The sequence below is a fragment of the Bradyrhizobium erythrophlei genome (assembly GCF_900129425.1).
Lineage (GTDB): Bacteria > Pseudomonadota > Alphaproteobacteria > Rhizobiales > Xanthobacteraceae > Bradyrhizobium > Bradyrhizobium erythrophlei_C.
On the sequence record NZ_LT670817.1, the window covers coordinates 3819133 to 3875930 of the forward strand.

Genomic DNA, 56798 nt, shown 5'->3' on the forward strand with positions numbered 1-56798 from the left:
CCAGCTCGTTCCTTTCGGGCAACCATGGTGCTATTCTGTTCGAAGGCGATCAGAGAACGGCTCAGGTCATCAACTTGGGTCATGGGGGCACCTCCATCGGTTTTCGCACAACGACAACGGTGCCAGACCTTTGCCGCCGTCCCCATAGCTTCTGGACCCGGAACGGACATTAGGCGCGGCCGGGCTTATCCGGAAAGCGGACTGAGGCTTCGGAGAGGATGCCGGTCAGCGCGAGCCGACCGGCTGACAGTCACTTGCCGTAAGCCTGCGCGATTTGCCCGACCAGTTTTGCCCAGGGCATGTCCATCGCGTCGTAGACGGTGCCGGCCTCCGGGCGTGCGTTGTCTTTCAGGATCTCGACCATCAAGGTCGCATAGTCCGAGACGATCACTCCGGCCTGCAGCATGCGAAGGAGGCCGGCTTGGCGCTTGGTCTCGCTAAACGTTCCGGACGCATCGACGGCGACATAAGCGCCATATCCCTTGCCGACCGCGGTGATGGCCGGAAACGCTGCGCAGACTTCGAGCGAGATGCCGGCGAAGATCAGCTTCTTGCGGCCGGTCGCTTCGATCGCGCGCGCGACCCTTGCATCATCGAACGCGTTGACCGACGAGCGGTCAACGATCTGGACACCAGGCAGTGCGGCCACAAGTTCCGGGAAGGTCGGACCCCACATGCTGTCGCGCGCGGTCGTGGTGACAATGATCGGCAGCTTCAACGCCTTGGCGGCTTTGGCCAGCGCGATCACGTTGTGCTTGAGTTCTCCCGTCGAATAGTCGCGCACCCCGGTCATGAGACCGACTTGATGGTCGATGAGGACGAGCGCTGCATTTTCGGACGTAAGCTGTTCATAAGGGCTGACTTGGTCTGCCATGACATTCTCCTGAGATGAGTAGGGTTGAGATGTGCCGCTGATCGGCGCCGCGCCGAGAATCCGCGCGACGGCTCCGAGCGTGGTTGTTTGGAGGAATTCACGCCGTTGCACGAAGGTCTCCGTCGGTCTCCGGGCAGCGACCCGCTGCGGCCGGCGCCGGCACCGGATGAAGGCTAGCTGCTGGACGATCGGACAATAAGTCGGCAATAATTGAACCTAATATCCAATATATTGGACGATGGGCCATGCTCGACCTCAACGACTTCTTCTATTTCGTGCAGGTGGTTGATCGGGGCGGCTTCACCGCCGCCAGCCGCACGCTTCGGCTTCCGAAATCGACTCTGAGCCATCGTATCCGCCAGCTCGAGGCGGGGCTCGGGGTTCGGTTGCTCAACCGCACATCACGGCGGTTTGGGATGACCGATGCTGGTGGCGAATTCTATCGCCATGCGGCGGAGATGCTACAGCAGGCCGAACAGGCCGAGGCCTCGATACGGCATCGGCTGAGTGAACCAATCGGCACCGTGCGCCTCACATCGGGCATGGCCACCATGCAGTTCGCACTGCTGGAAGTGGTCGCAGATTTTCTTGTCCGCTATCCCAAGGTCAACGTCGTCGCGCATGCGACTGACCAAAACGTCGACATCGTCGGCGAGAATTACGATGTCGCGGTCAGGGCGCATTCAGACCCGCTTCCGAATTCCACGCTGGTCCAGAGGACGCTAGCACCAGCGCCGTGGCTGCTGTTCGGAGGGACCGCCTACCTCGCGCGAACGGCTCGCCTAGGACACCCGAGGATATGCGAAAGCATTCATCGCTTTTCATGATGCGCACCGGGGTTTCCCCGATTTGGCGGCTTCGCCATTCAAGCGAGCGGAAAGGCGAGGTTGTCGTGCCGCTGACGCCGCGCCTCATGAGCGACGACATGGTCGGATTGAAGCAGGCGGCGATCGCCGGGCTCGGCATTGTCGCGCTGCCCGGCTATGTCTGCCGCGAAGAGCTTCGATCCGGAGTGCTGCGTAGGGTGCTGCCCACGTGGCTTGCTGGTGATTCGACGTTGACGGCATTGTTGCCTTTCCGGCAAGGCCTCTTGCCCTCAGTCCGCGCCTTCATTGAGCACCTGGCGGTTCAACTTCCGAAGGCTGTGGCGATGTAGCCCGCCACACCGTTTAGAACTGTCCGCTTTCCGGTGGCACGCTATGTTCCGGTTTTGGCACGAAACGGACCAGTCGGGCCGGTCTGACGATGTCCGTTCATCGGGTTAGAGCGGACTCTCCGCGAATGGCTCTCCTTCCGAGTTTGATGCTGTGGACGGCTCCTCCACCGGCACGAGAGTGCCACGGCTGTGGGAGTAGTTGAGGCTCCCACGATTCGGAGGAGCTATCCATGCAAACGGTTACGACAATCGGTCTCGACATCGCCAAGTCGGTGTTCCAGGTTCATGGGCATGATGGCGCCGGCCAGGTAGTCATCCGCCGTTAGTTGAAACGGCGCTCTGTCCTGGCGTTCTTTCAGAAGTTGCCGCCGTGCTTGGTCGGCATTGAGGCCTGCGCTTCGGCGCACCATTGGTCGCGCGAACTGCAAGCGCTGGGTCACAAGGTACGGTTGATACCGCCGGCCTATGTGAAGCCTTACGTCAAGCGACAGAAGAATGATGCGGCTGACGCGGAGGCGATTTGCGAGGCGGTCACCAGGGCCAACATGCGGTTCGTGCCGACCAAGACTCTAGAGCAGCAGAGCGGCCTGGTGCTACACCGCACGCGCCATCTGTTCATCCGTCAGCAGACCGCGGTGATCAATGCCATTCGGGCCCATCTTGCCGAGTTCGGGATCGTTGCGCCGGTTGGGCGCCACGGTGTCGAGGAGCTGCTCAATGTCGTGGCTGATCCAAACGACAAGCGAGTTCCGGAGATGGCTCGTGCGTGTCTCTCGGCATTCGGGGCTCAATTGCGCAGGATCCAGGAGCAGGTACTGGAGTTCGACCGACTGATCAGGGCCTGGCACCGATCCGACGAGATGAGCATGAGGCTCGATGAAGCTCCTGGCGTCGGTCCGGTGTTGGCCACTGCTGTGGTCGCCACCGTAGCTGATCCAAAGTCCTTCCGATCAGGACGCAACTTCTCGGCCTGGATCGGTATCGTGCCGAAGCAGCACTCGAGTGGAGGCAAGAACCGGCTCGGCAATATAAGCAAACAAGGTGACCGCTATCTGCGCGGCCTGTTCGTGGCCGGCGCGCTCGCCGTCATCCGTTACGCCAAGATCCATGGCACCAAACATCGCCCCTGGCTCACGGCGTTGCTGGCGCGACGGCCGACCAAGGTTGCGGCTATTGCGCTTGCCAACAAGCTCGCGCGAATGGTCTGGGCCATGATGGCCAGGGGCGAGCGATACAAGGAACCCGTCGCGCTTGCGGCGTAAACGAGATCGCGCCGGACAACCGGCGTGATGTGAAGGTTGGGAGGGCGAACAGCACGTAATGCAGAGCCGGTCGATCCGGCGATCAGGACAACCCACTTGGGTCGAGGCATTGTCAAATGCGCGAGTTTGATCGGGACCTGATCCGCGGAGGGCATTATGGCCAGCGGTCATATGAACCGCGTCAAAAGGCCGGACACATGGCTGCACCGACCAATGCTGCAAAACGTGAAGAAAGTCCTTGCCAATCCGGAGCCGTCCACACATGACCCTGGCTGCGTGAAAACGAACTGTCTGCTATGATTCGCTTGGCGATTTGCCGGGGGCAATCATGAAGCGCTTCGTTGAGGGTGCCGATCGCGGACAATCGACGTTGTTGCCGGAATGCCTCGATGAGTGGGTCGAGGAGAGCAATTGCGTTCGTGTGGTGGATTGCTTTGTCGACGGGCTCGATCTGGCCGATCTCGGTTTCGAAGGCGTCGAGCCTGCAGCGACAGGCCGGCCTGCCTACCACCCCTCGGTTCTTCTGAAGCTTTACATCTACGGCTATCTCAACCGAGTGCAGTCGAGCCGCCGGCTTGAGCGCGAAGCCGGCCGAAACCTGGAAGTCATATGGCTACTCGGTCGGCTCGTTCCCGATGACAAGGTGATTGCCGATTTCCGCAAGGACAATGGCCCGGCGATCCGCAGGGCATGCGCGAGCTTCGTCAATCTCTGTCGCCAGATGGGTCTGTTGGCGAAGGCGAGCGTCGCGATCGACGGCAGCAAGTTCAAAGCGGTCAATAATCGAGATCGCAATTTTACCCGGGGGAAGATCGATCGCCGGCGCGCGCAACTCGAGGAGAGTGTGGCGCGGTATCTCTCCCAGCTCGATACGGCGGATAGGCAGGAACCGTCCGAAGTGCTGGTGCTCAAGACGACGCGGCTCAAGGAGAAGCTCGACAAGCTGAAAGAGGAAATGGGCAAACTCGCAGCCTACGAGAAGCAAATGTTGGCCTCGCCGGATCACCAAATCTCGCTCACTGATCCCGATAGCCGCTCGATGGCAACAAGTGGGCGTGGCTCGGGCGTCGTCGGCTACAATGTGCAGGTCGCGGTCGACACCGTGAACCATCTGATCGTGACGCACGATGTGACGAATATCGGCTCGGATCGCTCACAACTGGCGAACGTGGCGCGGGAAGCCAAGGCCGTTCTGCAAGTCGATAAACTCGAAGCCGTCGCCGACCGCGGCTACTTCAATGGCGAAGAGATCCTGGCCTGCGAGCAGGCAGGCATTTGCGTGACGTTGCCCAAACCGATGACGTCGGGCGCGAAGTCGGAAGGCCGCTTCGGCAAGCAGGACTTCGTCTATGTGCCGGAGGAGGATGTCTATCGTTGCCCCGCCGGCGAGAAGCTCAAATTCCACTATGCCAATGAGGAACACGGGCAGAAGATGCGCCGGTACTGGACGAACGCCTGCAAGACCTGCGCAATCAAGGATCAGTGCACCACAGGCAAAGAACGCCGCATCACGCGATGGGAGCATGAGCACGTTCTCGAAATCGTGCAGCAGCGGCTGGATCAAGATCCCCAGGCCATGCGCCGCCGGCGCGAGACGGTTGAGCATCCCTTCGGCACGCTCAAGATGAGAATGGGCGCGACGCACTTCTTGATGAAGACGCTGCCGAAGGTCGCGAGCGAGATGGCGCTCAGCGTACTCGCCTACAATCTGACGCGGGTCATGAATATCGTCGGTACAAGGGCGTTGCTGGCAGCGATCAGAGCGTGAGTGTGGAGACCCCACTGCGTGCCGATACCGAGCCAGACCATGCCCAGCATTCCCCGCCACGACTCGGAGGCGGCCCCTGATCGCCCAACAGGAAAAAATTGCTCAGATCGGCCGTGTCGGACTACGCCGACCGGATCGTGGACGTTCCCCGCCCGCGTCAGCGCGTTATCACGCAACCAAGACCCAAAGGCGAAGTGGCGGGTTACTCGATGACTTCATCCGCGAGTGCGAGCATCGTGGGCGGGATGTCGAGGCCAATAGCCTTGGCAGTTGCGAGCGGCGATAAGGATGTCGCATTTAGGCAACAGCTCCAGTAAATGTGACCCCATACCAATCTTGTCCGTCGCCTCGCTTGGGACATTCCACTAAAAACGGACTCGCCTTGGACTACGGGGAACATGCGTGTAGCGTGCTTTCGGGGACCGTGCCGCGGAGTTGGGGGCAATGAAAGCCTTGCAGGCCAGCTGCATCGTGAGTGCCATAACATTCACGGGGATGATCCATCAGGTTGGCGGAAACACGCCAGGCGCGACCGTGCCGAACGCAATGCTGGAAGCGGCTGGGAGCGCGGAGACGCCCGGTGCGCCTGCGCTCTCCGCCGCCGTGCCGGAGGCATCTGCCGCGGGTTCCGGACCGTCGTTGATGGCCCAAGCCGAAATCGGCTACGATTCTTTCGAGGCAAAATGGATGGCCTTGGGCCACCATGATGCCGCCCAACCGATGCCGACAACGCACGATGCGCCCGACGATGCTCCCAAGCCGGCACCGGTGACGCAGGATTTCCGGTATCTCATCTATTACGTCTGGTCCGAACTGCCGCCTGCCGAGAAGCCGGCGGCTATCGTTTTAAGTTCACTCAAGGACACCCCGGTCGGAACGCCGGTCGAGGAGATCAAGCGCGCTTCCGATGCTTTCGGTCTGGATTTCAATTTCATGAAGGCGGTTGCCAAGATCGAGTCCGGTTTCGACCCCAAGCAACGCACCGGGTCGTATATCGGCCTGTTCCAACTGAGCGAATACGAGTTCAACAAATTCGGCTCGGGGCAGATTCGTGATCCCCGCGACAATGCCGTTGCGGCGGCCTACAAGGTCATTACCGAAGGCATTCTGTTCGAGTGGGTGACGCACAAGAAGCCGACCTTGATCGATCTTTACCTAATCCATCAACAAGGCTGGGAAGGCGCAGCCGAGCACATCAGCCAACCTGATCGCATCGCTTGGAAATCCATGTGTGCCACCAGCGAAGGCAGGGAGAAGGGTGAAAAATGGTGCAAACGCGCGATCTGGCGGAATACTCTTCCGGCCGTAAAACACGCTTGGAAATCGGTCGATAAGCTGACATCGGGGGCATTCGTCGGAATGTGGCGCGACCGGGTTGCTGATTTCTATTCGAAATACATGGCCACCGCCGCCGCACGGGCGCCCCAGTAAATTTCCGTTGAGTGGTTGGCAGGAGTTGCCACCAATACTCATTCAACAATGTGATAGAGTGTAGCCCTCACGACCGCGGAAGTGCCATGTTGATCTCCGGTCGCTGCCATTGCGGCAATATCTTTTTCGCGCTCGACTGGCGGCCGGAGCCGTCAGAAATCCCGGCTCGGGCCTGCACCTGCTCGTTCTGCGCGAAGCATGGCGGTGTTTGGACCTCGTGCCCGACCGGATCACTCACGGTGAGCGTCAAGGATCGCACGCGCGTATCAAAATACGCGTTCGGCACCAAGACTGCCGAGTTTCACGTGTGCACCGGCTGTGGCGTGGTGCCGGTGGTCACCAGCCGAATCGACGGCTGCCTCTACGCCGTCGTCAGCGTGAACGCATTTGAGAATGTAGAACCTGCGCTGCTTCGACGCGCGCCGGCAACCTTCGAGGACGAGAGTGAACAAGCCCGCCTGAGCCGGCGCAAGCGCAACTGGATTGCCGATGTCCGGTTTGAAGCCACGAGCTAGGCGCTCGGGCTCACCATCTCGGAATCGGCCTTGCTGCTCGCCGACGAGTTGATCGAATACAGAGCTATTTGTTGCGGTGCGTGAGTCCGCAGTTGGCACGAAACGGACATGGCGGGGCCGTCAGACGATGTCTGTTGTGGAGAGTAGAACGGACATGCCGTTCCAGCGCGGCCACTTCCGTTTTTGGTAGCGGTTGCCGGGTGGGGCTTGCACCCACTGGAAAGCGCCGCCTTGTCACGGCGCACACCCGGGACGGACATGGCAAGGTTGGCTCGCTTCACTCGAAATTCGATGCACTAGGTCCTTCCGTGTGCTAATTTGCCCAGCGTTCGTCTGTCCCAACGCCTTGGGGGATGGCATGAAACGACGCCAGTTCATTACGGCCCTCGGCGGCGGCGCGGCATTATGGCCGCTTGTTCTACGTGCGCAGCAGCCTGCGATTCCCCTGGTCGGATTTCTCAATAGCACCTCTTCCGTGGGATATTCGCCGTATGTCGTGCGCTCTCAGCAGGCAGAACAGGCTCGTCGTATCGGCATACTCATGAACCGCGCCGCAGATGATACCGAAGGTCAGGCGGGCATCGCGGCTTTCCAACAGGCCTTGCAACTACTTGGATGGAACGTTGGCCTCGATCTGAGGATTGACGTTCGATGGGGTGAAGACGACGTTGCGCTGGAGCGCAAATACGCCGCAGAACTTGTCGATCTCTCGCCAAATATCATTCTGGCCAGCGGCACAATGAGTGTAGCTGCGGTGGAGGGCATCACCCGTGCACTGCCGATCGTATTCGTCGGCGTAACCGATCCAGCCGGTGCGGGGTTCGTCGATAAGCTTGCGAAGCCGGGCGGCAACGCCACCGGCTTCATGATTTTCGAGTTCGGCTTCACAGCGAAATGGGTGGAGCTTCTCAAACAGATCGAGCCGAACATAAGGCGAATGGCTGTCATTCGCCTTCCGGACAATCCCGCAGCGATGGCCCAATTTGGCGCCATACAGGACGCTGCGGAGTGGCTCAGCGTGGAGATCAGCGCTGTCAACGCGCGCAGCAGTAGTGAGATCGAGCGCGCGATCGTCGCTCTCGCGAATTCAGGGAATGGAGGCCTGATCGTAACGCCGAGCGCCGGAGTGTCGGCGCATCGCGATCTCATCATTAAACTAGCTGCCCAGCACAGACTTCCGGCCGTGTATGGCAACCGAAACAATATCAACAGCGGCGGGCTGATTTTCTACGGGCCCAATCGCATCGACCAGTTTCGGCGCGCGGCCGGTTATGTCGATCGCGTTCTCAAGGGCGAGAAGCCGGCCGATCTTCCGGTCCAGGCTCCGACCAAATATGATCTGGTGATTAACCTGAAGACGGCAAAAGCCCTCGGCCTCGATCTTCCGGCTTCCCTCATCGCCCGCGCCGACGAGGTGATCGAATGATGTCGCCTGTTGGCACTTTTCGGACGTGACAGCCCTGGTGCGAGATGTCCGCTCTTGAGGGGTTGAGCGGACGACGGCAGGGCGTCTGTCAACTTCCGCTTTTGACAGTAACGGACATCCGACCGCTTGGACCCGTGCCATGAAAAAGTTATTCGGCGTGTCGGATATGCATCCCGACGTTTGTCCTCTGGATGTACATCCGCAAACAGTCGGAGCAAGAGCCATGATGCAGCAAGGCGGAACGACCGAAAGTCAAATCAAAGCGATCGTCGAAGCATGGGCGGACGCAGTCCGCCGGCATGATCTTTCTGGTATTCTTGCCCATCATGAGCAGGATATCGTGATGTTCGACGTCCCGCCGCCGCTGCAGTCGCGAGGAATGGCTGAGTACAAGAAAACATGGGATCTGTTCTTCAGGTATCATAAGCCGTCGCAAGCATTCGACATAGAGGAGCTTGCAATTACCGCCGGCGAAGATGTCGCCTTTGCCGTCGCCATCGTGCGGTGCGGCTCCGGCACGTTCAGCGGCCCTCCGGAAGAAGGCGGGTTCCTGTTCAGGCTGACAATCGGACTGTGCAACACCGATGGCGACTGGCGTATCGCGCACGAGCATCACTCCGTGCCGTCGTCAGACTAGCGCAGCCGAATTTTTATTCGTCAAGCCGCTTCCGGTTCGGTACCATTGAGACATGTCGGTCGACTGCTCCCGAGAAGGTCCGCTATTGGCACGAAACGGAAATGCCGCGGCAGTCGCAACATGTCCGCCATCGGGAGCAAAGCGGAAGAGATCTGTTCGCAGCGAGTATTTCGCATTTTGACCCATCTGAGACATGAGCACCCCATGATTTGTGCAGCGCGCATGGCCGCACGGGGCGCTCGATGCGCTGCGCATATTCCTTGACATCTGCTGACAGTGGCCGACAAATTAGGCACACTGGCCAGACAGCTTTTGCTGTTGAAGCAGTGTTGACACGGCCATGGTGGACAACAGGGAGTAGGTGCAATGAGAGCTTGCTCAATTGTCGGACTGCTGTTTGCAGCAGTGGTGTTGGCGACGATTCCGGTCTCGCCGCAGGTGACACCGCGCGGCGGCGTGGAGTTAAGCGTTGATCAAGCGCAGGCCGTCACGTACCGGCGCGCCCGCGTGACTGCGCGTCGTGTCGACCGTCGCGAGTTCCGCCATACGCGTCGCGCCGTGCGGCGTGGTGTTTATTAACGGAGCGCGATGGGCAAGGGTGATGGCGCGGGCAGGTGAGCCAGAACCGGTTCCAGTCGCCGCCGTGCGGCTCGACGTGGTCGCAGATGCACGCTGCCGTCACTTGACCGCGCGCCAAGCACATCTCGCATAGTGGTTGCGCACGCAACTGATGCTTTGCCCGCTTGCGCCAGCGCTGCAGCCAGTACCACGACGTCGCTTCCGAAACGAGAAACGAAACTTACAAAGTTTTCTGTGCGGACGCCGCGCGCGTAGAGCGCGGCGAGCAGTCCCAAGCGCCAGCCGCGGTTTGTGCATGTCGTTTGCTGCGGTGCATGAGTCCGGAATTGGCACTTTTCGGATATGGCGCGATGTCCGACTTGAGTCCGCAACGCGCAGCAAATCGGACGTCGGTCTCGTCTACCGGTACGACTAGCCTGTAGTTGGCAGTCGGTGTATAAGCGTCTGTCATGAGTTGGGATACGAAAGACGTAGCACTGCTCAAGAAACTATGGTCCGTAGGACAGAGCGCTGCGCAGATCGCTCGCCGTCTCGGCTATAGCCGTAACTCGATTTGCGCCAAGCTAACTCGTTTGGGCCTGAAGCGCGGTCACAAGCCACCGACTGCTAACCCAAAAATCGTGTCGGTGCGGAAGCGAAGACCAGTGCTATTGGCCGCTTGTGCCCGCTCGGTGGATAAGGTGGTGTCCACGCGCAAGCCAGCGGTGACGCAGCCTAAGGAATTCACCAAGCGCCAGCTTTACGCCATGCTTGCTGAAGCGGTCAGGAATACGGGCTAACGGGCTGCCGAAACAAGCGCGATAATTCGGAGCAACTTCGACGGCGTATTCCCAACCCGGTAGGCCGTTTAGAAATCCCTGGGTGAGTTCTCCGACATCATCCACAGTTTTGCCAGCAAGGGTGGTGCGGTCCGCATGTTGAGAGAAGACGATCACCCTTTTGGCACCTTTGAGACATGCCGACCGGCTCTGAATATGTCCGTTTCATCGGGGTGGACCGGAAGTCATCGGCGGACGGTCGAAACGACGCGATTGACCCGAAGCCGACTTCGGACTTGCATCAGATATTTGCGGTAGCCATAACCGACCTTCGCACATCAGTGCGTCAAAACGTAACACTGTCCTTTGGTACAAGTGACGGAACGGGCAGTTTTCATTTTTATTGAGGCGATTGAACTTCTCATTCCGCGCAAAACAATTTTACGTTCTGTTGAATTTGGTAGTTCTGGAATTCAGCTCATGTTTGTGCGTATCACCACAGACCGGACGCCCCGTCCCAATTCGCTCGGGGACCTTGGCATGACGAGTGGATCGAATCCAATCGTCAGTTTGAATGAATTCACCTACGAGAAAGGAGCCGAGATTTACGGCGAGAAGGAGCCTGCCGAGTACGTTTATCAAGTCAAAACGGGCGCAATTCGAAGCTACAAACTACTCGCGGATGGCCGCCGCCAGATCGGTGCGTTTCACTTGCTCGGCGATATTTTTGGACTGGAGAACGGCAGCGCGCATCGATTTACCGCCGAAGCGGTCGTGAAGACTACTGTCCGCCTAATCAAACGGCAAAGCCTTGAGGCGGTGGCCGAAAGTGACGCGGTTGTCACGCGAAACCTACTCAGTATGACCACCAGCAATCTGGAACACGCAGAAAATCACATGCTGTTGCTGGGCCGCAAAACTTCGCTGGAGAGGGTCGCCGCGTTTTTGGTTGAAATGGACGGGCGGCTAACCGCTACCGGGATCATGGCGCTACCAATGTCCCGTCGGGACATTGCCGACTATCTTGGCCTGACGCTTGAAACCGTATCTCGTGCACTATCGCGGTTGGAACGAGCGGGCGTGCTCGACTTCACCGGCCGCACTCAGCGCGAAATCGTACTTCGCGATCGACAACGGCTAGCAAACTTTGATTTGCCAGCATAAGGGAGGAACAGAAACATGATCAGGTTGATTGCTGTTGCTGGCTTCGCGTTATCGGTTGCAACATCGGCCCAAGCTATGACGCCTGCGCCGATTCCTCAGCCGGAGGGTATGATCACGCAAGTCGCTGCCGCCTGCGGCGCTGGCAGGACACGAGTTAACGGTGTGTGCGTGGCAAGAACCACCATGCGCCAGACCGGCCGAGCCGTCCGCAGGTGTGCGGTCGGAATGACTTGCTAGCTGCTGATGCTTTCAAGCTGCTGGCGGTTGGAGGCGGTGGCGGTTTGAGCGCGTGCAACGCTGCCAGAGCTGGTGGCGCTGGCGGCCCAGGGCGCGATGACCGTTGACGCCGCCGTTAAGGGATGCTGCGAAAGTTGCAAAAAGCCAAACGCCGTTGGTTGGCGTGGCCGTCCCTGCGCCATGGGGGATGTTGGCCATGCTCGGCCAAAATTATCGTGACACTCACGTCCGCTGGAAGCATCTCTCAAGTTTACATGTCGTGACGTTCGTGAAGCCCTTGATCTATCGCAATGGCGCACGACCAACGAAGGCACATCGTTTTCAAAATGGGGCAAGCAGGTAACGGAGAAAAGCCATGAAGCAGATGAGTCTGACAACAGTTGCTATTGCAGCCTCGACGTTTGCGTGTGCGGCGCTGCTCTCCTTTGACTGCTCTGAGCAACGCGGCCTCTCGCTATCAGTCGAGAAGGCCGAAGCACGGGTCGGTCGTCCCCTGACACCCGTGAGCGTTGCGGGCGTCGCGCGCCGGCAACACCGGCGGGCTGCTTACGGCGCCGGAGGTATGGTCGTGGGGCGTTACGGAGGCGGCGCGAACAACAGAGGCGGCTTGGTTGGCGGCGACGACCCCGGTACCTACGTAGGCGCCGCTGCGGTCGGCACGGCTGCCGCGGTCGCGGCCACCTCACCTAACTGGGGATGGGGAGGCGACCCCTACCGCACAGGCACAGGTTACTACGCGGGGGGTCCCTACTACGGTGGCCCTGTTCCGGGAACCAGGGCGGCCTACTATGGTGGTTATGCCGGGGCGGGTGCGCCTTCGGTCGGCTGGACGGGCGGTGTGAGTAGCAGCGACTACGCCCTGTATATCCGAAATCTACACGACTCCGGGTATGATACGAAGAACAAGTTCAACGCGAGCGGGAACGTGAGGACGCAATAGCGTCTGGTCTCGTCGTCCATCGTCCATCGTCGTCTCCCGTGGGTCCTCGCTGGGATGACGGCATCGTGGGCTGGGGCCTTTTTGCGTTTGGCGACCCTACCAAGTGTCGCCTCGCAAAATGTGCTCGGGCATGTCGGATGTTCGCGGATGAAGCGGGCACGTCGAGTGCACCGGTAAGCCGTAATAGTGACCGAAGACGTGCGCGTGATCGCCGCAGTCTTCGCAAACGAACTCGGTGATGTGATCGGGGGCGCTCATTGCGGCGGTCGCGCTATCTTGCAGCGGTTGGGTCGGTCGTGAATAGACGTGCGAAAAGCCCTGGCCTACACCACATCGTCCTGTATTGAAGAGCCGCCGACGGGGCGGCTTTTTCTTTTGAGGCCTTCTTATTAGCGTCATGTCCGAGTTTGGCACTTTTCGGACTCGGCGGGATGTCTGACTTGAGTCCGTAGTGCGCTTCAAAGCAGACACCGGCGAGAGCAACACCGGCAAATTCCGCTTGCCGCTCAACTCCATCTGAAAGTTCTCATTTCTCGGTCTGTTCTAGCGGTTTGATAGCAAGCTGGATCAAGCCGAACGAAAGAGCCAATTCGGCGTTGGTCTGTATGGCCAAGTTTTTACTCGCCCTTATTGCATTAGCATTTGCCGTGCTGATCGGCGGCTTCGTCTTTGCCGCATTCACGCTGTAGGCCGCCGCAGTGGCGGCCTCCTCGTTATCCTCATCCGTCCGAGGCTGGCTTGGTGGGTACCGGCGCGCTGGGCACCCCGCCAGCCGCTAAACGGTTCCGCCTGTTTTGGCGCGCGCCAGACGACCCCGCTCCATGAACCCGGTAAGGGCGAGGTCGCTGGCGACGGTTGGAGGTTGAATGTCCGCCGCAGACAGCTAACGGACCCAAAGAAGCATCGTTGCACGTCGCCAAATTGATTTTGCGAGTGGCCTAATTCGGCAAGTAACCGGGGCAGGTGCTGGCCCCTTTCCATCCGTTGTTCACTGAGTGGTCCCTTTTCATTTTAGCAGTGGTTGCTGGTGCGGAACGCATATCCCGCAGCTCTCAGGATATTATTAGGTGGCTGGTCTGAATAAAGACCCTGTATCAACGCCCTCCGGTTGGGCGTACCATTTTATCCTGGGCACCTTGGACACAACGGATGCCAGATTACCGCGCCTATTTCGTCGGACCTGAGAAGGATTTTATCGGGTACAGAGGCCTCGTTTGCCAAAACGACGGCGAAGCTATCGAAGAAGCCAAGAAGCTTTTCGAAGGCCCCGCAATTGAGCTTTGGTGCGGTGCTCGGCTCGTCACCCGGATTATCGGTCAAAAGGCGGAGTGAGGCCGTCTCGGTTGGCGGCCTCTTTCATTCCAGAAAGCTCATAAAGAGACGGCCCCAACTCGGGGGAGGCTGAGGCCGTTCTAGCTCGGTAGCGCTCAGCAGTGGCGAAGCGCACCCGACTATTCCAAGGCGCGCTCGGCATTTTAGTTCCATAGGGGGACGTAATTCGTTCGGACCGCTGCTACCAGGTCGATTACGGAACCGGCACTACCATTCCGATCCCCCGATCAAGATGCGAGGCAAACGGATATAAGCCCGCTGGCCAGTTTCGACCCCAGTGGTCTAATTTGATTTTCGCCGTGGCCTAATTTGAATTTTAGAGTCGGAAACCGGGCAGACATTCTCGCTTGGTGGCGATAGAATTTGCTATCACCGTCGCGTCCTCGGCATTAACCGGTGCCTGTGAGTGGACCTGCTGCGCCGGATCTCGCGTGAGCGTCATGCCCAGAAACACTCCGCCTCCTACCTGCCCGAAGTGCCACAAACCAATGCAATTCTTGCTTCGCAAAATGGGCGGCCGAAAATTCCAGTGTCTTGATTGCGCCAGCGACGATCCACTGCGCTCAACGGAAGTAGCCCAGCTTCTCACCGGCGAGCTACGGCGGCCGGATTAAGCGGTGGCAGAGTACCCAGCTTACACCGTCGGCCATGATGGACATTTCACGGGGTTCGAGCCGTTGGTTTGCGCTGATGACTCGGAAGCAATCGAGAAGGCCACGCGCCTTGTCGACGGCCACGACGTGGAGCTTTGGTGCGGCGCGCGAATGGTGATCCGGCTCGACCGAACAACAATCATGTCGGGAACCGGACATAGCTGATACTGTTATAACCATCATCGACCCGGCCTCGGCAACTATCGATGACTGAGAGCGCGTTTGCTCCCGCCTGATCTTGTGCGCGGTGAGCCCCATGGCAGACCCTTTATATTTACGAGAAAAAGCAGAGCAAGCCCTCCGCCTCGCCCGAGATAGCACCGACCCGATGCTGGCTAAGAGCCTCACTGAGTTGGCGCGTGAATACTTGGCACAAGCGGACGCGATAGAGGGCACAACGCTAGGGGAAGACCCGGAAGACGAATAAGTAAGGCCGCCTCCGTTGGCGGCCACCTTTCATCCGACCCCTGCTGTCTGCGTTCAGGATAGCAATGTGCCGCTCTGGGATCGACCGCGCTTGTCGAGAGAAACGGCGATGGCGAGCAGAGTGCTCTTAGGAAATGATTAACCCATCGCCGCAACAATACGCTCATGAGAGTCGCAATGGCCACCGTGGTTGCTCTCCTCATACTCAATTTTGCGGATGAGCATTTTAACAGCGCCCGTTACACGCGGGGTGCGATGGCCATGCTTTCTCATATCGCCCGGTCGTTCAGCTAAGCCACCGCGGTTGGGTACTGGCCTGTTTTGACCCTCAGTGGCCTAATTTGAAATGAACAGTGGCCTGTTTTGAGTTATGTACACTTTTGCACTGTTCGGTTCCCATCACGGGGTTAAGGTGTCGTGATCACCGCACCGCTTTCGGCTGCTATCGGTGTCTGAGAGTGCTACACGCTCCCGCCCAACAGAGGGAATGCGTCCATGCCATTAGCCCATTCCACCGAACCATCATTACTTCCAATCGAACGGCCACGCTGCCCTAAGTGTCAGGGCCGCATGATGCTGGCCCGGATCGAGCTTGGTCCTAACCATTCCGACCTGCGGACGTTTGAGTGTCCGAAGTGCGAGCACGTCCATAAAATGGTCGTTGAGGACCCGATGAACTCAGTCAAGTCAGGATGGCAGAACGGCGGGCTTAGGGCACCGGAGTAAGGCCGCCTCTGTAGGGGCGCTCTGTCAATCTGCCATAGGGACAAGCGTGGCCTCAAAGGTCAGGCCCGGCGCTTGTTTGGCGATTCCGGTGCATGATGCCGTTGTCGGCGTGGATTTGCCGGTCAGCGTCAAATTGACCTCGTCGATGCCGAAAACGGATGGCTGCCCCGGCGTGTGCCGCTTCGTGGCAATGAAAGCTGTGAATTTATCTCCGTCTGCAACGTATGACCCGGTGTAGGCGAGCACGGTGTCTCTACCGGCCACTCTGCCGTCGTTAAGCTCGATAACGCCGGTTCCTTCTCCCTGCATCATGCGGCGTCCTTCTTCCTGCCGGGTTCTGAACCAAGCAGAATAACTTCCATTTCGAAGCATGTGCCCACCTAAAGTCGTGTGCGAGATATACGTGATCAATAGCATCTATAGGTCGCCGCATGGTTTACTGGTGGGCTTTGCTTTTAACTCTAATGCAACGGGCCTTGCGGCCCCGGATTCTCGCATATTTCAATCGCCGCGTCGTGATGCGCCAGCATTTGGGCGAGATCGCGCATGCGAGCAACGCTGCGCAGAGCGGGCATTTGGATGAGCGGCCTCGGTTCGATCTCGCTAGATAGCCCCTCGATACGCTCATCCAGCCGGCGCCAGTCTCCCGCCAGATCCTCGATGATGCGCAACATGCGAGGCAAGAGCACATCGGTGCGCATCGCGAGGATACCCGGCAACTCGCACCGCAGCGAACGCAGGCCTTGCCGCACCGCGATGCCCCGCTCCAGCAGGAACGCACGGATCTGATTGATGACGCCGGTACGCTGACCGACCAATCGACCGCGGACGCGGTGCAGCGCCTGAAGGTCGAGCTGATCGGCGGTCTTGGTCGCGACGAATTTCATGGTCGGGCGTTGGACCGCCTCGGCGATGGCTTCCGCATCTCGGAAGTCATTCTTCTGTCCCTTCGAATAGGGGCGCACGTATTTCGCCGGCGTCAGGCGGGCATCGTGACCAAGCATTTGGAGTTTGCGACTGAGATGATGCGCGCCGACGCAGGCCTCCATACCGATCAAGCACGGCGGCAGGTTGGCGAGCCGCGTTTCCACCTGGCCGCGTGACCACTTCTGCCGCAGCACGATGGCACCGCGGTGATCCTGACCCACGATGTGAAACGAGTTTTTGCCGATATCGATGCCGATCACGGCGATTCGCTGCGCTGAGTTTCTGAGACATGGCGTGCTCCTTGTCTTGAGCGCCCCTCGCCAGCTTCTCGTGCTGGCAGGGCCGGAGCACGGCCGGACCATCCCATTAACGGCCATAGGGCGGACGTCTGACAAGAGTCCGGTTACGACCCAGGCAGGATCTTAAGCGCGACGACGTTGACCTGGATCAATGGGAGGACACTGCGATATTCCGAACCTGTGTTGGCCTAAATGGGCCGCATCGGATTGACACATGACGAAGAACTGGCGTGGGCCGTTCATAACTGTGGTGCTGCTTGCACTGTTCGCCGCGTTCAATCGTTCCAGCGGCGCTGACCCTGACCTGACAGCGGAGCAGCCGTTTATGTCCCGCGCTGAGGTTCGCCAGCAGGGAGCGGTCACCGTTCGCGCTGCGGTGCTGACCGACGACGAAAGTGAACGATATTTCGGCGCATCACTGGCTGACCATGGCATCCAAGTCGTTTGGCTGAGCGTAGATAACGCCAGCGATTTGCGGCTGCGCTTTCTGCCGATCGTCACCGACCCGAATTATTTCTCGGCCCCGGAAGTCGAACGGTTACTTCGCGTCTGGTGGTGGTCGGGCAGTACCAATGCATCGATCGCAGCGGTAGTGGCGCGAACCCCGGTGCCGGACGTGATCCCGCAAAAACAGACCGCTGCCGGGTTCGTCTTCACGCACCGTGAAGGCGGTTTGAAGCTGCTTGAGGTCGGGTTCGAGACCGATAGGCAGATGCTTCGGTTCAGGTTCGTGCTGCCGGTCGGCGGCCGCTCATACGCGATCCAGAAAACCGACTTTGGAACCATTTATTCGCCCGGTACAATCGAGGCCGTCGATCTTGCGACACTGCGCGAAAAGCTGGCGCAGTTGCGCTGTTGCACGACCAACAAGACCGCTAATACCAACGGTGATCCGCTCAATATCGTAGTCGTTGGGCGCGGCATTGACGCGCTATTTGCCTTCATCGAGCGAGGCTGGAGGCTTGACGAGCCGTTCGACCTCCACAGCGTTTACCGGACTATTCGGGCCTTCTTGTTTGGCAGCGAATATTTCAACGCGCCGGTCAGCCCGCTATATGTTTTTGGGCGCCAGCAGGATGTCGCGCTGCAGAAAGCGCGCGACACCGTCAGCCTGCGCAATCATCTACGGCTCTGGCTGGCACCGTTCACCATTGACGGACTTCAGGTGTGGGTTGGCCAAATCAGCCGCGACATCGGCATCAAGCTGACCACACAATCCTGGTATCTGACGACCCACGTTATTAGTCCGGAAGTGGATCAGGACCGCTTCTATCTGATGCAGGACTTGTTCCTGTCCGGGGCTGTTTCACACTTTGGCTTTGTCCGAGGCGTAGGCGCGTCGTCCATGCCCGATCCACGGGTAAATCTCACCGGCGAGCACTATTTGACTGATGGCCTGCGGCTCGTGTTGTTCCTCAATGAGCCGCGCCGCGCGTTCGACCAGATCGATTTTTTGGATTGGGAGCGCGTTGACCCGTAGAACGGCCGCTGCCGCTGGGCGTGTCTGGCGGATAAGTGAGGAGGCAATGTCGCTTTCTGGCACTTTTGAGACATGCCGACGGACGCTGAGCATGTCCGTTGATTGGGGTAGACCGGAGTGCGCCGGGAGACCGGCAAGGAGTAGATGGTGCAAGTCCATCACGATGAAGGAGTAGCTACCCGCATCGACCCCGAGTCATGCGCAGATGCCCGCGAGGGCATCGGCGAAGCGTTGACGGGGGAGCGCATAGGCCAGCCATTGAGCCGCGATAGTACCCTCATCCTGGGTGCCGACGTCGTTCCGCTGACGGAAGGCAATACGGATGGGCGCGATAGTGCGAGCGCCCAGACGGCCCGGCGTGGTCGTAGACACTGGCATGTGCGGACGCTCTTTGCTCGGGAACCGGGAGATCTCATGGTCGGCCAGCGCCACATGCGTGTAGCGCTGGTCCGTGTCGGGAAGGCGAGGAGCCGTAGCCGATGATGTACGATCATGAGAAGTCTGACCCCGCCATAGTAGCTGTGAAGCCGACGAACAAGGCCGGGCAACCGGCTGCGGAGTTGGTGGAGCCAAGGGCGGGGGCCGAGGGGAATGTGAGTCAGCAAAGCACGGGCCGGGCACAGTACCGGGGAATCGTGTGAGAGGCGCTGAAGCGCATACGGAATTTCGTGAGAATATCACGACGCGCCGTTAGACACCCGAGGTGGGAGAAGCTATGGGGCGGGCGGCGGAGGTCGTGGCACCTTCATCGTCCACACCAACTGATGGAGGTTGCCCCATGGCCCAAGTCAATGATCTCAGCCGAAGCCTGACCGCGTTTGATCCGATCTCGACCTTGGTAGTGGTCGTCGAGATGAGCAAGGCGAGCTGGCTGGTGAGCGGAGCTGTTCCTGGCGTCGAGCGCCAGCCGTTGAAGAAACTGGAGCCGGATGCGACGGCACTGTTGCGATTGATCGAGCGGTGGCGGAACGAGGCGATGCGTGCTGGCCGGCCGATCAGTCGGATCGCGCTGGCCTATGAGGCTGGCCGCGACGGCTTCTGGCTGGCGCGCTGGCTCATTGCTCGCGGGATCGAGGCGCATGTCATCCATTCGGCAAGCGTTGCGGTGTCACGCGAGCGCAAGCGGGCGAAGACGGATCGTCTAGATGCGGCGATGTTGATGCGCGTGTTCCTGGGCTGGTTGCGCGGTGAGCGGGGGCACTGCGGGATGGTGGTGATCCCGACGATGGAGGAGGAGGCTGCGAGGCGCCCGAGCCGCGAACGCGAGAGCCTTGTCAACGAGCGCTCACGCATCACCAACCGCATGAAGAGTGCGCTCGCCCGTCTCGGGATCCGGGGATTCAAACCACATCTGCGCAAGGCGCCTGAGCGTCTGGCAGGTCTGCGGACAGCGGAGGGCACGGGCCTGCCGGCGAACGTCATCGAGGAGTTTCGGCGCGACATGGCACGGCTGGCGCTGGTCCGTGAGCAGATCAGCTCGATCGAGAAGACACGTGCCGAGCGGCTCGAGCGGGCACCGGACACAGGCCCGCATGCGATGGTGCGGCTGCTCGCCAGGGTGATTGGTATCGGCATCGAGACGGCGGACATGCTGGTGCGGGAGATCTTGTCGCGGAAGCTTCGAGATCGAAGAGCCGTGGCGCGCTACGCCGGGCTCACGGGATCGCCCGACGAGAGCGGTTTGAAACGCCGAGAGAAGGGCCTGGCCAAGGCCGGCAATGCGCGGGTACGACGTGGGCTGATCCAGTTGGCGTGGCGCTTCCTGATGTTCCAGAAAGACAGTGCGCTGGCGCGCTGGTATCGCACGCGGACCGAGGGGCCGAGCGGCGCGCGCAAGACGACGATGATCGTGGCACTGGCGCGCAAGCTGCTGATCGCGCTGTGGCGCCTGGTCACGACCGGCGAGGTGCCAGACGGTGTCGAGCTGCGGCCGGCGGCGTGAGCAACACTCTATAACGAGGAAAGGACAAACAGGGTTCGGTACCTAACTGCGCTTGATGCGCCCGGGTAGCCGATGACGATCCGAGGTGGCGGCAATCCGCACACGGCTATGGCTGCAATGCCGCTGGGAGAATGGACCCGCCGCCTCGGAGCCTTGCTCGCAGAAGCGTACGACTGCTTCATGGTCGGGACCCTACATGGTTCAACCGAATACAAGCGTGGTTCGCGGGCGATCGCTCGTGGCCAATGGCAGGCTCCCCCTCGGATCATCGCGTGGCAAACCACCCGATCACGGGCAGTTTGCCGCCGTGCTCGCGTTGGTCAAGGACAAGCCTTCGGCGGCGCTGAAGAAGCGCCGTCCTTGACCCTCGCTGCGCGCGACGGCGACGGCCAATATGCGGTCGGGGCGGAAGAATGCTCGCGGCGCGGGTCGAACAAAAGAATCAACAAACAAGGGCGCGACAAAATGGTGTGCACCACCCTTGACAAGAAAGCCCCATACAAGCCGTATGCCCGAATTGGGCTCGTACGGATCTGTGCGGGGGCGCGGGGTAACTCGCGTCCCTACCGCGAAAGTCATCGGCTGACAGTCAAAACGTCGCTTTTGACCCTGGCTGCGTGAAAACGAACTGTCTGCTATGATTCGCTTGGCGATTTGCCGGGGGCAATCATGAAGCGCTTCGTTGAGGGTGCCGATCGCGGACAATCGACGTTGTTGCCGGAATGCCTCGATGAGTGGGTCGAGGAGAGCAATTGCGTTCGTGTGGTGGATTGCTTTGTCGACGGGCTCGATCTGGCCGATCTCGGTTTCGAAGGCGTCGAGCCTGCAGCGACAGGCCGGCCTGCCTACCACCCCTCGGTTCTTCTGAAGCTTTACATCTACGGCTATCTCAACCGAGTGCAGTCGAGCCGCCGGCTTGAGCGCGAAGCCGGCCGAAACCTGGAAGTCATATGGCTACTCGGTCGGCTCGTTCCCGATGACAAGGTGATTGCCGATTTCCGCAAGGACAATGGCCCGGCGATCCGCAGGGCATGCGCGAGCTTCGTCAATCTCTGTCGCCAGATGGGTCTGTTGGCGAAGGCGAGCGTCGCGATCGACGGCAGCAAGTTCAAAGCGGTCAATAATCGAGATCGCAATTTTACCCGGGGGAAGATCGATCGCCGGCGCGCGCAACTCGAGGAGAGTGTGGCGCGGTATCTCTCCCAGCTCGATACGGCGGATAGGCAGGAACCGTCCGAAGTGCTGGGCTCAAGACGACGCGGCTCAAGGAGAAGCTCGACAAGCTGAAAGAGGAAATGGGCAAACTCGCAGCCTACGAGAAGCAAATGTTGGCCTCGCCGGATCACCAAATCTCGCTCACTGATCCCGATAGCCGCTCGATGGCAACAAGTGGGCGTGGCTCGGGCGTCGTCGGCTACAATGTGCAGGTCGCGGTCGACACCGTGAACCATCTGATCGTGACGCACGATGTGACGAATATCGGCTCGGATCGCTCACAACTGGCGAACGTGGCGCGGGAAGCCAAGGCCGTTCTGCAAGTCGATAAACTCGAAGCCGTCGCCGACCGCGGCTACTTCAATGGCGAAGAGATCCTGGCCTGCGAGCAGGCAGGCATTTGCGTGACGTTGCCCAAACCGATGACGTCGGGCGCGAAGTCGGAAGGCCGCTTCGGCAAGCAGGACTTCGTCTATGTGCCGGAGGAGGATGTCTATCGTTGCCCCGCCGGCGAGAAGCTCAAATTCCACTATGCCAATGAGGAACACGGGCAGAAGATGCGCCGGTACTGGACGAACGCCTGCAAGACCTGCGCAATCAAGGATCAGTGCACCACAGGCAAAGAACGCCGCATCACGCGATGGGAGCATGAGCACGTTCTCGAAATCGTGCAGCAGCGGCTGGATCAAGATCCCCAGGCCATGCGCCGCCGGCGCGAGACGGTTGAGCATCCCTTCGGCACGCTCAAGATGAGAATGGGCGCGACGCACTTCTTGATGAAGACGCTGCCGAAGGTCGCGAGCGAGATGGCGCTCAGCGTACTCGCCTACAATCTGACGCGGGTCATGAATATCGTCGGTACAAGGGCGTTGCTGGCAGCGATCAGAGCGTGAGTGTGGAGACCCCACTGCGTGCCGATACCGAGCCAGACCATGCCCAGCATTCCCCACCACGACTCGGAGGCGGCCCCTGATCGCCCAACAGGAAAAAATTGCTCAGATCGGCCGTGTCGGACTACGCCGACCGGATCGTGGACGTTCCCGGCCCGCGTCAGCGCGTTATCACGCAACCAAGACCCAGAGCCGACATTCCTCACATCCGACGCCGCGCCAGGGACATTGGTATCGCAACTGGAGGAACTTACGATGATGTTAGACCCCCTCAGTGATTTGCGCCACCTGCGCAACGAACGAAGCGACTGGCTGCTCTCGGCGCTGACTGGAGTGCTGATACTGCCGCGTTTCATTTATTTGCCATCGGCCTGTTACTCGCGATCATCGGCGGCATGGTGATCATTTCTAACAGTCCCACGGCCCTCGTTTTAATGTCGATTGCCCTTGCTGCCAATATTGCCGTATTTTTCCTGCGGCTCTATACCCTTCCATCTTCACATATTGGCCGGCGCATGGTTGATCATCGCCTGCACTCTTGGGATCGTGGTCACTCGGACCGTATTCAGGCGAGGCCGTGTCACATATCACAGAATTATCGGAGCGATCCTTCTGTACCTGTTGATCGCGGTGGCCTTCGCGACGCTTTTTCTTTTTGTCGGCCTGTCAAATCAGGACGCGATCAAGGGAATAACATTTGACGACGATCAGTCACTCGCCAGTGCGCTTTTTTATATGAGCTTTGTTACGCTGACATCGACTGGCTACGGCGACATCGTTCCAGTGCATCCGTTAGTGCGAAGTCTATGCAACATCGAAAGCGTAATTGGCCAACTTTATCCGGCGACGCTTTTAGCAAGGCTTGTTTCCCTTGAATTGCAAGATCCAGGCCGATAACTTCCACAACAGAGGACATGCTGCAGTGACCTCCGCATCTCCGTTGTTGCGGCGCGAGGTCCGGGTTTGACCCACAACGGAAGTCGGCCCCGGGAATGGCGTGCCTGTGAAGGCCAAGATCGGTAGTCCACTGTGAACAGTCAGGCTGCGTCGAGGCGTCCGAATTGAGGGGCAAAGCGGAAAACATATACTCGTGCTGAGTTCTTCTCAGTTTGACCCATTTATTTCGGAAGTTTGCTCTAGCGGAAGGACAGCCCGCCATGCTTTGATTTTGGGATGGAACAGACTTGGCTGCTGTTCGGAGCATCACCGTGCTCTTCGATCGGCTAGCCCTGAACGTATTGTCGTAATACTCAGGACGACGCCGATGAAATTGGCGGAAGTTCACCAAGCGGACTTTGGAACGGCCCGGTTGCCGGAGGCCGAAGCCGAGGACTCTGTTCAAAAAGAGGGACAAGATTTCCCATTAGTCATCGCGACCATGCCAGCAACTAAGCGGCAACGGGCGATAGCGGTCGGGATCGTCATTCTTTTGATTGTCGCGGCGGCTGTTATCGCACCGTTCGCGAGCATGCAGGTCGCTCAAGTTGATGCCTTCATTCCGGTTTTGCAGACCGTGGTGAGCGTTTTCGATCTTGTCACGGCAACCCTTCTGTTCGCCCAATTTTCGATCCAGCCTCAGCGCGCCCTTCTCGCGCTCGCGAGTGGTTACATATTCAGCGGCTCGTTCGCGTTCTTGCAGACGCTGGCCTTTCCGGGGGCGTACGCCCCGGCTGGTCTGGTCGGTGACGGGCCTAACAGTCCAGCTTGGATTTACGTGCTTTGGCACACTACGTTTCCGGCGGCGATCCTCGCCTATGCGCTCTCCAAGGATGCCACCGGAGCCGCCAGACTGCCGGGCAGACCGGCAATGACAACCATTGTAATCACTGTTGCCTGCGTACTTGCGGTGATAGCAGGACTGACTTGGATCGTGACGGCGAAAACGGAATATCTCCCGGTCCTCTTCCCCACTGACGTCAGGGTTCAGGCGCGGCTTGGCAATCAGATCAACCTTGCGCTTTGGCTATGGGGTGCTACCGCGCTAGCGGTGCTACTATTTCGCAGACGCACAATCCTCGATTTATGGTTGATGGTAACTTTGCTTGCCTACATGCCAAGCTTCTTGGTGGCGATCATCGGCAGCTCGATACGATTTACCATCGGCTGGTACGCGGCTCGTGGCTTCATTCTGGTCGGCAGTTGCATGTTGCTGAGCGTGTTGCTCGTCGAAACAACTTTTCTCTATTCACGCCTTGCCAGCGCCATCACCTTGCAGCGACGCGAACGCACCAACCGGCTTTTGAGCGTGGACGCTATCACGGCCGCCATCGCGCATGAGCTGAGGACGCCTTTGGGAGCTATCTCACTTAATGCCAATACAGCCCTCAGTCAGCTGCGTTCGAACCCTCCGGAACTGGAAGAAATGGATGAAATCCTTACTGACATAGAGGCCGAAAGCCATCGCGCGGCTGCAATCATTTCGAGCGTTCGCCAACTGTCGAAAACGACGCCTGATCGAAGCGCGCCGACACGCGTTGAGGATGTTGCTCGGCAGGTACTAAGATTGCTGCAACACGATCTTCAGGTCAACGAAGTATCCGTCGCTACGGAGTTTCAAGACAACCTTCCCGAGGTGCATCTGGATAGCACGCAACTCCAGCAAGTACTCTTGAATCTCGTTAAAAACGCCATCGACGCGATGAGCTCGGTGGCTCCTGACGCACGACACGTGCGGCTCACAACGAGCTTTGACGGTCACTCGACCGTATTGCTCTCGGTCCAAGACTCCGGACGCGGAATTCCTGTCGAGGATCGAGAGCGCATGTTCGATCCGTTCTTTACGACGAAATCCGGCGGTATGGGAATGGGGCTCGCTATCTGTTCTACTGTAGTCGAGAACCACGGAGGCAAATTGCGGCTCGTCAAGTCGGACTCCGACGGCTCGATTTTTGAGCTCGCAATACCGGTCGGCGGGCAGCGGTCGGCTGAGTAGGCCCATGCGGATGTCCGATTGTGGCAGTGCGCCCCGAAGGCGCGGTAGTGGAGGAAGGATCCACCCAGAGAGTTGTCGATTAATCTGGTAGCTGACGAGCGGTTCGGCCGGGTAACCGGCAGGCCTGGAGCCTCGTGACAAAGGCCGCTTTAGGCGGTTGAGCAATCCGGCGGGCCGTAACGTGAGTGAAACCTGAGTAGGCCTCGAAAGTGACAATGCGGATGCCGACCCTCCCGCCATTTGGGGGAAGGCAGTATGAGCGGGGAGCAATCGACGCGCGCACCCGCTCGATCCGCCGGGGTAGTGGGCACGGCACGTCGGAAAGGTGGTTCGGGTAATCGGGGGAAACCCGTCAAGGGCCGAGGGTAGCGGCCTCAACGTCGCGAAAGGCGGCGGCCATGGCGGGAGTCGGACGGGGTCGTATGACCGTCGAAGCCGGGTAATGCTGGCTGAGAAAAGGGCCCTGACTTCTGGTGCGCTTTCGAAAAAAATCCGCACGCCACGTTCCGTGGGAACCGGGGGCGGGCGACCGCCTCCGGCGACCCGGTGGGATGGGAAACGGAGCGTTGCCGAATAGCCCAAACTACCGCGCCCATCCTCGACTCTACCGACCGACTGGCCTAACTGTTGTTCGAGGCTACTTGCGATAACGGCTGGACTGACTTGCATCATGACAACGAAAACGGACTATCTCCCGAGCCTCTATCGTCACGTTACGGACGCGGTTTGCCAAACAGATCTCGGCATGGGAGCGGTATGCGCCACTTCGTTCAGTCAACGTCACCTGCCCATTGGGACAATGGCCCTGAGGGCAATAGTCCGAGAACGGCATCTGTCGTAGGTTGGCGAGGATCAAATCAACCCTCAGGCAGGGGGTACCAATGTCGAGCCAGTTAGAGTGTATTGCGCGAGCTACGCTATGTATGAGACTCGCGAAGTGTGAGCCGGCCAACAGAAATCTCTGGATGGCCGAGGCGGAACACTGGTCACGCTTGTCGAAAGAGAGGCTTCGCGGCGGGGCTGGGGCAATAATCCCTTTCGGCATCTTGGCAAGCTTGCCGGCACGGTCGGCAAGATGCTTATCAGTTTCGGCGTCGGCAAGAGTCTCATGAAAGAATTGGGACTGACCGACGCCGCCCGTGTTTCTTCGCCAAGTACCCGCTCTTGCAGCGCTTGACTGGCGGCCGAAGGGTGTCACGAAGCAGCAGGTCGCTCAGAAAATGGACGAGTTCTTTGACGCTGCGTTGGCAGAGATCGAAGGGGTCAGGCAGGCTGTAGGGTCAGATGTATGACCTGAGGCTCCCGTTTGGAAGCGGGCCGGAAGCCGAACTTCTTGAACACTTTCAACATCGCGGTGTTCTCGGGTAACACCCTCCGCAATCAGCTCCTTGAGGCCCCCGTCGCGCGCCAAAACAGCCAGATGCTGCATGAGGATCGTGCCGATACCTTGACCTTGATAGGTATCGACCACGACGAAAAGCTATCTCGGCCTGGCCGGGCCGGACCACGATATAGCGTCCACCACCGACGATCGTCGGAGATTCGTCTTCATCGATTTGTGCGACCAGCGCGACATGGTTTTCGAAATCGACGTTGAGAAAGAACGCCAACTCTTGCTCCGAGAAACCCTTCTTTGGTGCGAAAAAGCGTCGCTGCAGCGATTGCGAACTGGTTCGTCCGACCGCCGCCAGCATCTCGGCTCTGTCATCGGGACGAAGTGCGCGGATTTCAATCGGACGACCGTCGCGAAGATGCTCGACGGCCGAATAGTCGGCGGCTCCAGACATGAGAAATGGTTCCCGGTCTGCTCGAAACAGCAAGCTGCTCTGCCGGCATTGTGCCCTCGCAAGAGAGAATGATCTCGCCGTGGCGATGCTTGATCTGGATCAAGCCGGGGTTTGCGCAGGCGACAATAGGTTTGGGATGCGAATGGAGGTTCTCACATGCTGCATCGTTCCGCGCGTGGTCGTTGCGCGTGTAATGCGGGCGAGCGGGATATTGAAACAGGGCCCTGAGGGTGCTTCGACAAATCAAATCCGGCGACGAGATCATACAGCTGGCGATCCGCCTGGCTCTGCTCACCTTCCTGCTTTATTGGTCGTTCGTCCTTGTTCGTCCATTCATTCCCATACTGGCCTGGAGTATGGTCCTGACGGTAGCGTTGTACCCGACGTACAACTGGCTATCGGTACAGCTTGGTGATCGGCCGAAGCCGGCGGCTGTTGTCATCACCGTCATCAATCTGGCGATCATCATCGGACCGGTGACGTGGATCGGATTTGGCTTGATTGATGGATTGCAAGACTTCGCGGACCAGCTCGGCGCGGGCACCTTGGCCGTTCCATCCCCACCAGACGGCGTCAAAGACTGGCCGATCATTGGTGCGCGGGTTTACAGCCTCTGGGACCAAGCTGCTACAAATCTCGGGGCTGTGCTGGGCGAGGTAGCTCCGCACCTGAAGCCATTGGCCGGTCCGGTACTTGCCTTTGCCAGCAGTGCGGGCGTGGGAACGCTCAAGTTTATCGTATCAGTGGCGCTGTCGGGGTTCCTGTTCCTCTATGGCCCGCGCTTCGTTGCGGCAACTAGAAGGATTCAAGCGCGTCTGATGGCGCAGCGAAGCCAGGATTTTGTTGCCCTGGCAGGGCTGACGATACGCACGGTGTCCCAGGGAGTAATCGGCGTTGCTGTCCTTCAATCGCTGCTGGCCGGAATTGGATTGAAACTTGCCGGCGTGCCTCACGCAGGCTTGTTGGCGTTCGCCGTGCTCATTCTTGCAATCCTGCAGATCGGATCGGCAATCGTCCTCATTCCCGTGATCATATGGATTTGGGCGACCAAGGATTTTGCGGTGGCTCTCCCGCTGACGATCTATCTGTTGATCGTGGGATTGGCTGACAACATCTTGAAGCCCATGCTCATGGGACGCGGGCTGAGCACGCCCATGCTTGTCATCTTCATCGGCGTCCTGGGCGGGATGCTGGCGCACGGCATCGTCGGCCTGTTTATCGGGCCCATCATCCTGGCAGTGGCCTGGGAATTGATGACGGCATGGATCCAAGAGGATCAGGCTGGCGTCATCTTGCCTGATGCGGGAAGCGACGGAGAAAAACTCGTCGCGAAAGACTAGCTTCAGGACCCGGCCGGTAGCGGCGGTTTTCCCCGCTGGGCAAATCGCGACAGAAATGACGACGCGTCAAGCGAGCGCCGGGGTTCCCTTGACCTATGTCAAAGGTCTCCTCCGCCCACGCGCAATCCTGATGTGTGGGCTGCGATTAATGAGAGATTTGAGCATGTCTATCAACAAGCCAGCCATCTCGGGCGATAGGCAGCCTGGGGTTTTTGCATCCGCCTTCGAATACCTCGTGGATACCGGGCAACGCAGCGTCCTGTTCCTGGATGTCATGCGCCAGCGCGGCGTTCAATACAGCGAACATATCGCCAAAACTGCACCTCATGTTCTCGACTATGATGTCGAGCTGATCGTCGACGGAAGGAATCTCGAGCGGCCGGTAAATTATGGGCTCGTGCGGGTCGCCCCGCCGAGCGGAGTGGAGATTGATATCAGGCGTCGTCCGTTTGTGGTGGTCGATCCTCGCGCGGGTCACGGGCCCGGGATCGGCGGGTTCAAGGCGGACAGCGAGATCGGCGTGGCGATGAAAGCCGGCCACCCCTGTTACTTCATCGGCTTCCTGCCCGAACCGATGCCCGGCCAGACAATCGGGGACATCGCGAGAGCCGAAGCGGTCTTCATCGAAAAAGTCATCGCCCTGCACCCCGACGCCGACGGCAAGCCGTGCGTAATCGGCAACTGCCAGGCCGGCTGGGCAGTCATGATGCTGGCTTCGCTGCGGCCGGAGCTTTTCGGACCGCTTATCATCGCCGGCGCACCGTTGTCCTACTGGGCCGGCGTCTGCGGCAAGAACCCAATGCGCTATTCGGGCGGCCTGCTCGGAGGAAGCTGGCTGACCGCCCTCACCAGCGACCTCGGAGGCGGCAAGTTTGACGGCGCGTGGCTTGTCCAGAATTTCGAGAATATGAATCCCTCGAACACGCTCTGGACCAAGCAGTACAATGTCTATTCGAAGATCGACACCGAGGCTGATCGCTATCTCGATTTCGAGCGCTGGTGGGGCGGACATGTCAACCTGAATGCTGAGGAGATCCAGTTCATCGTCGATGAGCTGTTCATCGGCAATAACCTCGCGGCAGGGCGCATCAAGACCTCAGACGGAAGAGTTGTCGACCTGCGGAATATCTCTTCGCCAATCGTGGTATTCTGTTCAAAGGGTGACAATATCACGCCGCCGCAGCAGGCACTCGGCTGGATTCTCGATCTCTATGGCGATGTCGATGAGATCCGCGCCTACGGGCAAACCATTGTCTACACCGTTCACGAAACGGTCGGTCACCTCGGAATATTCGTATCCGGCGGCGTTGCCAAGAAAGAACACAGCGAATTCTCCAGCAACATCGACCTGATCGACGTGCTCCCGCCTGGGCTTTACGAGGCAACTTTCGAGGCCAAATCCGCCGATACCGCCAACGCGGAGCTTGCGGGCGGAACGTGGATCATGCGTTGCGAGCCTCGCACGCTCGACGATATTCGGGCCATGGGCGGCAATGCCGCCGAAGACGAGCGGCGCTTTGCGACCGCCGCTCGGGTATCCGAGATCAACCTAGCCAACTACCGGAATTTCGTGCAGCCATGGCTCAGCGCCGCGGTTCCTCCCCAACTGGCGGCGTGGATGCGCAAATGGCATCCGCTCCGCGTTTCGTACGAGACCTTCGGCAGCAATAACGTTGCCATGAAGGCCGTGGCCGAAGCGGCTGACAATGTTCGCGAACACCGCAAGCCGGCGGCAAACGACAATCTATTTCTTGCCTTCCAGGAGACCGTCTCCAAGAACATCGTCAATGTACTCGACAACTGGCGCGACGCGCAGGAGGCTCTCAGCGAGTCGCTTTTTCTCGGCATCTATGGATCGCCCGCGCTGCAGGCCGCGGTGGGAATAAAGCCGGATGCCGACGTGTCGCCCAAGCCCGAGATGTCGCCAGAGCACCGCAAGCGTCTCGAGGCGCGCATCGCAGAGCTGAAGTCGCAGATCGGAAAAGGCGGTCTCAGGGAATGCGTCATCCGCGGCCTGCTTTACGTCGGCATGGCCCGCGGAATGGTCGACGAGCGAAGCCTGGAGGCGTTGCGCCGGGTCCGCGCTGACGACGCCGGCTCGCGCCTCACGCTTGCACAGTTCAAGACGATGGTACGCGAGCAGTTCTTCATGCTGCTGCTGGAACCGGAGGCAAGCCTGGCTGCCATCCCGAAACTGCTGCCGGCAAGCGAGGACCAACGCCGTAAAGGTCTGGCTGCGATTCGCTGCGTCCTGTCCGCGAGCGCGGAAATATCCGGCGAAACTGCCACGCGGTTTGATCGAGTGAAAGAGCTGTTTGGCGGCCTCGCCGCCGAACCGCAGGCGAAGGCATCATAGGCCCTTTTTGAGGTGATGAGGAGTTGAATGATGAGCGTTGCACCCATGGAAGCGGGCGAGGCCAGGCCCGGCGCAAAATATGATCGTCTCATCGCAGCAGCGAAAGCGATCCCGGCCGCTACGACGATCATCGTGCATCCATGCGACGAAAGCTCGCTGCGTGGCGTGTCCGACGCCGCCGAAGCCGGCATCATTAAGCCGACCTTGGTCGGGCCGGCGGCGAAGATCAAGGCTGCTGCTCTCAAACACAATATTGATATCAGCGGCTTCGAGCTGGTCGATGCCCCTCATAGCGAGGCTGCTGCAACAACGGCCGTGGAGCTGATTCGCGCGGGCAGGGGCGAGATGCTGATGAAAGGCAGCCTGCATACTGACGAGTTGATGCGAAGCGTGACTGCGAAGGTCGGCGGGTTGCGCACGCAGAGGCGGATCAGCCACGTGTTCGTGATGGATGTCCCGGCCTACAGCGAGACCATCTTCATCACCGACGCCGCCATCAACATTTTCCCTGATCTCGATGGCAAGCGCGACATCGTGCAAAATGCGATTGATCTTTACAACCAGGCCGGATTTGGCACGTCTCCCCGGGTCGCCATTCTCTCGGCAGTCGAGACTGTCACATCCAAGATCCCGTCGACCATCGAGGCCGCCGCACTCTGCAAGATGGCGGACCGCGGGCAGATCACGGGCGGATTTCTCGATGGACCGCTCGCGTTTGACAACGCCGTCGATAGGGAAGCGGCGAGGATCAAGGGAATAAAATCAGAAGTCGCGGGGCGAGCCCAGATTCTGGTGGTGCCGGATCTCGAGGCCGGCAACATGCTGGCCAAGAACCTGACGTACTTCGCCAAGGCGGACGGTGCCGGCATCGTGCTCGGCGCCCGCGTTCCGATCGTGCTGACCTCGCGGGCCGATTCACCGAGAGCCCGCATGGCATCGTGCGCCGTCGCAACGCTCTATGCCGCCGCGCGGCGCCGTGCCCAGACGATCGCCGCGTGATGCCCATGGACACGTTCCTCATCGTCAACGCCGGCTCCTCAAGCGTGAAATTCCAGGTGTTTGCCGTGGATGGCGACGGCGGACTGCGACGGCAGATCAAGGGTCAAATGGACGGCGTTGGAAGCCGTCCCCGGTTGCGCGCCACTGGACCAGCAGGCGACACGCTGGCGGAAAGGGCCTATCCGGTTGAGAGCGTTCCAGACGTTCCGGCGGCGCTGATGCTTGCGAGCGCCTGGCTGCGGGATGAACTCCAATTGAGCCCGCTCGCCGTCGGCCACCGGGTGGTGCATGGAGGCCCGGATTATGACCGGGCCGTGCTGATCGACCATGGCGTGGTTGCGCGCCTCGAGAATTTCACGGCGCTAGCGCCACTTCATCAACCCCATAATCTGGCACCAATCCGTTCGCTTCTTGCCAAATTCCCTTCACTGCCTCAGGTCGCATGCTTCGATACTGCATTTCACCGTGACCATGACGAAGTGGCGGATCACTATGCCATACCTCGCCAGTTCTATGATGAGGGTATAAGGCGTTATGGATTCCATGGACTCTCCTACGAGTACATCGCGAACACTTTGCCCAACGTTGCGCCGGAAATCGCCGAGGCGCGTGTCATCATCGCTCATCTGGGCAGCGGCGCTTCGATGTGCGCCATTCACGGAGGGCGCAGTGTGGAAAGCACGATGGGCTTCGCCGCCCTCGATGGACTTCCCATGGGAACGCGGACTGGCCAGATAGATCCCGGGGTCGTTCTCTATCTTATGACTGCAAAGGGCATGTCGCCCGCCCAATTGCAGGATTTTCTCTACCGTGATTGCGGGCTGAAGGGACTTTCCGGCGTCAGCAACGATATGCGGGAGCTTCAGGACAGCAGCGATCCCCGTGCGGCTTTTGCTGTCGACTACTTTGTGTACCGGGCTGCGCTTCACGCCGGAATGCTGGCGGCTGCCTTGCAAGGCCTTGACGCCTTCATCTTCACCGCAGGCATCGGCGAAAACTCTGTCGGGGATTGCGGAGCGGCTCGAATGGCTCGGAATATCTCTCGATCCGGCAGGCAATGCCCAACACGCGCTGCGGATATCTTGCGGGGCCAGCCGCATCCCCGTCTACATCGTGCCAACCGATGAAGAGTTGATGATTGCGGAGCACACATTGTCGCTGCTGTGGGATCGACATTCGTCCTCCAGCCCAACTCGAATGAGAGCGTCATGACAATTCCCGCATTTCCAGAGACCAAGGTTGCGCTAAAGGGACGAAAGGGCCTGATCGTCGGCATCGCCAACGATCAGTCGATCGCGTGGGGATGCGCCAAGGCGTTTCGGGCGCTGGGCGCGGAGCTGGCTGTCACCTATCTAAACGAGCGGGCAAGAAAACATGTCGAACCGCTGGCGAAGGAGCTTGAGGCGCCAATCTTCATGCCGCTCGACGTGAATGCCGAGGGGCAAACCGAACAGGTTTTCGAGCAAATCGAGAAGAAGTGGGGCCGGCTTGACTTCCTCCTGCACTCGATTGCGTTCTCCCCGAAAGAGGCACTGCACGGGCGTGTGGTTGATGTTCAGCGCGACGGCTTCCTCAAGACGATGGACGTGTCCTGCTGGTCATTCATGCGCATGGCGCATCTGGCGGAGCCGCTGATGAAGAACGGCGGTGCCCTCTTCACCATGACGTATTACGGCAGCCAGATGGTGGTGGAGAATTATAATGTCATGGGAGTTGCAAAGGCGGCACTGGAGGCCGCCGTCCGCTACATTGCAGCCGAGCTCGGCCCCAAAGGCATACGGGTGCACGCGATTTCGCCGGGACCGCTGGCGACGCGCGCGGCTTCGGGTATCCCCGAATTCGACGAGTTGATGGACAAGGCGCAGGCCAAGGCTCCCGCTCGAAGCCTCGTGAGCATCGACGATGTCGGTGCGGCGACGGCGTTTCTTGCACTCGACGGTGCTAGGCTCATTACCGGCGGCGTCATGTATATCGATGGCGGGTATCACATCATCGACTAGGGTGTACGCTCGTTCGCGCGTAGCAGGATTCAATCGCCGATATTTCCAACCTGTTGCAGCAGTCCCAGCGGCGGAGGCACCTGTATGTTGCGGCAATATCTCGTGGGCGCAGCCACCACCGTCTGCAACATTGCGATCCACGCTTTGGTGATGGTGGCCGTCATCAAGGTGGCGCGCATCGCGGATGAATTGGCAACGTCGCGTCAAACGCTTCGACTGATCGCAGTCATGATTGCCACTGTGACGGTCTTGATGATCGCACACCTTGCCGAGGTGCTCGTCTGGTCATTGATCTACGTGATTACCAGTGCCGCACCCGCGGGCACCGATCTCATCTATTTCGCCTTTGTGAACTACACGACTCTTGGCTACGGCGACGTGACGCCGGTCGAGCGCTGGCATTTGCTCGGGCCAATGACCGCGATGAACGGTGTGCTGTTGTTTGGTTGGTCGACTGCCGTGATTTTCGAGGTGTTGCGGATGACGCTGATGGCGGGCGGCAACGAAGGGGAACAGAAACGTTGGTGGCCAGGGTAGGGCGGTCGCTCAACCAGTGTGACAACCGCTCCCGTACGGGCCCTCTATGCTGTTGTCGTATAAGCATTTGGTGACTGGGGTTCGTCCTACAGGTCCAGGTCGGCCAGCCGTACCCGGTCCTTCAGCACGATCTGTCGCTGGGTCGGTCCCAGGAAACCAAGGATCCCTCTGCCGTGAAGGTATGAGAGCGCGCGCGATACGGTTTCGAGTGTCAGGCCGAGATAGTCGGCGATATCGCGACGACACATGGGAAGAGCCATTACGCTGCTAGCGGTCAGGCGGCGGTCCATCTCCAGCAGGAACGCGGCAACGCGCTCAAGGGATGTCTTGCGTCCCAGCAGCAGCATATGGTCCTCAGCGTGCTGAAGGCTGCTCGTCGTCATATTCAAGAGATCAAGTGCGACGAGCACATCGGTCTCCGCCACGTGCTCCAGACTGCGCCGCTTCATAAGGCGCACGGTCGTGTCGACAATCGCCTCCGTGGTAAACCGATGGACGGAACCGTTTTCCAGGCCGAAGATGTCGCCAACCAGGTGGAAGGCCCCGATTTGACGGCGGCCGTCGGATAGAAGCTTGTAGCTGCGAACCGCGCCCTCTACCACGTGGTAGATGTAGTCCGCTGGTTCCGTTTCTCCGTAGATCTCCGAGCCTCTGTTATACTTGAATTCACTTAAATTGACTCGTGCACGGGAAAGCTCTCCAAGCTCACCGAGAGCACTCTGCCTGCCAGCCGAAGCGGCGTTGATGTTGACAAGCATGGATATCCCCCTGTCTACGCAATCCGTTCGCTTACTTAAGGGTTTGAAATGTAAGCGTTTCGTAACTCCGGCGCCGATATCGCACTGTGTCGGGAATGGTTTACAACTTAGCCTGTGCAGTCGACTATTGGCTTTAGGACCATTGTCCCAATGGTCATTGTCCGGAAGCACATTGCCCTTGGGGACATTTTCGCAGGCACGGCAATTTTCGCGAGCGTACACTTCGCGTTGGGTGCACACTTTTATCGACACAATCGGACGTTAGTTTGCGTTGAGATCCGCGTGTCACGTTTGTCACGCTGCGGTTGCCGTCCGCACGGGTACTCTCGAACTCGTGCCGTGCTCGTGGCCGGGAATTCGTGTTGTCCTTTCGATGGTAGATCAGATCGATTTCACGCGATCAAAGCTGCCCTAGGAGATACGTTATGCTGGGCGTCGTTCATGTCGTTGACGATGATGCGTCGTTCCGGACGGCTATCGAACGCCGTTTGAAGAAGGCTGGCTACGAAGTCGCAACATATCCTTCGGCCCAGCATTTGCTGGACCACTTGCCCAATGAGAGCGGTCCAGGCTGTATCCTTCTTGATGTGCGGATACCTGGTTTGAGCGGTCCGGAGCTGCAAAGGCGCCTCAGCGAACTCGGCTCGACGCTGCCCATCGTGTTTCTGACAGGCTATGCCGATGTCCCGACCACGGTCCAGGTTATCAAGGCGGGCGCCGATGATTTCCTGACCAAGCCGGTCACGTCTGATCGACTGCTTCGCTCCATTCAGCGGGCGATGGCGCATTATGAAGCAACGCGCGATACGAAGAGCAAGATCGACACCATTCGCGCCCATATCGCTGCGTTGACGCCGCGCGAGCACGAGGTCTTTGAACTTGTCATTCGCGGCAAGACCAACAAGGAGGTCGCGAACGCACTGGGCGCAACCGAACGCACCATCAAGGCTCATCGCCACCGGGTGATGGAGAAGATGCAAGTCCAATCGCTCGCCGAACTTGTCTCCCTGGCCGAACGAGCGGGCGTCCTGGATGTCAGGTAGCCGACAGACGAGCTGAGCAATCTATCAACAGCGTTTGAATTTCTATTGTCCGATGGGACAATAGAAAAGCCGATGCGCGAGGCGTATCGAGTTTATCCGATGTGATTCCAACAGACTTGGCACGTTTTAGATTGGCCGAGAGTCATCGGGTCGGGCGAGTTATGATGGCTACGTGTTTTTGAGCCGTATCGCGATTAGAGCGAGGTGAATAGACCAAAGGTTACTGATCGTGCCGAACCGAAAGACCATATTTGTCGTGGATGATGACCCGGGCACGCTGAGGAGCGTGAAAAGGTTGTTGAGGGAACATGGCTATGACAGCGTGCTGTTCCAGTCGGCGGAGGCTTTTCGAAATCACGGCGATTTCGATCAGGCGCTTTGCATCGTTCTGGACATCAACTTGAACGATGCGTCCGGCATCGAGGTGAGGCACCGCCTTAAAGCCGATGGAATTTCTGTTCCGGTTATTTACATCACCGGTAACGACAACGATGCCGTTCGCATGGCGGCGATGGAATCGGGATGTATTGCCTTCCTCACCAAGCCATTCTCCGCGAAAGCGCTGATCGACCCGATTGAGAAGGCTTCAGCCAGCCTCGCTTAGGTGTTCCCACGTTTCGTTCTTGGGTCACTCGTGATTGTCTGTTCAAAGATCTGCGTCGGAGTTCCATGTCGAACTGCTGCGAATTGGTGGAGCGGGAGTGACGTACTCACGGTCAGGACGCTGGAATCGACAACCTCCAGCAGGAGCGTTTGTCCCGCTTCCCCCCATGACGGGGCGTGGGGAACGCACGGAAAATCTCAATCGCGCCCAGTTGTGCCGCCTCGATGGCCGCGCTTAAGGCGGAGGCTTGCCGCTCTCAAGCGCTGTATCTCTTCCTCAGTGGTTCTAATTTTCCTTTCGAGCTGGCTGGTCTTCGCGTTTTTTGGCCCATCGTCGCGGCGCAGCTTGTCGAGCACTTGGCCGACGGAAAGCTTATTTATTTCAGCCATCATAACCACCTCTGCGCTGCACTAGCCGGTTCGGCCTTCCTTCCAAGGGCGCGGCCCTGTCCACTCGTCGCAACCACGCTCGGGCTTGGGCGTCAGGTTGCTTTCTTCACGATTTGGAACCCCTTGGCCCCCAATTCGAGCATTACGACCTTGGCCAGATGCGCGCATTTCTCCGGCTTAATCCAGTGAGGGCTTCTCCAATCCGGGTCGTCTTCTTTTGGATAACTGACAAAGGCTGAACGAATCGCGGCCTCGACCACATCTTTAGGATCATCCGGCATCGTACCTGACCTTGGGCGGTGAGCAGATAAATTACCGTGGCAATGGCCTCCCTATGACCGTAGAGGCCCCATCGGGTTCTTCCCAGGACGCACGTCAACGCGCAATGTACGTTGATCTAAATCAAGCAAGGGAAGCGCCTGCCATTTCATTGCAGATTGCATCCAGGGATCGGGAGGGGCTATCTCAACGTGAATTCCAGCGGGTGGCAGTGGATTGCAAATTTTTATAGCAACGTGTTTCGGGCAGAGCGCGGGGTGAGTCTGTCGGGTCCGCAATTGTCGTCACCTCGGTGAAAGCTGCATGGATTCCATCGGAATGCCAAGATGGCTTCGGATCGTCCTTGTCGCCGGCGTCGTCGTTCTGGTCACGGGGGCGGGTCTTTTCGCCTATCGCTAGCCTCTTCGCTGCGCAATTCAGCTCGAAAGCCGGACCCTTGATCTTGATCAAAGCTGCGACGTCGCTTCGGCGGTTGGTTAGCTCCCATTAACACCGACTTGCGGAGGCAGGCCTGCAAGTCCCGCATAGGCGAGGGAAACCGGGATCGCGTAGGCGGAATATCTCTGACGCCGGTCGTTCTCGTCGCTACATTCCTTGATCAGCACCGGCCGAGCCCACAACCCGAACCCGGCTCTCGAACACGCCGACTGGCTCGACGAGCAACCAGACGCGGCGCCGGTATTCCACGCGCGCGCAAGTCCTGCCGAGCGCGCACTGCCGGCCACCAATATTCGCACCGTCCGGTCCCCTTAAGGAGACCAGGCTTCGCGACAGTCCTAGTAGCAAGGTGGGTTGGGATAGTATCCGCAGCGTGGCCCATAATAAGTTCCGTAAGCCCCGTAGGCCGCAGCGCCGACGGCGGCGGCTCCGACACCTACCGCCACACCACGACGTACGGCCGCGCCGCGGTAAACACCGGCGCGATAGGCGCCTCCGCGATAGCCGGCGGCGCGATAGGCGCCTCCGTGATAGCCGGCACGGCCAACGCCAGCGCGCCCACCGCGATATGCGAAGGCATCATTTGAAATCATGGCAGCGCACGCGATGCTGACGATAACCGACGCAGTCAACGAAAAGATCGTTCGACGTGACATGTTGTTCTCCTTCTACCGTTGTCAAAAAGCGTATCCTCTGGTCGCCGGATTAGATGATTTTGGAACAAGTCTAGCCGGAGAGCCGCAACCTGCCGCCAAACGTTGCGCTCTGTGCAGTCGCTTCGTTGATCTAGATCAACACAGCCGCCTTGGAACTGCGTGCATCAGAACACTTCACCAGACCCGCGTGAGGAGTTTTGACCTTGGGCGAAGTGATCAAATCGGAAGAGTTCTCCCGTCGGAAGGCGCTTTCTCTTTTGGGATTGGTTGCTGCGTTCAACCTCGCGGCATCTTTTACGGTGCCGATCGTATCCGAGGCTGAGGCCCAAACCGCGGTTTGGAGCGCCGTCACGAGCGACACAAAGGACGCACCGAGCGGCGCGAGGAGCGACGTAGCTGAGCGAAGCGCATTGGATCGAGCGGTGTTGGAAATTCCAGACGTCGAGTCGCATGGCCAAATACGATGGTGATCCACTCACATGTCGATGGCGTCCTTCATTGACGGCCCGATAATCGATCAATGATTGCCAGATCGACGCTTGGGGGGCAGATGGAGCGGCGGATGCCTCTCGCGAGATATTTTTTCTATGTTGGTGGATTATTGCTCGCGCTGTTGTTTATTGCTGATGCATATCTTCCGAAATTGCCGGTTGCACACGGGGTCGATGAGATTTCTTACAGCATCCGCATTCATTCCGATCGGAAATGGCCGGAGCGCATTGTTTACGACACCAACCTCCCGACCATCACCGCTCCGCAGAGCGGAAATACGGAGCAAAGCGCCACGTCCCCGGCAACAATCGCCTCTGCCAAGCGGCGGGAGCAGGAGGCATTTGCGCAACTGCCACCGTCCGATGCAAACCAGCTACAATCACCCGATTCAAAAAAGCCACAGCCGAAGCAGCAACGCCAGCGCAAAATTGCAAAACGACGCACGCCGCCCCCTGTGTTCCTGGTCGCGCGGCAATCGCGATTTGGCTGGTTTGGCTATTGGTGAGCAGAGGCTAGGCCTTTACGCACCCTAACATCCGCGTAGATTGTCATCCAAAATATATACGCTGATCAAAAGTACCCAAACGAGCAATACCGCGAAACTCCACCGATGTAATAACTGCCGATCAGCAGGATCGACGCCAACAAGTACCCGATAAAGGCGATCCAGCGCGGAGCGATTCCGGTGTAGATCACAACAGTTGACGTTTAAGATATGAAGAAGAGAATGCTTGGGCGGATTGCGGGATCCAGATTTCTTACTCATCGCCTGGACTCCGGGCTGCTGCGAGGGACATGTCCGACCGGGTTATTTACTACTAGGAGTGCCAGCTCACCTCGGGGGTCCACGCCATCGAGCATATCGAGTCGCAGTCGCTGAGTGGCTACGGCGTCGTCAAGAGTTTTTTCCAGAAGGGCATCGACATCGGCGCCGCGCTCACCCAGGTGACAGCCGTGCCGCAGACCGTGCTGAAGCTGCTTGCCGGCTGGCACCGCTCCCTATGTCCTCAGTTATAACGCGTCTAATGTTCCGATCATCATCTGGTCCTGTGCCTGTCGTAAATTAAATCCGGACATATTGGTGATGCAGTCCGCCCAGGGTTGGGCGACAAAGAATGTGCCCGGCGCGATCGAGGGCACGCGAGACCGGTGCATCTTTCGCCAGGGATAGATGCGTGCGGGCCCCATTGTAATATTTCATGTACGACAGCAGTAGGTGACGGAGGTGGCGCTCGCTGAACACAACGACGTGGTCAGGGCATTCCCTGCGGATCGAGCCGATCAGCCTTTCGGCATATCCATTTTGCCAAGGGGAGCGCGGCGACGTCGGTCGATCGCGAATGCCCATTGATCGAAGCCTTCGGATGAAGACCTCACCATAGGCCCCGTCCCGGTCACGAATGAGATAGCGGGGAGCCTGTTCCCACCCGCATGCTTCCGTGATCTGATTGGCGATCCAATCTGCGGTTGGATGCGCTGTGACGCCAAACCATAAAATCTGCCGTCGAGCATGCCCCACAATCAATAACCGTAGAGCAGACGAAATGAGATTGTCGGTACGACGAACAGATCCATCGCGGCGATGCCGTCGGCATGATTGCGAAGGAACGTCCTCCAGCCTTGGGATGGCGGGTCTCTTCGCTTGGCCATGTACTTGGCCACGCTGGTCTGTCCGATATCGATGCCGAGCTTGAGGAGTTCTCCATGGATCCGCGGCGCTCCCCACAGCGGATTGGCAATGCTCATCTCGCGGATAAGCTTGCGTATCTCAGGCGCTAAAGTTGGTCGGCCCCCACGGCGCCGCGACTTCCACCGCCAGTACGATCTGAACCCGGCGCGGTGCCATTTAATCACGGTCTCCGGCTTCACGATCGCCAAGGCGCCCAGCACCTTCGGAGCCAAACGATACGCGCCGGCGAATATCAGACGGTCCAGCATCCCGAACGTCGGCCGTTTCGGCGATTGCCGCCGCAACACGTTAAGCTGATGACGCAGAATCGTGTTTTCAGCTTTCAAGCGAGGCCCGCGACCGGAATGCTCCGACCAACGCCAACCAAATTACGCTACAAACCTCTCGCATAAGGCAGGAGCATCGCCCGATTCGATATCAGTTGCCAGCAAGATTGAGTTTCCGACAGGGACAGATGGATCAATGTCCGCACGGCCTTCGAGCCGGATCCTTTCCGGCATCAGCGACAAGTCGCGCCACGATTGGAGGTTGGTGGCGAGTCCCGACGGTCAGGAAGTCACCTGCAAAGTGATATCTGCTCCGTGTTGATATAGATCAGCCGTCGGCCACTTATTGGGCGCAACGTGGATGGCCGATGGATCGGCCACACCGGCCGAACTCGACAGTGGAGAACACATTATGATCCATGTTCTGATCGTCGTTAGCTGGCTCGGCGGTGCTGTCCAGGGCGCCACGATATCGACACAGGAATTTTCGAGTGCAGAGCGTTGCGAAGCAGCCCGGCTGGCACTGATTGAGTATGCCAAGGCCCGCAGCATCGAAGAGACGCTTCGGCCTGTCTGCACGCAAAAGTGAGAGAGCGCGCAGCGGCTGAAGGCCCCCCACCGCTTTTCAATATCCCTCGCCCCATCGATACTGCCACGCGATGCCGGCTGCACTGAATTCGCTGCCGGTGCGAGTTGAGATGCCGGTGCTGGCGGAAGACTTCAGCGAGTTACGGCGGTCGATCGGTAGCGCGAGGGTGAAACCGGCCCGCGTGTTCCGTTGCTCGTTGTCGCCCTTTACGCCGTTCAGCGTGGTGTGGCCGCCCGTGAAATAGATCCCGTCGAGCGCCATCCAGACACCGGACTGGAACGTGTAGAGGATATGTGCCTGAACGGCGTAGATTGGCGCCTGAGCGAAAGTATTGCCGCCGAAGAAGTCGGTGTTGTCGCTGAAGATTGTCACGCTGGGGGCGACCTCGAATGTCCAGTGACCCCAGGCCTTGGAAATCCCCAGATGAGGCTTGAACGACCAGCGATTGTTGCCGAGGTTGAGCAGCTGCTGTTGTCGTACTGTCCAAGTGGCGCGGAAACCTGAAGGCTCATGCCAACGATGAGATCCTGCCGGTAGCTGGCGAAGTCCTTCACCGACAGCGCGGGGGCTCCAAGCGCCATCAGTGGCCGGTCAGCACCAACGTCTTGATCGGCAGCAGCAGCGCCTGGATTCGCAGCAGCAGCGCGTGCACCAGTCCGACGCCGTCGACGACATGCAAAGCGATCTTGCGGCCGGTGCCGGTCTCCTTCGCAGAGATTTCCTCGTGGTTGCTGGTGTAGGCGTTGACGATACAGCTGCTGCCGGCCGTCACCCCCTCAAGGCCGCCCCTGTAGAGCGGCTCCAGGTAGACGAGGATCGTCCCGGGTCTGGTGATGTTCTGCGCTTCGACCAGCTGCTCGCCGCCGCGAAACTGACCGGCGGCGATGTAATCCTGAACCGTGGTGACGACCATCGGGATGATCACCCAGGGCCTGGAGACGCAGGTCGCCTCCGCCACCATCCCTTCCTTCATGACTTGAGCCTCAATCTGGCCGAAACCCGCCTGCAGCACCCGCTGGCCGGCGCCTTCCGGAATCAGAATCCCGGCGGGCCGCATGAATGGATTGACCACGTCGCCCGTGCGCAGCGCGAACTGTTCGACCCGGCCGGTAACCCCGGCGCGGACGAAGGTCTTGTCCAGGTCCACCTGCGCCTGCGCCAACGCCGCTTCGGCGCTCGCCTTTTCCGCCGGCAGGAGCGTCGAGACGCGCAAGGACGCCGATTGCTTCACCGCGGCGGCCGCATCGACCCCGGCCTGGCGCTGGTTGACCATCACCTGCAGCTTCTCGATGTCGCGCTGCGGCACGATGCCGGGATTGCGGCGCTGCAGTTCGCTCTTGACGTCGAGCTCGTCCTTGGCCTGCTGGAGATTGGCCGTGGCTTCCTGAACCTGGGCTTCCGCCTTGACCACCTCCGATTCCGCCGACACCATCGCGGCATCGACCTCCGCGATCTTGCGCTTGGCCGTTTCGAGCGCCGCGTCCTGTTTCGAGCTATCCAGCCTGAAGATCACGTCGCCCTTGGAGACCGGCGCACTGAAGCCGATGTTGACTTCCGCCACACGTCCCGACCCTTCGGGAAGAATCGGAACCGTCCTGAAGAACAACGTGGCGCTGGTGGTCGAGGGATGAAAATAGAAGATCATCGTTATCAGCGAGATCGTCAGCATCAGACATCCGGTGATGCCCCATCTGAGCTCGTACCAGACCGAATAGAACGTGATCTCCTTGCCGAACCGCTTGTTCTGGACATAGCGGCGGTAGAGGTAATCGGGAAGGATCGTCACAAGGGAGCATATGATCAGCTCAAACATGGCCGCCTCTCGCCTGCTTTGCGATGCTCGCCCCCTTCTTTGCAGTGTCGGGCGGAACTGAGCCGGGAGCCAAGCTGGGTTCCTGCCCAGTTCCGCCACCGGTATCCGGCATGGTGTCTGCGATCTTCTCGACCGATCCTGCGATGCTGCGCAGCGGGGTTCCGAAATCGGGGATATCGATCATGGCAAGCAGCAGCCCCGCCACCCAGAACAGGTGGATGTGCGTGAAGAGTGCCAGCAGGCCCAGAATGGCCACGATCTCGAACTGCAGCTTCTCCGACTTGTGCGCCATGCGCTCCGGCAGGCTGTGCAACCGCAAATAAAGCGTGCCGACCCAGATCAGCGCGGCAACCAGAAAGATGCCCATCACGACCATCAGGACATCGGTCCCGCTTCCCGGGGCGAGGTAGAAGGGCAGATGATGCGGGCCCATCGGATGAATCTGCGCGTTCAATGTTCTCTCCCCGAAAGACCCAAGGCGTTCTGTGGTCGAGGACACCGTATCGGGGGTCTCGGGCGTTGATCTGGATCAACGGAAGGGGGCAGGACCGGATTCCAGTCGCACGTCCCGCGTCTTCGACCGAAGCCGCGCCTTCCGTACTAACGCATGGCTGGTCGCGGAGCCCGGCGGGGACGCTTCCGGACTCCGCGATCCTAGCTTCACTCTGCCGGAACGCGGTTCGCCGCCGCGTACATGTCCCGGTAGCCGCGCGCGATCAGCCGCACGCCCCGCCCGTTTGGTCGTTGATCTACGCGACGGTCAGCGACCGCACCGTGACGATCGCGGGCGTCGATCAATTGCGTGCAAGGTTCAACGCCAATGCATTCTCGGGCCGCGTCGAAGGCGGCTATCGTTTCGTCACGCCGTGGATGGGCCTCGCGCCTTATGCCGCCGGACAGTTCACGACGTTCGATCTGCCGGCCTATACCGAGCAGGCGCTGTCCGGCGCCAACACCTTCGCGCTCAACTACGCTTCGAAGAGCGTCACGGCGACACGCAGCGAGTTGGGTGTGCGCACCGATAAATCCTGGGCGATGCAGGACGCGATCTTCACCGTGCGCGGCCGCCTTGCCTGGGCCCACGATTTCAATACCGACCGCTATATCGCCGCCACCTTCCAGACGCTGCCGGGCGGAAGCTTCGTCGTCAACGGCGCCGCGCCTGCGCATGAATCCGCGCTCACAACTGCCTCCGCTGAACTGAAATGGCTGAACGGTTTCTCGCTTGCCGCCACTTTCGAGGCGAATTCTCCGACGTCACCCGCAGCTACGCCGGCAAGGGCGTCACGCGGTATTCGTGGTGATGAGGCAACTTCCGTTGTTGGGCACTTAAACGGACCTAACCAGCCGAGCTGCCCATGTCGGTTCATCAAGGTATAGCAGACATCACGCTTCCGCTGGCCGTTACCCGATGCCAGCCGATCTCGCGTCAAGGATGACGCTGGCTGATGCTGGCGAGTCGAGGCTGGACCGATATCCGGCGATCCGGCGGTGTTCTATCACTGTCACCATTGGATCGGTATTCTATGCCTCGCTGATCAGCGACGTTGACTGGGTGAACATAAGCGTTCCTTTGAACCTTTGCCGGGCCTGGCCCGACCAATCGGTTACTGGAGGATTGCAATTTCCAGTCCCAGTGCAGCGCCGCTTAGCATTCATTCAGCTTGGCGGCGTTGTGCGTTAGTGGCCTGTTTTGAATCTGCGAGTGGCCCAAAAATCGGCCCCAGAAGGTGAGCAATTTTGAACAGACGGCGCAGTGCGTTTGTGCTGTTATGGTCATTGCAGGGGGATTGCGCTGTCCGGCCCCAACCAACGCCACTGAGCATTATTCAGTTCAGTGGTCTCCGCATTAGTCCAATGAATACTTTCGATCAGCCCGGCCATCTTGCCGGGCTTTTCGCATTAGTGGCCTGTTTTGATTTGGCGAGAGTGGCCTAATTCGGCCAGTACCGCCACTTTATCAGTGGCCCCTTTCAAAAACCCGCGTGGTCCCTTTTGGGGTTCCAACGGGCATGGGGCCAGCGGGTACTGTCCGTATTTAACCCCAAGTTGTCCTAAGTTGGATTTGGGAGTGTCCTAATCCACCGGAGCGTGTACCCTGCGGTATCAACGGATGGGGGCTGTATGCTCGTAATTCAGACCGGCAGAGCTAAGAGGATGCGAAAGTATTCGATCCTGATGACGGTCGTGCTGGCATTGACCGGCTCGTTCGCAGGACTGCTAACTCTGCACTGGTATGCGTTGCCGCCAAAGAAGTAAGGCCGCCAAAGTTGGCGGTCTCTTTCATTTCAAGCCGCGCGTCATCGATTCCACGCCAGCTTTCGGCGTCCCCAATGATGATCCTTCCGGTCGAGATTGAACACGCGCTCGACGTCACGGTTCAGCGCCCTCATAACGCCGATGCGCGGCAGCATGTTGTATCCACTCTTAGGGATGCGTTGCTGGAATGTTCGATATTTTTACAGGGCGATCACGGGCGCGAGCCACGGAAAGCGCGACAGGTTCCGGCAAATCACAAACGAAAACCGTCTGTGTTCGTTTTTGAATAGCAGCTCGCGGCTTTTACAAGCGGCGTGACCTGCGGCGTGCGATAATTGATCATCGTCGGCTCAAGGTTGGATGGGGATCGCCGAATGTCAATGTACCTCGATATCTTTGCCGCGTTGCTCGCTTGGGGAGCGGCGGCTGCCTGGGTTCTAACCGGTCGTGGCAAGCTTCGGCCCGATTTGGATCATCTCGGACAGGCGGTGCAGACAAAGCCCGGCTCGAAATCTGAGAGCTGCGCACCGTGCGCGCGCTGATCGGCATTGATCCGTGACCAATGGCTGCAGCGATGTCGCTGCAGTAGGTCGGCAGACGGCGAACACCGGCGGCGCGCATCTCTCCGAGGGTGATCTTTTGGCGGGCGGGCCGCCCACATCAACACCCACATCAGCAAGCGCGGCGGCATCCGTTCGAGGTGCGCGTGAATTGCGGTTCGATGCGCTCGTCGGATCGCCGCTGCCAGCCCAGCTCACCGCGATGGGCTACATCGTCGAGAAGATCGGCGAGAGCCAGCGCATCCTGCCGCATGCGGTCGTGCAACGGTTCGAGGTCTCGTCGAGCGGCGCGCTCGTCGCGGCGACCGAGGGCAGCACGCGGCCGGTGTCGGTGACCGTCACGAATGCCGGGATCGCGACCGTCGAGCGGTTTGATCTGCGCATCCCGTGACGCGGGTCGCACAAGTGTCCTAATAGCAAGCTACTGCGCTGGTTGAGACAGGGCGGCGCGGCGCTATGCTTGGCTATCGTTTTTTTCATCTCCTATAACCAGCGGGCTAGTGGGTTTGAAGGAGTTTACTTGGGAATCGAAGATAAACGGAAATCGGGCGCTGCTTCGGTTTTCCATCACGTCCATCAATTGCAGTTCGATATTGAAGTAGAGAAGAAGGCGACCAGCGAGTATTTCCTTAATCCGCGCCTGCATCGTTGGCGTGGTGACTTGGTGCCCGCTGGATGTCTTTCCTACTTCGATGGTCCCATGCCACCCGGAAGATTGGCGGGAGAATATGCGCGGGGTATCGTCACCCTGCATGACGATCTCAACCTTAATATGGTTGACGACTGCAAACCCCGGCCCCGGATTTCTCAGTGCCCATGTGATAAGGGGCTTGTTGAGGGCAACATCGGATTCAACCAACTCAAGCTCACCAATCGTAATAACAGGGCGATTAGCGGCGAAGAGTGCCTTTTTGGCGGTTTCAGCCGAACTTTGAGCGGCGTCGGCGGCGATTTCAGATGCGACAATGGATCGCTTCATGTCGGCAGATTGGATTTTAGCGACCTCAACCATTCCAATGGTGGCTTTATAGAGCGTGTAGGTGAACAAGCCGATCATGCCAGTAGCAACGGCAGTTATCAGCGAACTCCAATGGTCAACCGCTTTGCCGAACGTCCAAGCCGAATAGAAGAGTATGTTGTAACTTTCGCAATCATAGGGAGCCTTGGCTTCGCTGCATATTTCGTGGTTACGAGGAAATCCAAGTGACTCCCACCATTCAATCCAAATTGCGACCACAGCGGCGAGCGCGAATACAAGAAGCCAGCGCCAATATTTCAGCATCCCTCAATCGCCGTTCCGAAAATGTCCGCGTTAAGCGGGCATCCTACCGGAATTGCAACTAGGCGATATAGGGCGGGAGGTGCTTTCCCCTGACAAAGCCCGACTTCCCGCGCGGAATACCCACTATTCACCTCGCTTGAGCTTCCGCCGTCCCCAATGCGCGGCCTTCCGGTCGGGATTGAACACTCGCTCGACTTGACGGTTCAGGGCCCGCATGACCGCGCGATGCGCGCCATCATGGCCGGGCCGCCCAGCGTCGCCACCAAGATCAAGGCCTCCATCGCGATCTGCCATTCCGGTGCCGTATGCTCCGTCTTCGGCAGCCGGGTGATGTAATTGCCGGCGTCCTCCAGCGTGACGAGTTGGCGACCGCGCGCCAGAGGGATCGGATCGTCGAAACGTCGGGACCAGCTTTTTCGCGGGTATCCCCCATGGGTCTTTACTTCAGCAGACCTGACGCCAAGTTGCCGTCGACCAACACTTGCTGGGCTTTCAGGTTGGCTTGACTGGAGAAGGAGCGTGGGTTGACCTTTGCTGCAGCGAAGATCGCCTCGACCATTTCGTCGACATCCTGCAGGCAAAGCTCGTAGGTTGGAACCTTCGGCAGACTGGCGCGGCGACGCGCTATGTTAGCGGATATTTCCGGGGGCAGCCCAGGCGGTAATGGCAATCCAGTATTCCCAGCTAAGTCTCGATGAGACGAAATAGTCGAAGCCATGCCATTCTTAAGTGCGTCGTCCGGATAACGTAAATACTCATAGGCATGGAGCGCGGCGATTGCCGGGTCAAACCGGCTAAAATCTGCGCCGCCGATCTCGGCTTTGAACGCGTCCCAAAGCCGCGGAAGCCGATGCGAGTGTTTGCGCAGCTCCTCCAAGGTGTGCGTTCTCGATAGCGCCCCTTTTATCAGGAATTCGACAGCGTGATGTAACAGGTTGCACGCGACCGGATTGCTTCTGCTGCATGATTCGTTGCTGCATCTTGTACTCACCTAACGGCCTGCCAGCGCTATCGGATCGTTGAAGTGCCGTTTCCAACCGCGACAGCCGTCACGGCGGCTGCCCGATTTTCTCGTTTAGAGCCACATAAATTTTGCGACCATGATCAGAATTGCGCCACTTAAGAGCAGACAGGAAATTACAATCGGTGCAACCGCCGCTATTACATACAAATTTGGACGGGTTCCTTTGTCGTTATGATCCAAGAAACTTCCCATCCATCCTTGATGGTGCGAGACGGTACCAAGGAAGCCCATTATCGCAGAGATAAATCCCAAGCCGAAGAGGCATATAAAAATGCCGATGCCCTTCAACGGCGGCACCGTTGAGTAATCCTTGAGCAACGACATGCACCCAGCAATTCCTGCGGCATTTGCTGCGAGCAAATATCCGACACCCTTAAACTGGATGTCGAGAGCATCCTTCGCGTACTCGCGCTCCGCCTCAATTTTCTTTTGGAGCAACTCTCGTTGTTCGGTCATTTCGCACCCTCAGCTTGTTTTCTTGTTACACGTTCTGTCGCCTACGACTTAGCCGCCATCAGGCGAACAGCTCGGCACCGGGCGGCGCGAATTTCACGTAGGTCCCGCTTTCGTGCAGCGACAGCCAGCCCAACGTGATCGCGCGGGCGAGTGCGGCACGGTACTGGTACGGCGTACCGCCAGCTTCGAGGAACGCGCCGTTGACCAGCTCGACATAGATGCGGCCGTCCTGAACCGCCTCGGTCGCGTTGGCGATCTCGACGAGCTTGCGGGCGGCGGCGTCGGGATCGGCGGCACGGGAATCGTTGCGCATCTGAAATCCCGATCCCGGCCTGGGTAACCCGAAAAAACCCCGCCGCGCCTCGACGGGGTCAAGTTCGGGAGAGCGGCACAAGATCGCCGACGTGCCGCGAGATGGATCATGCCACGATTCGGAGATACTTCACTCCAGAACCTCATACTCAAACGCCACGCCTTCCGGGTCGTTCTCCTCGAACCACTTTTCCGCAGCGTCGACATTCGCGAACACCTTGAGATGATCGGCATCGCCGACGTGTTTGCTTGTGTTGACATAGATGAACACGGTCATCGGTCCCTCGCTAGCTTGCGGTGCCCCCAATGATGCTCTTCGCGAGTTGGATCAAACACCCGTTCAATGTTCCGGTTCAACGCCCGCAAGACGCCGATCCGCGCATGCATCAGGAAGTCACGGCCCTCGGCGGCACCGATCAGGCGGCCGATGGCCGTCTGCCATTCTGTTCGGGCTTCGGCAGCTTCATGATGTAGCTGGCCGCGTCCTGTAGCGTGACGAGCTGGCGACCGCGCGGCAGCGGGATCGGGTCTTCGAATGGGCGCTTCCAGCCGCGATCAGCCATGTCTGAATTAGATGGCGTCGAGGCTGTTCATGAGCCAAACCTTGAACTCATCCATTTTCGGAGTCCACTTCTCAAGTTTTGACGCCGCGCGCGTTATCAAAAACGCAGCGTCGGCGCACTCGATCGCCATCTCATTTTGGCCGCCGTGCTTCAACCAGTAAAGTTCGCGATTGAGCGTTGCTATCCATTCCTTCTTTGACATTTTCTCTTCAACTCTGGGGGAATCTCGCAAATGCGCAAACATGTGCGGACCCTCGCGCTGAATCATTCCTTCGGCAGCGCCTGCAAGAGTGACCGCCACGTCGTAATCGCCCCGTTGCAGGGCATCTATCGCTGCGTCGGTCTGTCTTGTAGCGGCTTCGACGAGCGTAAGGTTTAATGTCCCGAGGGGGATGTCCATAGTTGGCGGTTCCAATCCAGCGGGTTCATTGCTTCGTCTTGCGCCCGATTCTCTGCAATTTGGCTTTCCAGTTTAACGCTCTCATGTGAGCCTTTAATCAGCTCGGTCGTTGAACGCGAGGCCCAGTAAACTGAATGATCTCCGCAGCAGAATAGACGCCTTGCGCGGCTGCACCAGGTGGCAATTTAAGGACGCGAATGTACACGTCTTGACCCGGTTTGATCACCGTGTCGACGCTCCCTGGCGTCGTGTTCGTAAAGGCTTGGTTCCCCACGAATGTGGTCGTGCTGCTTCCGGGCGTGACCAAAGTTGATGCGCGGCTTGCATCGGCCGCGCTAATAATCTGAAAGTGCGTGCCGCCCGCGGCCTGAGTCGTCTCAGCAGCTTTCAGCAGAACGTAATCCTGGACGGTCGATGCGCCTGTATAAGCGTTTCCCCGCGATTGGATGCGCCATGTGTCGGCCGTGATCTGCTGTGCCGCAACACCGCCTGTGAAGCCCATTTCTTGATATTTAGTAGCGCAGCCACCCAGCGTGACGGCCAGCGCCACGATTCCCAGAATATGCATATCGCTGATCCCCCGACCAGCCAGCATCCAAGCGCAACCGGAGGTCGAAGGCAAGACCGCACGAGCGGCGTCAGCTTGCGCTTGCAAGAGCGGCGGGGGGTCTCACGGTTTGAATTTATCGATTTCCGCCGCGACATCGTCGTCGGCAGCTTTTTCGGCGGCCACCGATTCTTGGGCAAGGCCACGCCGAAAATCGCGCTCCGCTGTTTCCATCAGCCCGGCTACCAAATCTTCCGGCACTCCGTCGATCGGAGCATCTTGATAGACTTCGGAGTCGACTGAATAAGTGAAGCCATTTGCCGGGATGCCCTCGATAAAAATGCGAACCTTCCAACCGTTTAACGTCGGAATCGCACGAACTTCGTAGACCTTGCCGCCGTGTTCGAAGGTCGTAGCCTTTTGCATCGCACTCTCCAACTGGCATGGCGGGCGCCGCGCAAACGCACAAAACTCTCAAATCAGCAAATCAGGCAGTCACAACCTCGAGACTTGAATTAATTTTTCCAGCTCATGGCGACCGTCCGAGTGAGCTTCCTGCTCAGTGGCGAACGATTCTAATGAAGACTGAATAGGTCTTCCGTTCTCTCTGAGGTCCCAGCGAAAGCGACCCGCGTGAATCGTGCAGGGCCGGGTTACAAGGTCATAAGGTTGCGGTGACTGAGCCATATCCGACGGGCGTTGCAGAGCAGTTATCCGCGCCCGAAATCCCTCGATCTCCTGAAGCGCGTTGTGGCGTTCCTGCCCCGATGGAAGCTTGCGGGCGGTCTCTAGCAGCTTCGCGGCCATCGCTTCCAGGTCTTGCATCTCTTTTCTCGTTCGATCGGCTGATTTGATCGGGATCATTTTCCCTGCGCCTTCAGCAATCAGATTTGGCGAGATCTCCCTCTGACAGGGAACAGCCTGTCGGTGGAGCGATCGAGCCGCTTCTCGGTGCCGTGCGCGCCGCTTAGATGCCCGACCAACTCGCCGGACAGCCGATAGAGGTTGATCCCTTTTAGCTCGTAGAGTTTTTGGCCGTCTAGGTCGAAGACTTCCCCGCCGTTCACCACGGCAACGTGGGTGCCATTGCTATTGAAAATATTACCGCTCACGACCGACCTCCTATGGAGAGGCCCCGCGGCAAAGGCTGCGCCTATTGGCCGGGGATAGCGAGACAAATCGCGCGCTCGGGCTATTTCGACTTCGCCTTCAGCCCGAGCTCGACCAGGCGGCGGATGGCTTCGGAGCGGTCCAGTTTCCCGCCCTGACTTGCGATCCATTCGTCGATGCACTGCATTTCGTACTCCGTCCACTGCGGGTTTGGGCTAGCAGCTAGTGCCTTTTGCGCCATGCCTTTTGCCACCGCGACGGACGCCGTGATCTTGGCGAGGGTGCTCTCTTTCATCAGATCTTCGCCTTCTTTGCCGGTTTGTCGCCGGGGTCCTTCGACAGGATATGCAGCATCGCGTCGATCATGCCCCGTATCGCCTCAGGGCGAGTCACCGGCGGGTTTTGCTTCGCGGCCCACGCATCGATAGCCTTGATCTGTCCGGCCTGGAGCCGGACGCCCACGAGGGTGCCAGTGACGGCTGATCGCTTCCTGATCGGGCGCGTTATGTTATCATAGCTTGATTTTGCCATTTGCTATCGTTTACGCCGGCGGGTTTTCCTTTTGCTTTTGTCGGGCGCGGCGAGCTGTTGACGCTGGCTTTCAAGGCGATGCTTTTGGGGCGCGGCCGATGCAAATCTGGCTGCCCACCGCTGCTCGAACCTTCTTTGAACGTCGAGCGGGATACTGCTCATAACCGAAACTCCGGGTTTGTCGCCCCGGTCTCAAACGCATTAACGCGCACGGTCCTACAAAGGTCCACCCCCTAGGATGGGGCATACAGCTCAATCCACCGCGATCATGACGTCGGACGCCCTTACCGCTACGTGACCTTGCCGGCCTGTCTTGATCAGGCCCGCTCCCGATGGAAGATTTCAGTCCATCCTGTCCACGCAACTGGCCGCGCTGATGACGAGCCGTCGGATCGGGGTCCACGCCCTGCGGTAACGGGGACTTAACCAAACCGTCGCACCTTCGGGTGACCTTCTGACGGTCACGTGGTGCTGAGAGAGGAGCCGTCGCTGATCTCAACCCAGCGGCGGCTTTTTCATAGGGCGAGACCCGATGAACTACCGAGCGTTCACAAACGACAGCCTGACCTTGATGTACGAGGCCATCCGCGGCGCGCTGGCGGCCGACGACGCACTGAAGCTGCAGGATTCGGAAACTAAATTCCGCGTTCGTGAGACCCCCGATTGGAGACATCACGCTGCTGACCTCGAGGCGGAAATGATCAAGCGCGGAATGATGTTCGAGGTCATCGACTGGTCGGAAGATCAGGGGATATTGCCCGGGTTTTAACCGTCCGCGAATAAGCACCGCTGGCTGGCCCTGCGGTGGCCGGGATCGCCCGGCACCCAAATCCGACCCACACCAGCGGCTCTCTCGGGCGCTTGGCGGGGTGATTCCGTCATAGGGTTATCGGGCCGTTGCGCGCTTCTGCCTTGGTGGCTCTGTTGGCTGAACTGCAGGAGCCTGCTGAGCGCTTGCGAAAGATTGTTGCAGGGCTTCAAGTTTACCGGTCAGCGCGGTGACGTCGTCGGACAACCGCTTAATCTCGGCCCGATCGGATGAGACCGTTTGCTGAAGGGCCCTCAGTTGACTGACGGCTTGCTGCAGGGACGCCTGCAGGTCATGGATCGCCTGAGCAGTCGGATCTGGTGGTGGTGGTGCGGTCGCTTTGTGCTGCTTCACAGGAATGGTTTCGTAAACGCCCAAAGGTACGATTAAGGCGACGGCTAGGAACGTCAGGACGAAGATACGCCCTCTCCGAGAGTGGCGATCAGGTCCTGGTGGACGCTCGAATCTCGATTGATCGCCCATGAAACAAAAATCCTGGTTTGCAGGGTTCTGACATTTGCGCGGCCCGGCTCAGCTTAAACGATTCCCCGGCCGCGCCAGGGCGCCATATCGCACTCGAAAAGCGAAAACCCCGCATCGGGGTGCGGGGCTTTCTTTGGGGAAGTGGGGGATAGGGACCGCGCGCTTCGTGGGTAGGTCCTCGAACCTCGAAAAGGTTCAAAATAGAAATGCGTGGGGGCCTCGGCCCCGTGGTTCTAGCCCGTGCGATAAGCGTCGAAGGCGTGGGCCAGGAAAACGCTGATACTGAGGCAGGCCAGCAGCGCTGTTACGATCTCGATCATTGGCGCACTCCCTGGGTCGCCACCATGCCAAGGACGGCGGCCTTGAGGAAATGGCGGTAAATCGCGCTGAGGATGGCGGTCATCATGATCGAACCCCGTTATTCATCCACCTTAAGGCTAGGCCCGCATCGGTTTCCGGACGACTTCGTGGGTATTGGAAAACGGTTTCATCGGGAGCGCAGGGCTCGCCGGGCGGGCTGTACCACCGGCGAGTGCGACGTCGAAGGCAAGGAAATCTTGCACGATGTTTTCACCGTGGATGGCACAAAGTGTGCGCGATTGCCCCGGCGAATTCTCAATTCCGAGGAAACGAAAGCCGCTATTGCTCGGGGGAGCCTCTATTGCGATCGGCGGACGACGTTCGGCAAGAAGGTCGTAAGGCTGATCGAGACCGCGGAAAAATACGAAGCCGAACGTGAGGCGGCGATCGAACAATCAGGCTTACCGGACGCAAAGGCGAGCCAATGGGAAGCGGCTTACGAGATCGAGAAGTTGGCCTATGAGGCTTGTGATATCGAGCCTCAGACAATGGCGGGCGCGCTCATTCAAGCCCGCGCGCTCACTGCCTACGCCGAGGCAGAGATCGAAGTCGGTCACTACCGCGGTCGCGCCGGACAACTCGTCGGGCTCGCCCTGGCGGAATCTCTCACGCGGCTGTCCGTGGTGTAGCGCGTAAACGAGACAGCCCGCCGGTTCATGCCGGGAAGTCGAAAGCCGCTACCGAGTTCAAACCCGGTGGCGGCTTTTTGCTGTCAAGGTCGCCAATTAATTAGAATGGTCCGCCACCATGCGGCCTGCACGGTCCCGCCTGTCCACCCCCATGGACGCGACCGCCGCGGCGGGGCCGTGCTCGCCGCCCTCCGGGTTACCCCAGTTCACAGAATCAAGTTGACCGAACCGCGCCGAGATTATGCCTTATCGGTGGGTGCATCCCCGGACGAGGAGAGGTGAGGGCGCCGATTCAGGGCCGCGTGGGGCGGGATCGGTTTGTCGAACGGCCGTTTCCAGCCGCGCCGGGTTGCCATCGTGGGCGATCTCTAATTTGCCGTGTTACCGGTTTTAGTCGGTGACTTTTTCGCCGCGGGAGTCTTTGCTGTGGCCTTGGGCGCGTCAGTGCTGCGCGCGTTGCCCCACGGGTCAGCAGGGGTTTTGGCGTCTGGAATCTTTTTCAGCGAATCCTTGTAGGCCCTGTCGGTGGCTTGTTCCTTTTCGATCTGCTCGGGTGTCTTTGCGCCCATCATTTCCTCAAGGGTCTTGGGCGTTTTGCTTTGGGCGTAGGCCGGCCCGGCCAGCATCGCGATCATAGCCGCGGCGCAGATAACTCTCATGCGAATACTCCCCTCGATGCTTCCTGAGTTTCCAATCGGGCCAGTAGTGTGTTGCCCCGGCGCGCCCGACGAGCATGTGCCATTGAAGCCCGGCCTAAGCCGGCAGGCAATCGCCATCCGGACGATGAGTGGTGAGCCCGCCGGTTCACGCCCGGCGGGCCTATGCTTTGTATAGGCTTTTGTCGATCAGGTGACGCGCCGCATGGATTACAGGGCTGATACGGCGGTAGCTTTTCGCCCCATGAGCGTGGGGGTCTCTACTTCCGTTCTCGTGCGGGGTTGCCAACAACGGTAATCCCTTGCGGCACGTCGCGGGTGACAACCGCGCCGGCCCCGATTACTGCATCATCCCCAACGGTCACTCCCGGAAGGATGATAGCGCCGCCGCCTATCCAAACGTTCTTTCCGATCGATACAGGACGGCCGAACTCGGCACCGGTCTTTCTGATCGCAGGATCGCGCGGGTGGTCGGCAGAGTATATCTGGACAGCAGGTCCGATCTGCGTTCCGGGGCCAATGGTAACCGCGACGACATCGAGGATCACGCAGTTGAAGTTGAGGAAAACGTCTGTCCCGATCTTGATGTTATAGCCAAAGTCACAATGGAATGGCGGCCGGATAACAGCGCCGTCTCCCACTTCAGACAACAGCTCGCGAAGGAGTTCCCGTCTTTCCGCTGCCGACGCAGCGAGCGAACCGTTATAATGGACCATCCATGCTTTTGCGATGGCTTGATCCGCCTGAATTTCCGGATCGCCTGCGTGGTACAACTCGCCCGCCAGCATCTTTTCTTTCTCTGTGCGCATGCGATCCTTCTCTCATCTGGTCGACTTCCAACGGGCTAATGGCGTTGGCCCTTCTGGTCGAACCCATCCGGCATCCGCGGCGGATGCCCGGCGTCATTCTGATTGCACCAGGGGCAGGGTGCGCCAGCACCCCCGCAGTTGCAGGCGTGCTCGCCTTCCCACGGCTTATGGGGATGGTTCTCACACACCCAACCGCAGCCCTCGCAGAGGGTGCACTTCACCGGGGTCGTGTGGATAAGATGCATCAACAAAACCCGTGGTGTGGCGGGCGGTCCCTGACATCAAATCCTAGTGGCATTGCCGGATGCCCGCAAAGTGCGCTGTAGTCGCACCCATGAGCACCAAATCGCGCGAGGTCATCTTTGGCTCCCAGATAGCTGGCGCCAAGATTCGCGCCCAGGGGG

At 59.1% G+C, this 56798-nt stretch carries 54 protein-coding genes and 6 pseudogenes; 32 read left to right on the top strand and 28 right to left on the bottom strand.

Annotated elements, in window-relative coordinates:
• Positions 1-250: 250 nt before the first annotated feature.
• On the bottom strand, positions 251-874 hold the full coding sequence (locus B5527_RS18135; protein ID WP_079602747.1) for an isochorismatase family protein: 624 nt from the start codon (positions 872-874) through the stop codon (positions 251-253).
• Positions 875-1119: 245 nt separating this feature from the next.
• Here B5527_RS18135 and B5527_RS18140 point away from each other — a divergent pair.
• The 10 genes and pseudogenes from B5527_RS18140 (at position 1120) to B5527_RS18205 (ending at position 14079) form a co-directional block, all read left to right on the top strand.
• Positions 1120-2030, top strand: a pseudogene (locus tag B5527_RS18140) (LysR substrate-binding domain-containing protein).
• Between the two features lie 230 nt (positions 2031-2260).
• A pseudogene (locus B5527_RS18145) lies at positions 2261-3292 on the top strand (IS110 family transposase).
• A 328-nt stretch (positions 3293-3620) separates the two neighbouring features.
• Positions 3621-5060 carry an IS1182 family transposase gene (locus B5527_RS18150; protein WP_079600895.1) on the top strand — a complete coding sequence of 480 codons (1440 nt, stop codon included), beginning with the start codon at positions 3621-3623 and terminating at the stop codon, positions 5058-5060.
• Positions 5061-5504: 444 nt separating this feature from the next.
• Positions 5505-6491, top strand: coding sequence for a transglycosylase (locus B5527_RS18160; protein WP_245332640.1), 987 nt, complete (start codon positions 5505-5507; stop codon positions 6489-6491).
• Positions 6492-6580: 89 nt separating this feature from the next.
• Positions 6581-7006: a GFA family protein gene (locus B5527_RS18165; RefSeq protein ID WP_197689311.1), complete on the top strand. Its 426-nt coding sequence runs from the start codon at positions 6581-6583 to the stop codon at positions 7004-7006.
• Positions 7007-7352: 346 nt separating this feature from the next.
• Entirely contained in the window at positions 7353-8432 is a 1080-nt protein-coding gene (locus B5527_RS18170) for an ABC transporter substrate-binding protein (RefSeq protein ID WP_154072337.1), read from the top strand.
• A 139-nt stretch (positions 8433-8571) separates the two neighbouring features.
• Positions 8572-9069, top strand: a complete 498-nt coding sequence (locus B5527_RS18175; protein WP_197689312.1) for a YybH family protein — start codon at positions 8572-8574, stop codon at positions 9067-9069.
• A gap of 1028 nt (positions 9070-10097) precedes the next feature.
• Positions 10098-10427, top strand: coding sequence for a GcrA family cell cycle regulator (locus tag B5527_RS18180; protein WP_079602752.1), 330 nt, complete (start codon positions 10098-10100; stop codon positions 10425-10427).
• A 459-nt stretch (positions 10428-10886) separates the two neighbouring features.
• A complete protein-coding gene (locus B5527_RS18185) occupies positions 10887-11570 on the top strand; it encodes a helix-turn-helix domain-containing protein (RefSeq protein ID WP_079602753.1) in 684 nt (227 codons plus the stop codon).
• A 2326-nt stretch (positions 11571-13896) separates the two neighbouring features.
• Positions 13897-14079 (top strand): hypothetical protein, encoded by a 183-nt coding sequence (locus B5527_RS18205; RefSeq protein ID WP_079602757.1) that lies wholly within the window; start codon positions 13897-13899, stop codon positions 14077-14079.
• Between the two features lie 1829 nt (positions 14080-15908).
• Here B5527_RS18205 and B5527_RS18220 read toward each other — a convergent pair.
• The gene (locus B5527_RS18220) at positions 15909-16196 is read right to left on the bottom strand and encodes a hypothetical protein (RefSeq protein WP_172842584.1); all 288 of its coding nucleotides are present in this window, start codon (positions 16194-16196) and stop codon (positions 15909-15911) included.
• Positions 16197-16477: 281 nt separating this feature from the next.
• Positions 16478-17077: pseudogene (locus B5527_RS18225) on the bottom strand (IS110 family transposase); the annotation flags it as partial.
• Between the two features lie 247 nt (positions 17078-17324).
• Between B5527_RS18225 and B5527_RS18230 the strand changes: the two are divergent.
• The 5 genes and pseudogenes from B5527_RS18230 (at position 17325) to B5527_RS18255 (ending at position 25569) form a co-directional block, all read left to right on the top strand.
• Positions 17325-18590 (top strand): LssY C-terminal domain-containing protein, encoded by a 1266-nt coding sequence (locus B5527_RS18230; RefSeq protein ID WP_079602762.1) that lies wholly within the window; start codon positions 17325-17327, stop codon positions 18588-18590.
• A gap of 778 nt (positions 18591-19368) precedes the next feature.
• On the top strand, positions 19369-20532 hold the full coding sequence (locus B5527_RS18240; RefSeq protein ID WP_079602763.1) for an IS110 family transposase: 1164 nt from the start codon (positions 19369-19371) through the stop codon (positions 20530-20532).
• A 669-nt stretch (positions 20533-21201) separates the two neighbouring features.
• Positions 21202-22640 (top strand): annotated as a pseudogene (locus tag B5527_RS18245) (IS1182 family transposase).
• A 516-nt stretch (positions 22641-23156) separates the two neighbouring features.
• Positions 23157-23534 carry a potassium channel family protein gene (locus B5527_RS46355; protein WP_245332642.1) on the top strand — a complete coding sequence of 126 codons (378 nt, stop codon included), beginning with the start codon at positions 23157-23159 and terminating at the stop codon, positions 23532-23534.
• Positions 23535-23901: 367 nt separating this feature from the next.
• Positions 23902-25569 (top strand): MASE4 domain-containing protein, encoded by a 1668-nt coding sequence (locus B5527_RS18255; RefSeq protein ID WP_079602765.1) that lies wholly within the window; start codon positions 23902-23904, stop codon positions 25567-25569.
• 1213 nt (positions 25570-26782) lie between these two features.
• Here B5527_RS18255 and B5527_RS47365 read toward each other — a convergent pair.
• Entirely contained in the window at positions 26783-26998 is a 216-nt protein-coding gene (locus tag B5527_RS47365; RefSeq protein WP_338065129.1) for a hypothetical protein, read from the bottom strand.
• Positions 26913-27356 (bottom strand): GNAT family N-acetyltransferase, encoded by a 444-nt coding sequence (locus tag B5527_RS18260; protein WP_245332643.1) that lies wholly within the window; start codon positions 27354-27356, stop codon positions 26913-26915. Before B5527_RS18260 ends, B5527_RS47365 begins: the two co-directional genes overlap by 86 nt.
• A gap of 224 nt (positions 27357-27580) precedes the next feature.
• Between B5527_RS18260 and B5527_RS18265 the strand changes: the two genes are divergently transcribed.
• The 6 genes and pseudogenes from B5527_RS18265 to B5527_RS18290 all read left to right on the top strand — a co-directional run bounded on the left by B5527_RS18265 (position 27581) and on the right by B5527_RS18290 (position 34588).
• Positions 27581-28696 (top strand): AI-2E family transporter, encoded by a 1116-nt coding sequence (locus tag B5527_RS18265; RefSeq protein WP_079602766.1) that lies wholly within the window; start codon positions 27581-27583, stop codon positions 28694-28696.
• A gap of 163 nt (positions 28697-28859) precedes the next feature.
• Positions 28860-31052 carry a DUF3141 domain-containing protein gene (locus B5527_RS18270; protein WP_079602768.1) on the top strand — a complete coding sequence of 731 codons (2193 nt, stop codon included), beginning with the start codon at positions 28860-28862 and terminating at the stop codon, positions 31050-31052.
• Between the two features lie 30 nt (positions 31053-31082).
• Complete coding sequence (locus tag B5527_RS18275; protein ID WP_079607362.1) at positions 31083-32051, top strand: phosphate acetyltransferase; 969 nt, start codon at positions 31083-31085, stop codon at positions 32049-32051.
• Positions 32052-32056: 5 nt separating this feature from the next.
• Positions 32057-33263: pseudogene (locus tag B5527_RS18280) on the top strand (acetate/propionate family kinase).
• Positions 33260-34051 carry an enoyl-ACP reductase FabI gene (fabI, locus tag B5527_RS18285; protein WP_079602770.1) on the top strand — a complete coding sequence of 264 codons (792 nt, stop codon included), beginning with the start codon at positions 33260-33262 and terminating at the stop codon, positions 34049-34051. Before B5527_RS18280 ends, fabI begins: the two are co-directional and overlap by 4 nt.
• A gap of 84 nt (positions 34052-34135) precedes the next feature.
• A complete protein-coding gene (locus B5527_RS18290; protein ID WP_079602772.1) occupies positions 34136-34588 on the top strand; it encodes a potassium channel family protein in 453 nt (150 codons plus the stop codon).
• A gap of 86 nt (positions 34589-34674) precedes the next feature.
• On the opposite strand, the gene B5527_RS18295 is transcribed toward B5527_RS18290, so the two are convergent.
• Positions 34675-35346, bottom strand: a complete 672-nt coding sequence (locus B5527_RS18295; protein ID WP_079602774.1) for a helix-turn-helix domain-containing protein — start codon at positions 35344-35346, stop codon at positions 34675-34677.
• A gap of 425 nt (positions 35347-35771) precedes the next feature.
• Here B5527_RS18295 and B5527_RS18300 point away from each other — a divergent pair, with 425 nt between their 5' ends.
• Both B5527_RS18300 and B5527_RS18305 read left to right on the top strand, forming a co-directional pair.
• Positions 35772-36389 (top strand): response regulator transcription factor, encoded by a 618-nt coding sequence (locus B5527_RS18300; protein WP_079602776.1) that lies wholly within the window; start codon positions 35772-35774, stop codon positions 36387-36389.
• Between the two features lie 229 nt (positions 36390-36618).
• Positions 36619-36993, top strand: a complete 375-nt coding sequence (locus B5527_RS18305) for a response regulator transcription factor (protein WP_079602778.1) — start codon at positions 36619-36621, stop codon at positions 36991-36993.
• Between the two features lie 197 nt (positions 36994-37190).
• Here B5527_RS18305 and B5527_RS45920 read toward each other — a convergent pair whose 3' ends face one another.
• From B5527_RS45920 to B5527_RS44110, 3 genes are all read right to left on the bottom strand, one after another.
• Positions 37191-37382 carry a hypothetical protein gene (locus B5527_RS45920; RefSeq protein WP_210199315.1) on the bottom strand — a complete coding sequence of 64 codons (192 nt, stop codon included), beginning with the start codon at positions 37380-37382 and terminating at the stop codon, positions 37191-37193.
• Between the two features lie 92 nt (positions 37383-37474).
• Positions 37475-37663: a hypothetical protein gene (locus B5527_RS18315; RefSeq protein WP_079602780.1), complete on the bottom strand. Its 189-nt coding sequence runs from the start codon at positions 37661-37663 to the stop codon at positions 37475-37477.
• Between the two features lie 872 nt (positions 37664-38535).
• Positions 38536-38682 carry a hypothetical protein gene (locus B5527_RS44110; RefSeq protein WP_154072339.1) on the bottom strand — a complete coding sequence of 49 codons (147 nt, stop codon included), beginning with the start codon at positions 38680-38682 and terminating at the stop codon, positions 38536-38538.
• A 276-nt stretch (positions 38683-38958) separates the two neighbouring features.
• Here B5527_RS44110 and B5527_RS18325 point away from each other — a divergent pair, with 276 nt between their 5' ends.
• Together B5527_RS18325 and B5527_RS18330 are read left to right on the top strand one after the other, a co-directional pair.
• Positions 38959-39225, top strand: coding sequence for a hypothetical protein (locus tag B5527_RS18325; protein WP_079602782.1), 267 nt, complete (start codon positions 38959-38961; stop codon positions 39223-39225).
• Positions 39226-39275: 50 nt separating this feature from the next.
• A complete protein-coding gene (locus B5527_RS18330) occupies positions 39276-39752 on the top strand; it encodes a hypothetical protein (protein WP_154072340.1) in 477 nt (158 codons plus the stop codon).
• Between the two features lie 558 nt (positions 39753-40310).
• On the opposite strand, the gene B5527_RS47660 is transcribed toward B5527_RS18330, so the two are convergent.
• Complete coding sequence (locus B5527_RS47660; RefSeq protein WP_197689313.1) at positions 40311-40595, bottom strand: integrase core domain-containing protein; 285 nt, start codon at positions 40593-40595, stop codon at positions 40311-40313.
• A 173-nt stretch (positions 40596-40768) separates the two neighbouring features.
• Positions 40769-41185, bottom strand: coding sequence for a helix-turn-helix domain-containing protein (locus tag B5527_RS45735; RefSeq protein WP_210199316.1), 417 nt, complete (start codon positions 41183-41185; stop codon positions 40769-40771).
• Between the two features lie 379 nt (positions 41186-41564).
• Between B5527_RS45735 and B5527_RS18340 the strand changes: the two genes are divergently transcribed.
• Complete coding sequence (locus B5527_RS18340) at positions 41565-41792, top strand: hypothetical protein (protein WP_079602784.1); 228 nt, start codon at positions 41565-41567, stop codon at positions 41790-41792.
• 36 nt (positions 41793-41828) lie between these two features.
• Here the strand turns inward: B5527_RS18340 and B5527_RS18345 are convergent, their stop codons facing one another.
• From B5527_RS18345 to B5527_RS18355, 3 genes are all read right to left on the bottom strand, one after another.
• A complete protein-coding gene (locus tag B5527_RS18345) occupies positions 41829-42257 on the bottom strand; it encodes a transporter (protein ID WP_079602785.1) in 429 nt (142 codons plus the stop codon).
• Positions 42258-42372: 115 nt separating this feature from the next.
• Complete coding sequence (locus tag B5527_RS18350; RefSeq protein WP_079602786.1) at positions 42373-43605, bottom strand: HlyD family secretion protein; 1233 nt, start codon at positions 43603-43605, stop codon at positions 42373-42375.
• The gene (locus tag B5527_RS18355) at positions 43598-44038 is read right to left on the bottom strand and encodes a hypothetical protein (protein WP_079607363.1); all 441 of its coding nucleotides are present in this window, start codon (positions 44036-44038) and stop codon (positions 43598-43600) included. The genes B5527_RS18350 and B5527_RS18355 overlap by 8 nt, the downstream gene beginning before the upstream one ends.
• A gap of 329 nt (positions 44039-44367) precedes the next feature.
• Between B5527_RS18355 and B5527_RS46360 the strand changes: the two are divergent.
• Together B5527_RS46360 and B5527_RS44115 are read left to right on the top strand one after the other, a co-directional pair.
• Positions 44368-44909 (top strand): annotated as a pseudogene (locus B5527_RS46360) (autotransporter outer membrane beta-barrel domain-containing protein); the annotation flags it as partial.
• 1510 nt (positions 44910-46419) lie between these two features.
• The gene (locus B5527_RS44115; protein WP_154072342.1) at positions 46420-46815 is read left to right on the top strand and encodes a hypothetical protein; all 396 of its coding nucleotides are present in this window, start codon (positions 46420-46422) and stop codon (positions 46813-46815) included.
• A gap of 63 nt (positions 46816-46878) precedes the next feature.
• Here the strand turns inward: B5527_RS44115 and B5527_RS18370 are convergent, their stop codons facing one another.
• Entirely contained in the window at positions 46879-47706 is an 828-nt protein-coding gene (locus tag B5527_RS18370) for a hypothetical protein (RefSeq protein ID WP_079602788.1), read from the bottom strand.
• 156 nt (positions 47707-47862) lie between these two features.
• Here B5527_RS18370 and B5527_RS44120 point away from each other — a divergent pair, with 156 nt between their 5' ends.
• Entirely contained in the window at positions 47863-48042 is a 180-nt protein-coding gene (locus B5527_RS44120) for a hypothetical protein (RefSeq protein WP_154072343.1), read from the top strand.
• Between the two features lie 103 nt (positions 48043-48145).
• Here B5527_RS44120 and B5527_RS44125 read toward each other — a convergent pair whose 3' ends face one another.
• The 4 genes from B5527_RS44125 to B5527_RS45365 form a co-directional block, all read right to left on the bottom strand.
• Positions 48146-48583 carry a hypothetical protein gene (locus tag B5527_RS44125; RefSeq protein ID WP_154072344.1) on the bottom strand — a complete coding sequence of 146 codons (438 nt, stop codon included), beginning with the start codon at positions 48581-48583 and terminating at the stop codon, positions 48146-48148.
• 198 nt (positions 48584-48781) lie between these two features.
• Entirely contained in the window at positions 48782-49186 is a 405-nt protein-coding gene (locus tag B5527_RS18380; RefSeq protein WP_079602789.1) for a hypothetical protein, read from the bottom strand.
• A gap of 58 nt (positions 49187-49244) precedes the next feature.
• The gene (locus B5527_RS18385; protein WP_079602790.1) at positions 49245-49499 is read right to left on the bottom strand and encodes a hypothetical protein; all 255 of its coding nucleotides are present in this window, start codon (positions 49497-49499) and stop codon (positions 49245-49247) included.
• Between the two features lie 129 nt (positions 49500-49628).
• Complete coding sequence (locus tag B5527_RS45365; RefSeq protein WP_172842585.1) at positions 49629-49775, bottom strand: hypothetical protein; 147 nt, start codon at positions 49773-49775, stop codon at positions 49629-49631.
• Positions 49776-49804: 29 nt separating this feature from the next.
• On the opposite strand from B5527_RS45365, the gene B5527_RS44130 reads away from it, so the two are divergent.
• Positions 49805-49972: a hypothetical protein gene (locus B5527_RS44130; RefSeq protein ID WP_154072345.1), complete on the top strand. Its 168-nt coding sequence runs from the start codon at positions 49805-49807 to the stop codon at positions 49970-49972.
• A gap of 96 nt (positions 49973-50068) precedes the next feature.
• Here the strand turns inward: B5527_RS44130 and B5527_RS18395 are convergent, their stop codons facing one another.
• The 7 genes from B5527_RS18395 to B5527_RS18425 form a co-directional block, all read right to left on the bottom strand.
• A complete protein-coding gene (locus B5527_RS18395; protein ID WP_079602791.1) occupies positions 50069-50461 on the bottom strand; it encodes a hypothetical protein in 393 nt (130 codons plus the stop codon).
• Between the two features lie 97 nt (positions 50462-50558).
• The gene (locus tag B5527_RS18400) at positions 50559-51029 is read right to left on the bottom strand and encodes a CC0125/CC1285 family lipoprotein (RefSeq protein ID WP_154072346.1); all 471 of its coding nucleotides are present in this window, start codon (positions 51027-51029) and stop codon (positions 50559-50561) included.
• Positions 51030-51131: 102 nt separating this feature from the next.
• Positions 51132-51434 (bottom strand): hypothetical protein, encoded by a 303-nt coding sequence (locus B5527_RS18405; RefSeq protein ID WP_079602793.1) that lies wholly within the window; start codon positions 51432-51434, stop codon positions 51132-51134.
• A 69-nt stretch (positions 51435-51503) separates the two neighbouring features.
• Positions 51504-51872 (bottom strand): hypothetical protein, encoded by a 369-nt coding sequence (locus B5527_RS18410; RefSeq protein ID WP_079602794.1) that lies wholly within the window; start codon positions 51870-51872, stop codon positions 51504-51506.
• 20 nt (positions 51873-51892) lie between these two features.
• Positions 51893-52120, bottom strand: coding sequence for a hypothetical protein (locus B5527_RS18415; protein WP_079602795.1), 228 nt, complete (start codon positions 52118-52120; stop codon positions 51893-51895).
• An 80-nt stretch (positions 52121-52200) separates the two neighbouring features.
• Entirely contained in the window at positions 52201-52413 is a 213-nt protein-coding gene (locus B5527_RS18420; protein WP_079602796.1) for a hypothetical protein, read from the bottom strand.
• The gene (locus B5527_RS18425) at positions 52413-52649 is read right to left on the bottom strand and encodes a hypothetical protein (protein ID WP_079602797.1); all 237 of its coding nucleotides are present in this window, start codon (positions 52647-52649) and stop codon (positions 52413-52415) included. Before B5527_RS18425 ends, B5527_RS18420 begins: the two co-directional genes overlap by 1 nt.
• A 532-nt stretch (positions 52650-53181) precedes the next feature.
• Here B5527_RS18425 and B5527_RS18430 point away from each other — a divergent pair.
• Positions 53182-53418 (top strand): hypothetical protein, encoded by a 237-nt coding sequence (locus B5527_RS18430; protein WP_079602798.1) that lies wholly within the window; start codon positions 53182-53184, stop codon positions 53416-53418.
• Between the two features lie 914 nt (positions 53419-54332).
• The gene (locus B5527_RS18440; RefSeq protein ID WP_079602800.1) at positions 54333-54929 is read left to right on the top strand and encodes a hypothetical protein; all 597 of its coding nucleotides are present in this window, start codon (positions 54333-54335) and stop codon (positions 54927-54929) included.
• 368 nt (positions 54930-55297) lie between these two features.
• Here the strand turns inward: B5527_RS18440 and B5527_RS18445 are convergent, their stop codons facing one another.
• Positions 55298-55564: a hypothetical protein gene (locus B5527_RS18445; protein WP_245332644.1), complete on the bottom strand. Its 267-nt coding sequence runs from the start codon at positions 55562-55564 to the stop codon at positions 55298-55300.
• A 281-nt stretch (positions 55565-55845) separates the two neighbouring features.
• The gene (locus B5527_RS18450; RefSeq protein WP_079602802.1) at positions 55846-56394 is read right to left on the bottom strand and encodes a sugar O-acetyltransferase; all 549 of its coding nucleotides are present in this window, start codon (positions 56392-56394) and stop codon (positions 55846-55848) included.
• Positions 56395-56798 lie beyond the last annotated feature (404 nt).

Excerpts from the sequence above, each read along its gene's own strand:
- B5527_RS18135 (WP_079602747.1), bottom strand. The coding sequence starts at position 874 with ATGGCAGACCAAGTCAGCCCTTATGAACAGCTTACGTCCGAAAATGCA.
- B5527_RS18150 (WP_079600895.1), top strand. The coding sequence starts at position 3,621 with ATGAAGCGCTTCGTTGAGGGTGCCGATCGCGGACAATCGACGTTGTTG.
- B5527_RS18160 (WP_245332640.1), top strand. The coding sequence starts at position 5,505 with ATGAAAGCCTTGCAGGCCAGCTGCATCGTGAGTGCCATAACATTCACG.
- B5527_RS18175 (WP_197689312.1), top strand. The coding sequence starts at position 8,572 with ATGAAAAAGTTATTCGGCGTGTCGGATATGCATCCCGACGTTTGTCCT.
- B5527_RS18180 (WP_079602752.1), top strand. The coding sequence starts at position 10,098 with ATGAGTTGGGATACGAAAGACGTAGCACTGCTCAAGAAACTATGGTCC.
- B5527_RS18185 (WP_079602753.1), top strand. The coding sequence starts at position 10,887 with ATGTTTGTGCGTATCACCACAGACCGGACGCCCCGTCCCAATTCGCTC.
- B5527_RS18205 (WP_079602757.1), top strand. The coding sequence starts at position 13,897 with ATGCCAGATTACCGCGCCTATTTCGTCGGACCTGAGAAGGATTTTATC.
- B5527_RS18220 (WP_172842584.1), bottom strand. The coding sequence starts at position 16,196 with ATGATGCAGGGAGAAGGAACCGGCGTTATCGAGCTTAACGACGGCAGA.
- B5527_RS18230 (WP_079602762.1), top strand. The coding sequence starts at position 17,325 with ATGACGAAGAACTGGCGTGGGCCGTTCATAACTGTGGTGCTGCTTGCA.
- B5527_RS18240 (WP_079602763.1), top strand. The coding sequence starts at position 19,369 with ATGGCCCAAGTCAATGATCTCAGCCGAAGCCTGACCGCGTTTGATCCG.
- B5527_RS18255 (WP_079602765.1), top strand. The coding sequence starts at position 23,902 with ATGAAATTGGCGGAAGTTCACCAAGCGGACTTTGGAACGGCCCGGTTG.
- B5527_RS47365 (WP_338065129.1), bottom strand. The coding sequence starts at position 26,998 with ATGCAGCATCTGGCTGTTTTGGCGCGCGACGGGGGCCTCAAGGAGCTG.
- B5527_RS18260 (WP_245332643.1), bottom strand. The coding sequence starts at position 27,356 with ATGTCTGGAGCCGCCGACTATTCGGCCGTCGAGCATCTTCGCGACGGT.
- B5527_RS18270 (WP_079602768.1), top strand. The coding sequence starts at position 28,860 with ATGTCTATCAACAAGCCAGCCATCTCGGGCGATAGGCAGCCTGGGGTT.
- B5527_RS18275 (WP_079607362.1), top strand. The coding sequence starts at position 31,083 with ATGAGCGTTGCACCCATGGAAGCGGGCGAGGCCAGGCCCGGCGCAAAA.
- fabI (WP_079602770.1), top strand. The coding sequence starts at position 33,260 with ATGACAATTCCCGCATTTCCAGAGACCAAGGTTGCGCTAAAGGGACGA.
- B5527_RS18290 (WP_079602772.1), top strand. The coding sequence starts at position 34,136 with ATGTTGCGGCAATATCTCGTGGGCGCAGCCACCACCGTCTGCAACATT.
- B5527_RS18295 (WP_079602774.1), bottom strand. The coding sequence starts at position 35,346 with ATGCTTGTCAACATCAACGCCGCTTCGGCTGGCAGGCAGAGTGCTCTC.
- B5527_RS18300 (WP_079602776.1), top strand. The coding sequence starts at position 35,772 with ATGCTGGGCGTCGTTCATGTCGTTGACGATGATGCGTCGTTCCGGACG.
- B5527_RS45920 (WP_210199315.1), bottom strand. The coding sequence starts at position 37,382 with ATGGCTGAAATAAATAAGCTTTCCGTCGGCCAAGTGCTCGACAAGCTG.
- B5527_RS18315 (WP_079602780.1), bottom strand. The coding sequence starts at position 37,663 with ATGCCGGATGATCCTAAAGATGTGGTCGAGGCCGCGATTCGTTCAGCC.
- B5527_RS44110 (WP_154072339.1), bottom strand. The coding sequence starts at position 38,682 with ATGATGCCTTCGCATATCGCGGTGGGCGCGCTGGCGTTGGCCGTGCCG.
- B5527_RS18330 (WP_154072340.1), top strand. The coding sequence starts at position 39,276 with ATGATTGCCAGATCGACGCTTGGGGGGCAGATGGAGCGGCGGATGCCT.
- B5527_RS47660 (WP_197689313.1), bottom strand. The coding sequence starts at position 40,595 with ATGGGCATTCGCGATCGACCGACGTCGCCGCGCTCCCCTTGGCAAAAT.
- B5527_RS45735 (WP_210199316.1), bottom strand. The coding sequence starts at position 41,185 with ATGCTGGACCGTCTGATATTCGCCGGCGCGTATCGTTTGGCTCCGAAG.
- B5527_RS18340 (WP_079602784.1), top strand. The coding sequence starts at position 41,565 with ATGGCCGATGGATCGGCCACACCGGCCGAACTCGACAGTGGAGAACAC.
- B5527_RS18350 (WP_079602786.1), bottom strand. The coding sequence starts at position 43,605 with ATGTTTGAGCTGATCATATGCTCCCTTGTGACGATCCTTCCCGATTAC.
- B5527_RS18355 (WP_079607363.1), bottom strand. The coding sequence starts at position 44,038 with ATGGGCCCGCATCATCTGCCCTTCTACCTCGCCCCGGGAAGCGGGACC.
- B5527_RS18370 (WP_079602788.1), bottom strand. The coding sequence starts at position 47,706 with ATGCTGAAATATTGGCGCTGGCTTCTTGTATTCGCGCTCGCCGCTGTG.
- B5527_RS44120 (WP_154072343.1), top strand. The coding sequence starts at position 47,863 with ATGCGCGGCCTTCCGGTCGGGATTGAACACTCGCTCGACTTGACGGTT.
- B5527_RS18380 (WP_079602789.1), bottom strand. The coding sequence starts at position 49,186 with ATGACCGAACAACGAGAGTTGCTCCAAAAGAAAATTGAGGCGGAGCGC.
- B5527_RS18385 (WP_079602790.1), bottom strand. The coding sequence starts at position 49,499 with ATGCGCAACGATTCCCGTGCCGCCGATCCCGACGCCGCCGCCCGCAAG.
- B5527_RS45365 (WP_172842585.1), bottom strand. The coding sequence starts at position 49,775 with ATGACCGTGTTCATCTATGTCAACACAAGCAAACACGTCGGCGATGCC.
- B5527_RS44130 (WP_154072345.1), top strand. The coding sequence starts at position 49,805 with ATGATGCTCTTCGCGAGTTGGATCAAACACCCGTTCAATGTTCCGGTT.
- B5527_RS18395 (WP_079602791.1), bottom strand. The coding sequence starts at position 50,461 with ATGGACATCCCCCTCGGGACATTAAACCTTACGCTCGTCGAAGCCGCT.
- B5527_RS18400 (WP_154072346.1), bottom strand. The coding sequence starts at position 51,029 with ATGCATATTCTGGGAATCGTGGCGCTGGCCGTCACGCTGGGTGGCTGC.
- B5527_RS18405 (WP_079602793.1), bottom strand. The coding sequence starts at position 51,434 with ATGCAAAAGGCTACGACCTTCGAACACGGCGGCAAGGTCTACGAAGTT.
- B5527_RS18410 (WP_079602794.1), bottom strand. The coding sequence starts at position 51,872 with ATGATCCCGATCAAATCAGCCGATCGAACGAGAAAAGAGATGCAAGAC.
- B5527_RS18420 (WP_079602796.1), bottom strand. The coding sequence starts at position 52,413 with ATGAAAGAGAGCACCCTCGCCAAGATCACGGCGTCCGTCGCGGTGGCA.
- B5527_RS18425 (WP_079602797.1), bottom strand. The coding sequence starts at position 52,649 with ATGGCAAAATCAAGCTATGATAACATAACGCGCCCGATCAGGAAGCGA.
- B5527_RS18430 (WP_079602798.1), top strand. The coding sequence starts at position 53,182 with ATGAACTACCGAGCGTTCACAAACGACAGCCTGACCTTGATGTACGAG.
- B5527_RS18440 (WP_079602800.1), top strand. The coding sequence starts at position 54,333 with ATGGCGGTCATCATGATCGAACCCCGTTATTCATCCACCTTAAGGCTA.
- B5527_RS18445 (WP_245332644.1), bottom strand. The coding sequence starts at position 55,564 with ATGATCGCGATGCTGGCCGGGCCGGCCTACGCCCAAAGCAAAACGCCC.
- B5527_RS18450 (WP_079602802.1), bottom strand. The coding sequence starts at position 56,394 with ATGCGCACAGAGAAAGAAAAGATGCTGGCGGGCGAGTTGTACCACGCA.